The organism is Saccharothrix australiensis (assembly GCF_003634935.1).
Lineage (GTDB): Bacteria > Actinomycetota > Actinomycetes > Mycobacteriales > Pseudonocardiaceae > Actinosynnema > Actinosynnema australiense.
Map to the genome: position 1 here is coordinate 1,670,677 of NZ_RBXO01000001.1, position 56,263 is coordinate 1,726,939.

55 protein-coding genes, 2 tRNA genes and 1 pseudogene (2 of these 58 running past the window's edge) are annotated in these 56,263 nt (G+C 71.6%); 38 read left to right on the forward strand and 20 right to left on the reverse strand.

The annotated features are described in order from the left end of the window. The 4 genes from C8E97_RS07870 to C8E97_RS07885 form a co-directional block, all read right to left on the reverse strand. On the reverse strand, positions 1–1,425 hold the 5' portion of the coding sequence (locus tag C8E97_RS07870; protein WP_121003014.1) for a glycoside hydrolase family 13 protein. The gene continues 171 nt to the left of window position 1, outside the view; 1,425 of the gene's 1,596 nt are visible here — the first part of the coding sequence; the start codon lies at positions 1,423–1,425; its stop codon lies beyond the left edge, outside the window. 57 nt (positions 1,426–1,482) lie between these two features. Next, positions 1,483–1,866: a globin gene (locus C8E97_RS07875; RefSeq protein WP_121003016.1), complete on the reverse strand. Its 384-nt coding sequence runs from the start codon at positions 1,864–1,866 to the stop codon at positions 1,483–1,485. A gap of 225 nt (positions 1,867–2,091) precedes the next feature. Continuing rightward, positions 2,092–2,979: a mechanosensitive ion channel family protein gene (locus C8E97_RS07880; protein ID WP_121003019.1), complete on the reverse strand. Its 888-nt coding sequence runs from the start codon at positions 2,977–2,979 to the stop codon at positions 2,092–2,094. Positions 2,980–3,014: 35 nt separating this feature from the next. Further along, the gene (locus tag C8E97_RS07885) at positions 3,015–5,117 is read right to left on the reverse strand and encodes a prolyl oligopeptidase family serine peptidase (protein WP_246018748.1); all 2,103 of its coding nucleotides are present in this window, start codon (positions 5,115–5,117) and stop codon (positions 3,015–3,017) included. A 152-nt stretch (positions 5,118–5,269) separates the two neighbouring features. On the opposite strand from C8E97_RS07885, the gene C8E97_RS07890 reads away from it, so the two are divergent. Beyond that, the gene (locus C8E97_RS07890; protein WP_211346943.1) at positions 5,270–5,926 is read left to right on the forward strand and encodes an HNH endonuclease; all 657 of its coding nucleotides are present in this window, start codon (positions 5,270–5,272) and stop codon (positions 5,924–5,926) included. 1 nt (position 5,927) lies between these two features. Here the strand turns inward: C8E97_RS07890 and C8E97_RS07895 are convergent, their stop codons facing one another. Then, positions 5,928–6,347, reverse strand: a complete 420-nt coding sequence (locus tag C8E97_RS07895; protein ID WP_147455025.1) for a hypothetical protein — start codon at positions 6,345–6,347, stop codon at positions 5,928–5,930. Between the two features lie 679 nt (positions 6,348–7,026). Between C8E97_RS07895 and ctaJ the strand changes: the two genes are divergently transcribed. Continuing rightward, positions 7,027–7,269, forward strand: a complete 243-nt coding sequence (gene ctaJ, locus C8E97_RS07900) for an aa3-type cytochrome oxidase subunit CtaJ (RefSeq protein ID WP_121003026.1) — start codon at positions 7,027–7,029, stop codon at positions 7,267–7,269. After that, a complete protein-coding gene (locus tag C8E97_RS07905; RefSeq protein WP_121003028.1) occupies positions 7,256–7,732 on the forward strand; it encodes a DUF5130 family protein in 477 nt (158 codons plus the stop codon). The genes ctaJ and C8E97_RS07905 overlap by 14 nt, the downstream gene beginning before the upstream one ends. Before the next feature lie 198 nt (positions 7,733–7,930). On the opposite strand, the gene pepN is transcribed toward C8E97_RS07905, so the two are convergent. Further along, entirely contained in the window at positions 7,931–10,492 is a 2,562-nt protein-coding gene (gene pepN, locus C8E97_RS07910; RefSeq protein WP_121003030.1) for an aminopeptidase N, read from the reverse strand. Between the two features lie 220 nt (positions 10,493–10,712). Between pepN and C8E97_RS07915 the strand changes: the two genes are divergently transcribed. Both C8E97_RS07915 and C8E97_RS07920 read left to right on the forward strand, forming a co-directional pair. Further along, a complete protein-coding gene (locus tag C8E97_RS07915) occupies positions 10,713–11,327 on the forward strand; it encodes a mycothiol-dependent nitroreductase Rv2466c family protein (protein WP_121003032.1) in 615 nt (204 codons plus the stop codon). A gap of 66 nt (positions 11,328–11,393) precedes the next feature. Continuing rightward, positions 11,394–12,749: an aldehyde dehydrogenase family protein gene (locus C8E97_RS07920; protein WP_121003034.1), complete on the forward strand. Its 1,356-nt coding sequence runs from the start codon at positions 11,394–11,396 to the stop codon at positions 12,747–12,749. 460 nt (positions 12,750–13,209) lie between these two features. Here the strand turns inward: C8E97_RS07920 and C8E97_RS07925 are convergent, their stop codons facing one another. Then, entirely contained in the window at positions 13,210–13,923 is a 714-nt protein-coding gene (locus tag C8E97_RS07925; RefSeq protein ID WP_121003036.1) for a 2-phosphosulfolactate phosphatase, read from the reverse strand. A 28-nt stretch (positions 13,924–13,951) separates the two neighbouring features. Between C8E97_RS07925 and C8E97_RS07930 the strand changes: the two genes are divergently transcribed. From C8E97_RS07930 to C8E97_RS07960, 7 genes are all read left to right on the forward strand, one after another. Further along, a complete protein-coding gene (locus tag C8E97_RS07930) occupies positions 13,952–14,419 on the forward strand; it encodes a ribose-5-phosphate isomerase (protein ID WP_211347207.1) in 468 nt (155 codons plus the stop codon). Beyond that, entirely contained in the window at positions 14,419–15,138 is a 720-nt protein-coding gene (locus C8E97_RS07935) for a hypothetical protein (RefSeq protein ID WP_211346944.1), read from the forward strand. The genes C8E97_RS07930 and C8E97_RS07935 overlap by 1 nt, the downstream gene beginning before the upstream one ends. Beyond that, entirely contained in the window at positions 15,131–15,934 is an 804-nt protein-coding gene (locus C8E97_RS07940; protein ID WP_121003040.1) for an Fpg/Nei family DNA glycosylase, read from the forward strand. Before C8E97_RS07935 ends, C8E97_RS07940 begins: the two co-directional genes overlap by 8 nt. A 226-nt stretch (positions 15,935–16,160) precedes the next feature. Next, positions 16,161–16,652 carry a YbaB/EbfC family nucleoid-associated protein gene (locus C8E97_RS07945; RefSeq protein WP_121003042.1) on the forward strand — a complete coding sequence of 164 codons (492 nt, stop codon included), beginning with the start codon at positions 16,161–16,163 and terminating at the stop codon, positions 16,650–16,652. Positions 16,653–16,661: 9 nt separating this feature from the next. Then, positions 16,662–16,973: a type VII secretion target gene (locus C8E97_RS07950; RefSeq protein WP_121003044.1), complete on the forward strand. Its 312-nt coding sequence runs from the start codon at positions 16,662–16,664 to the stop codon at positions 16,971–16,973. Continuing rightward, positions 16,970–18,649: a hypothetical protein gene (locus C8E97_RS07955; protein WP_121003046.1), complete on the forward strand. Its 1,680-nt coding sequence runs from the start codon at positions 16,970–16,972 to the stop codon at positions 18,647–18,649. Before C8E97_RS07950 ends, C8E97_RS07955 begins: the two co-directional genes overlap by 4 nt. Beyond that, a complete protein-coding gene (locus tag C8E97_RS07960) occupies positions 18,624–19,262 on the forward strand; it encodes a pentapeptide repeat-containing protein (protein WP_121003048.1) in 639 nt (212 codons plus the stop codon). Before C8E97_RS07955 ends, C8E97_RS07960 begins: the two co-directional genes overlap by 26 nt. Before the next feature lie 254 nt (positions 19,263–19,516). Here the strand turns inward: C8E97_RS07960 and C8E97_RS07965 are convergent, their stop codons facing one another. Both C8E97_RS07965 and C8E97_RS07970 read right to left on the reverse strand, forming a co-directional pair. Beyond that, positions 19,517–20,281 carry a hypothetical protein gene (locus C8E97_RS07965; RefSeq protein ID WP_121003050.1) on the reverse strand — a complete coding sequence of 255 codons (765 nt, stop codon included), beginning with the start codon at positions 20,279–20,281 and terminating at the stop codon, positions 19,517–19,519. Between the two features lie 75 nt (positions 20,282–20,356). Beyond that, positions 20,357–21,565, reverse strand: a complete 1,209-nt coding sequence (locus tag C8E97_RS07970) for a GNAT family N-acetyltransferase (RefSeq protein WP_121003052.1) — start codon at positions 21,563–21,565, stop codon at positions 20,357–20,359. 87 nt (positions 21,566–21,652) lie between these two features. Here C8E97_RS07970 and C8E97_RS07975 point away from each other — a divergent pair, with 87 nt between their 5' ends. Further along, positions 21,653–22,372 (forward strand): maleylpyruvate isomerase family mycothiol-dependent enzyme, encoded by a 720-nt coding sequence (locus C8E97_RS07975; protein WP_170211689.1) that lies wholly within the window; start codon positions 21,653–21,655, stop codon positions 22,370–22,372. Positions 22,373–22,406: 34 nt separating this feature from the next. Here C8E97_RS07975 and C8E97_RS07980 read toward each other — a convergent pair whose 3' ends face one another. Continuing rightward, on the reverse strand, positions 22,407–22,745 hold the full coding sequence (locus tag C8E97_RS07980; protein ID WP_121003056.1) for a histidine triad nucleotide-binding protein: 339 nt from the start codon (positions 22,743–22,745) through the stop codon (positions 22,407–22,409). 9 nt (positions 22,746–22,754) lie between these two features. Beyond that, positions 22,755–22,976, reverse strand: coding sequence for an alpha/beta fold hydrolase (locus tag C8E97_RS35185; RefSeq protein WP_211346945.1), 222 nt, complete (start codon positions 22,974–22,976; stop codon positions 22,755–22,757). On the opposite strand from C8E97_RS35185, the gene C8E97_RS35190 reads away from it, so the two are divergent. Together C8E97_RS35190 and C8E97_RS34010 are read left to right on the forward strand one after the other, a co-directional pair. Further along, on the forward strand, positions 22,977–23,408 hold the full coding sequence (locus C8E97_RS35190; RefSeq protein WP_211346946.1) for a tyrosine-type recombinase/integrase: 432 nt from the start codon (positions 22,977–22,979) through the stop codon (positions 23,406–23,408). Positions 23,409–23,825: 417 nt separating this feature from the next. Continuing rightward, positions 23,826–24,779: a hypothetical protein gene (locus tag C8E97_RS34010; protein WP_147455026.1), complete on the forward strand. Its 954-nt coding sequence runs from the start codon at positions 23,826–23,828 to the stop codon at positions 24,777–24,779. A gap of 349 nt (positions 24,780–25,128) precedes the next feature. On the opposite strand, the gene C8E97_RS07990 is transcribed toward C8E97_RS34010, so the two are convergent. After that, entirely contained in the window at positions 25,129–26,334 is a 1,206-nt protein-coding gene (locus tag C8E97_RS07990; protein WP_121003058.1) for a helix-turn-helix domain-containing protein, read from the reverse strand. Positions 26,335–26,472: 138 nt separating this feature from the next. On the opposite strand from C8E97_RS07990, the gene C8E97_RS07995 reads away from it, so the two are divergent. After that, positions 26,473–26,709, forward strand: coding sequence for a hypothetical protein (locus C8E97_RS07995; protein WP_121003060.1), 237 nt, complete (start codon positions 26,473–26,475; stop codon positions 26,707–26,709). A gap of 148 nt (positions 26,710–26,857) precedes the next feature. Here C8E97_RS07995 and C8E97_RS08000 read toward each other — a convergent pair whose 3' ends face one another. Next, on the reverse strand, positions 26,858–27,241 hold the full coding sequence (locus C8E97_RS08000; RefSeq protein ID WP_121003062.1) for a winged helix-turn-helix domain-containing protein: 384 nt from the start codon (positions 27,239–27,241) through the stop codon (positions 26,858–26,860). 180 nt (positions 27,242–27,421) lie between these two features. On the opposite strand from C8E97_RS08000, the gene C8E97_RS08005 reads away from it, so the two are divergent. The 7 genes from C8E97_RS08005 to C8E97_RS08035 all read left to right on the forward strand — a co-directional run bounded on the left by C8E97_RS08005 (position 27,422) and on the right by C8E97_RS08035 (position 33,602). Next, positions 27,422–27,814, forward strand: a complete 393-nt coding sequence (locus tag C8E97_RS08005; RefSeq protein ID WP_246018750.1) for a hypothetical protein — start codon at positions 27,422–27,424, stop codon at positions 27,812–27,814. Between the two features lie 2 nt (positions 27,815–27,816). Then, the gene (locus tag C8E97_RS08010) at positions 27,817–28,173 is read left to right on the forward strand and encodes a hypothetical protein (RefSeq protein WP_121003065.1); all 357 of its coding nucleotides are present in this window, start codon (positions 27,817–27,819) and stop codon (positions 28,171–28,173) included. Between the two features lie 104 nt (positions 28,174–28,277). Continuing rightward, the gene (locus C8E97_RS08015) at positions 28,278–28,619 is read left to right on the forward strand and encodes a hypothetical protein (protein ID WP_147455027.1); all 342 of its coding nucleotides are present in this window, start codon (positions 28,278–28,280) and stop codon (positions 28,617–28,619) included. 357 nt (positions 28,620–28,976) lie between these two features. After that, on the forward strand, positions 28,977–30,458 hold the full coding sequence (locus C8E97_RS08020) for an FtsK/SpoIIIE domain-containing protein (RefSeq protein ID WP_121003069.1): 1,482 nt from the start codon (positions 28,977–28,979) through the stop codon (positions 30,456–30,458). A 59-nt stretch (positions 30,459–30,517) separates the two neighbouring features. Continuing rightward, positions 30,518–32,131: a replication initiator gene (locus tag C8E97_RS08025; protein WP_170212098.1), complete on the forward strand. Its 1,614-nt coding sequence runs from the start codon at positions 30,518–30,520 to the stop codon at positions 32,129–32,131. Between the two features lie 14 nt (positions 32,132–32,145). Next, a complete protein-coding gene (locus C8E97_RS08030) occupies positions 32,146–32,367 on the forward strand; it encodes an excisionase family DNA-binding protein (protein WP_211346947.1) in 222 nt (73 codons plus the stop codon). Then, entirely contained in the window at positions 32,364–33,602 is a 1,239-nt protein-coding gene (locus C8E97_RS08035; RefSeq protein WP_121003073.1) for a tyrosine-type recombinase/integrase, read from the forward strand. The genes C8E97_RS08030 and C8E97_RS08035 overlap by 4 nt, the downstream gene beginning before the upstream one ends. On the opposite strand, the gene C8E97_RS08040 is transcribed toward C8E97_RS08035, so the two are convergent. Then, positions 33,594–33,664: transfer RNA gene (locus C8E97_RS08040), tRNA-Gly, on the reverse strand. The genes C8E97_RS08035 and C8E97_RS08040 overlap by 9 nt on opposite strands. A gap of 62 nt (positions 33,665–33,726) precedes the next feature. Here C8E97_RS08040 and C8E97_RS08045 point away from each other — a divergent pair. Beyond that, positions 33,727–33,800, forward strand: a tRNA-Pro gene (locus C8E97_RS08045). 187 nt (positions 33,801–33,987) lie between these two features. Here C8E97_RS08045 and C8E97_RS08050 read toward each other — a convergent pair. Further along, positions 33,988–34,893, reverse strand: coding sequence for a LysR family transcriptional regulator (locus C8E97_RS08050; protein ID WP_121003075.1), 906 nt, complete (start codon positions 34,891–34,893; stop codon positions 33,988–33,990). Between the two features lie 18 nt (positions 34,894–34,911). On the opposite strand from C8E97_RS08050, the gene C8E97_RS36430 reads away from it, so the two are divergent. The 6 genes from C8E97_RS36430 to C8E97_RS08075 all read left to right on the forward strand — a co-directional run bounded on the left by C8E97_RS36430 (position 34,912) and on the right by C8E97_RS08075 (position 41,239). Beyond that, complete coding sequence (locus tag C8E97_RS36430) at positions 34,912–35,040, forward strand: hypothetical protein (RefSeq protein ID WP_281275316.1); 129 nt, start codon at positions 34,912–34,914, stop codon at positions 35,038–35,040. 1,355 nt (positions 35,041–36,395) lie between these two features. Continuing rightward, a complete protein-coding gene (gene tig, locus C8E97_RS08055; RefSeq protein ID WP_121003077.1) occupies positions 36,396–37,772 on the forward strand; it encodes a trigger factor in 1,377 nt (458 codons plus the stop codon). Positions 37,773–37,898: 126 nt separating this feature from the next. Beyond that, the gene (locus C8E97_RS08060) at positions 37,899–38,507 is read left to right on the forward strand and encodes an ATP-dependent Clp protease proteolytic subunit (protein WP_204841890.1); all 609 of its coding nucleotides are present in this window, start codon (positions 37,899–37,901) and stop codon (positions 38,505–38,507) included. 29 nt (positions 38,508–38,536) lie between these two features. After that, positions 38,537–39,163 carry an ATP-dependent Clp protease proteolytic subunit gene (locus C8E97_RS08065; protein WP_121003079.1) on the forward strand — a complete coding sequence of 209 codons (627 nt, stop codon included), beginning with the start codon at positions 38,537–38,539 and terminating at the stop codon, positions 39,161–39,163. Between the two features lie 205 nt (positions 39,164–39,368). Beyond that, positions 39,369–40,649, forward strand: coding sequence for an ATP-dependent Clp protease ATP-binding subunit ClpX (gene clpX / locus C8E97_RS08070; RefSeq protein WP_121003081.1), 1,281 nt, complete (start codon positions 39,369–39,371; stop codon positions 40,647–40,649). A 2-nt stretch (positions 40,650–40,651) separates the two neighbouring features. Next, positions 40,652–41,239 carry an RBBP9/YdeN family alpha/beta hydrolase gene (locus C8E97_RS08075; protein WP_121003083.1) on the forward strand — a complete coding sequence of 196 codons (588 nt, stop codon included), beginning with the start codon at positions 40,652–40,654 and terminating at the stop codon, positions 41,237–41,239. Here the strand turns inward: C8E97_RS08075 and C8E97_RS08080 are convergent. The 3 genes from C8E97_RS08080 to fdhD are packed head-to-tail and all read right to left on the reverse strand — an operon-like array spanning position 41,226 to position 44,143. After that, positions 41,226–42,095, reverse strand: coding sequence for an alpha/beta hydrolase (locus tag C8E97_RS08080; RefSeq protein ID WP_121003085.1), 870 nt, complete (start codon positions 42,093–42,095; stop codon positions 41,226–41,228). The two genes, C8E97_RS08075 and C8E97_RS08080, sit on opposite strands and share 14 nt — an antisense overlap. A 60-nt stretch (positions 42,096–42,155) precedes the next feature. Continuing rightward, positions 42,156–43,322, reverse strand: a complete 1,167-nt coding sequence (locus tag C8E97_RS08085; RefSeq protein ID WP_121003087.1) for a CaiB/BaiF CoA transferase family protein — start codon at positions 43,320–43,322, stop codon at positions 42,156–42,158. Then, the gene (gene fdhD, locus C8E97_RS08090) at positions 43,319–44,143 is read right to left on the reverse strand and encodes a formate dehydrogenase accessory sulfurtransferase FdhD (RefSeq protein ID WP_121003089.1); all 825 of its coding nucleotides are present in this window, start codon (positions 44,141–44,143) and stop codon (positions 43,319–43,321) included. The genes C8E97_RS08085 and fdhD overlap by 4 nt, the downstream gene beginning before the upstream one ends. Before the next feature lie 79 nt (positions 44,144–44,222). Between fdhD and C8E97_RS08095 the strand changes: the two genes are divergently transcribed. From C8E97_RS08095 to C8E97_RS08100, 3 genes are read left to right on the forward strand one after another with little or no spacing between them, the layout of a single operon-like run. Next, positions 44,223–45,533: an OFA family MFS transporter gene (locus C8E97_RS08095; protein WP_121003091.1), complete on the forward strand. Its 1,311-nt coding sequence runs from the start codon at positions 44,223–44,225 to the stop codon at positions 45,531–45,533. Continuing rightward, on the forward strand, positions 45,530–45,637 hold the full coding sequence (locus tag C8E97_RS36775; protein ID WP_425470493.1) for an MFS transporter small subunit: 108 nt from the start codon (positions 45,530–45,532) through the stop codon (positions 45,635–45,637). The genes C8E97_RS08095 and C8E97_RS36775 overlap by 4 nt, the downstream gene beginning before the upstream one ends. Before the next feature lie 9 nt (positions 45,638–45,646). Beyond that, positions 45,647–47,182, forward strand: a complete 1,536-nt coding sequence (locus C8E97_RS08100) for a phytoene desaturase family protein (RefSeq protein WP_121003093.1) — start codon at positions 45,647–45,649, stop codon at positions 47,180–47,182. Positions 47,183–47,277: 95 nt separating this feature from the next. Here C8E97_RS08100 and C8E97_RS08105 read toward each other — a convergent pair whose 3' ends face one another. Then, positions 47,278–47,793, reverse strand: a complete 516-nt coding sequence (locus C8E97_RS08105; protein WP_147455028.1) for a hypothetical protein — start codon at positions 47,791–47,793, stop codon at positions 47,278–47,280. Positions 47,794–47,903: 110 nt separating this feature from the next. Then, positions 47,904–50,204 carry an FdhF/YdeP family oxidoreductase gene (locus tag C8E97_RS08110; RefSeq protein ID WP_121003097.1) on the reverse strand — a complete coding sequence of 767 codons (2,301 nt, stop codon included), beginning with the start codon at positions 50,202–50,204 and terminating at the stop codon, positions 47,904–47,906. A 508-nt stretch (positions 50,205–50,712) separates the two neighbouring features. On the opposite strand from C8E97_RS08110, the gene C8E97_RS08115 reads away from it, so the two are divergent. The 5 genes and pseudogenes from C8E97_RS08115 to C8E97_RS08135 form a co-directional block, all read left to right on the forward strand. After that, positions 50,713–53,343 (forward strand): valine--tRNA ligase, encoded by a 2,631-nt coding sequence (locus C8E97_RS08115; protein ID WP_121003099.1) that lies wholly within the window; start codon positions 50,713–50,715, stop codon positions 53,341–53,343. Continuing rightward, positions 53,340–54,698, forward strand: coding sequence for a bifunctional tetrahydrofolate synthase/dihydrofolate synthase (gene folC / locus C8E97_RS08120; protein ID WP_121003102.1), 1,359 nt, complete (start codon positions 53,340–53,342; stop codon positions 54,696–54,698). Before C8E97_RS08115 ends, folC begins: the two co-directional genes overlap by 4 nt. 26 nt (positions 54,699–54,724) lie before the next feature. Beyond that, positions 54,725–55,075, forward strand: coding sequence for a DUF4233 domain-containing protein (locus C8E97_RS08125; RefSeq protein WP_121011070.1), 351 nt, complete (start codon positions 54,725–54,727; stop codon positions 55,073–55,075). 100 nt (positions 55,076–55,175) lie between these two features. Further along, positions 55,176–56,036 carry an exonuclease domain-containing protein gene (locus C8E97_RS08130; protein ID WP_121003109.1) on the forward strand — a complete coding sequence of 287 codons (861 nt, stop codon included), beginning with the start codon at positions 55,176–55,178 and terminating at the stop codon, positions 56,034–56,036. A gap of 187 nt (positions 56,037–56,223) precedes the next feature. After that, a pseudogene (locus C8E97_RS08135) lies at positions 56,224–56,263 on the forward strand (alkaline phosphatase D family protein) (its annotated part continues 502 nt past the right edge of the window); the annotation flags it as partial.

Here is a 56,263-nt window from a genome sequence, read left to right on the forward strand (position 1 = left end):
CCACTCGACCTCCTCGCCGCCCATCGCGCGGTGCGTCCGGCGCAGCTCGACGGCGTGCCGGTACAGCGACAGCATCGACTCGGGGTCCTCCAGCTGCGACTCGGCCGTCAGCGCCGCCCACTCGGTCGGCTGGGGCAGCCACGCCCCCGTGCCGGAGGAGAAGCCGAACGGCGGCGCGTCGCCCTCCCAGGGCAGCGGGACGCGGCAGCCGTCCCGACCCCGCTCGGTGTGGCCGGAACGCAGCCAGGTGGGGTCCTGGAGGGCCCAATCGGGCAGCTCCACGTTCGGCAGGCCCAGCTCCTCGCCGTTGTACAGGTAGACCACGCCGGGCAGCGCCAGCTCCACCAGCGCCATCGCGCGGGCCCGGCGGACGCCCAGCGCGCCGCCGCCGTACCGCGTCACGTGCCGGGTCACGTCGTGGTTGGACAGCGTCCACGTGGCCGGCGTCCGGTACGGCTGGACCGCCGCCAGCGAGTGCTCGATGGCGCTCCGCACGGCGTCCGCGTCGAACGGCGCCTCCACCAGCCGGAAGTTGAAGCCGAGGTGCAGCTCGTCGGGTCGGATGTACCGGGCGAACCGCTCGTCGTCCCGCACCCAGATCTCGCCGACGGTCATCCGGCCGGGGTACTCGTCGACGACCTTGCGGATCAGCCGGTGCACGTCGTGCACGGCGTCGTTGTCGAACCGGGGGTCGAGGGCGTTGTCGTGCAGCACGCCGGACCCGTGGACGACCCGCGGGTCCAGGTCGGGCAGCCCGGCCGGCTTGGCCATGCCGTGCGCGACGTCGATGCGGAACCCGTCCACCCCGCGGTCGAGCCAGAACCGGAGGGTCCGGACCAGGTCGGCGGAGACCTCCGGGTTCTCCCAGTTCAGGTCGGGCTGCTCGGGCGCGAACAGGTGGAGGTACCACTGGCCGTCGGGCACGCGCGTCCAGGCGGGCCCGCCGAACGCGCTGGTCCAGTTGTTCGGCGGCTGCGCACCGTCGTACCCCTGGCCGTCCCGGAAGAAGTACCGGTCCCGCTCGGGGCTGCCGGGCGCGGACCGCAGCGCGGCCTGGAACCACTCGTGCCGGTCGCTGGTGTGGTTGGGGACGAGGTCGACGGTGACGCGCAGCTTGTGCTCGTGCGCCTCGGCGACCAGCCGGTCGAACGCGGCGAGGTCGCCGAACAACGGGTCGACGCCACGAGGGTCGGCCACGTCGTAGCCGTGGTCGGCCATCGGCGACGGGTAGAACGGCGTCAGCCACAACGCGTCGACGCCGAGCAGTTCGAGGTACCCCAGCCGAGACCGGATGCCGTCCAGGTCACCGACGCCGTCCCCGTTGGAGTCGGCGAACGACCGGACGTAGACCTGGTAGAAGACGGCGTCGCGCCACCAGGCGGACTCGTCGGCGATCTCTGGTTGGAGGTCGGAGGATCGTCGCACGAGACGTCATCCTGCCACCCGCACCGACCGGCACGTCCCCGTTCGGGTGATCAACAATCAAGCCCAGGCGTTCATCAGGCTGTTCGCGGCCATCTCCAGGTACGCCCATAGCTGGTCACGGTGCTCGGGCGTGAGATCCGCCTCGTCCACGGCGACCTTCATGCAGCGCAGCCAGGCGTCCCGCTCCACGGGACCGATGACGAACGGCGCGTGCCGCATCCGCAGCCGGGGGTGCCCGCGCTGGTCGGAATACGTGTGGGGCCCACCCCAGTACTGCATGAGAAACAGCCGGAACCGCTCTTCGGCAGGCCCCAGGTCCTCTTCGGGGTAGAGGGGGCGCAACACCGGATCGTCGGCCACCTGCTCGTAGAACCGGGCGACGATCTTGTGAAACGTCTCGTACCCACCCACCGCTTCGTAGAAGTTCTCGGGACTGCTCACCCCACCATCCTGCCTTGCGCAACACCCGTGGTCGACCCGCCCCCACCCGGCCCGGACTTCACCCGAGCGTGTCATCCCCGCAGGGCCGGCCGAGGGTGGTGGTCTTCGACCAGGCCATACGGGGATGACACGCGGTGCTCTCGCCCGTCCGGCGAGGACGCTTCTCAAGCCCTTACAGACGCTCTTGCAGACGAGCTTCAAGCTCTACGAACGCGCTCCACACCCTCACGAACTCTTCAACGAGATCCCCGCGTCCTCCAACGCCGGCATCAGCTTCGCCCGCAACGCGCGCTGCACGGCCCACTGCCGCCCCGGCCGGACCTTCACCGTGACCCTCATGGTGATGCCCTCCGGCGTGACCTTCTCCACCCCGAGCACCTGCGGCTTGTCGATGACGTCCTTCTCCAGTGGCTCCTCGGCCACCGCGCCGTCCACCGCCGAGGTCAGCACCTCGGTCGCCGAGGCCAGGTTCGCCCCGTACGCCAGCGGCAGGTCCACGACAGCCACCGCGAAGCCCTGCGACGAGTTGCCCACCCGCAGGATCTCGCCGTTGCGGACGTACCAGACCGTGCCGTTGGTGTCGCGGATCGTGGTGATGCGCATCCCGACCGACTCCACGGTCCCGGTGGCCGGACCGAGGTCCACCACGTCACCCACGCCGTACTGGTCCTCCAGCATCATGAACATGCCGGACAGGAAGTCCTTGACCAGGTTCTGCGCGCCGAAACCGATCGCCACGCCGAGCACGCCCGCCGAGGTCAGGATCGGGGTGACGTCCATGTCCAGCTCGGTGAGCACCTGGAGGAACGCCACCCCGAACACGACGAACGTGACGATCGACTTCAGCACCGAGCCGATGGTCTTGGCCCGCTGCTCGCGCCGCTCCGAGACCAGCACGCCGAACGCCTGCGGCGCGCGCTCCCGCAGGGGCCGCAGCAGCTTCGGCTTCCGGCCCTCCGCCGAGCCCCTGGTGAGCCGATCGATCAGCCGCCGCAGCAGGAACCGGACCACGACGGCGATGAGCACCGTCAGCACGATCCGCAACGCGCCTTCGGCGATCTTCGGCCCGTTGAGCACCCACCAATCGACCGCCAACGTCGACTCCACGTCCACCTACCCGTTCCTCCTCGGTACCCACGAATGATCTCTCAGGCGAACTCCAGCCCGGTGGCGCCGGCCAGGAAGGTCAACTGGTCCACGGCCAGCCCCACCGATCGGCTCACCGACCGTCCCGCGTGTCCCACCTCGGTCTCCCGGCGCAACAGCACGGGGTGCTTCGTCGGGTCGCTCGCCGTCGCGTGCTGTAGCGCGGCGCACATCTTGCGGGCGTGGTTGGGGTCCACGCGGCTGTCCGACTCGAACACCGTGAACAGCACCGAAGGGTACTCAACACCGGGCCGCACCCGGTGGTACGGGGAGTAGGACAGCAGCCACGCCAGCTCTTCCGGCACCGACGCGCTGCCGTACTCCTCCGCCCACAGCCGTCCGAGCAGGAAGTTCTCGTACCGCACCATGTCCAGCAGTGGCGCCGAGCACACCACGGCCGCGTACAGCTCCGGGCGCTGGGTCAGGGCCGCGCCCACGAGCAGCCCGCCGTTGGAGCCGCCCGTGATCGCGAGCTGCTGCGGCGTGGTCCAGCCGTCGGCCACGAGCTTCTCCGCCGCCGCGTGGAAGTCGTCGAACACGTTCTGCTTGCGCTCGCGCATCCCGGCCCGGTGCCACTCCTCGCCCTCCTCGTCGCCGCCGCGCAGCGAGGCGTGCACCCACACCCCGCCCGCCTCCACCCAGGCGAGGGCGGTGGCCTGGTAACCGGGGCCGCGGCCGACCGCGAAGCCGCCGTAGCCGGTGAGCAGGGTGGGGCGCGGCAGGTCGGGGCGCCGCTCGCCGGAGACGACGAACATCCGGACGGTGGTCCCGTCGAGGGACGTGTAGGGGATCTGCTGGGTGGTCACGGCGGGCAGCTCGACCGCGCCCGGCGCGGCGGCGTGCAAGGTGGTCCGGTGGTCCGACAGGGAGAACCGGTACACCGACAGCGGGGTCACGAAGTCGGAGAACCCGAACCACAGGACGTCCCGGTCGGTGTCGGTCGCCCGGTCCACGGTGGACCAGCCGTGCAGCGACCCGGTGCCGGGCAACGGGATCTCGCCCCGGTGCTCGCCGGTCGCCGCGTCGTGCAGGTGCAGCTCGGACACCGCGTGCCGCGTGCGCAGCAGCACCAGCGAGCCGTCCAGCCAGGTCGCCCCGTCCAGCACCGAGTCGGGTTGCTCGGGCACGAGCTCGGTCCAGTCGGCGGGGTCGGCCGGGTCCTCCGGGTCCGTGACGCACAGCCGGAAGCGCGGCGCGTCGAGGCTGGTGCGCAGGTAGAGGCGGCCGTCCTCGACCCGAGCCGAGCACTGCGCGCCCCGGTCGACCGTGATCACCGGCCGGAGCTCGCCGGTCCCGTGCAGGTCCGCGATCCACACCGAGTCCCGCCGCACCGTGCCCGGCGCGCCGTTGACGATCAGCCAGCGGCCGTCCTCGGTGACGGACAGGCCGTAGTAGTACGTGTGGTCCAGCCCGTCGCCGTGCACGTTCACGTCGGTCGACGGGTCGGTGCCGACGCGGTGCCGCCACACCCGGCGGTGGAACTGGCGCTCGTCCTCGGGCACCAGCTCCGGGTCGACCCGGCGGACGTAGAAGAACTCCTCGCCGCCGGGCAACCACCCGACGGGGGAGTAGCGGCACCGGTCGATGGGTCCCTCGACCAGGTCGCCGGTGGCCACGTCCAGGACGTGCAGCAGCGAGTGCTCGTCGCCGCCCACGGAGACCTGGTAGGCGAGCCGGGTGCCCTCTACGGAGGGTGACCACCGGTCGAGGGTGGTGCGACCGGAGGGGTCGAGCGCGCCCACGTCCAGCAGGACGCGTTCGACGCCGTCCTCCAGGACGTGGAGGACCGGGTGGTCCTGGTCGGGTCCGCGGCGGGTGTAGAACGCGCGCCCGGCGCGCCACACCGGCGTGCCGACGGCGCCGGTGCGCATGAGTTCCGCCAGGCGAGCGCCCAGCGGCGCACGTCCCGGCAGCGCGTCGAGCCAGTCGCGGGCCAGGGTGTCCTGGGCCGCGGACCACTCGGCGGTACGGGGGTCGGAGGGGTCCTCCAGCCAGCGGTAGGGGTCGGCCACCGGATGTCCGTGCAGGCGCTCGACCAGGTCGAGCCGCTCCGCGGCGGGGTAGGTGGCTGGCGCGGGCAGGGCCGCGGGGGAAGGCTCGGTCACCTCACCGAGAGTAGCGCGCCAACTGAAAACCATGTCCGATAGGGAGGTGTTCACCGAAGTTTTGATCTCGGCTGCATGACGCGTCACGTATCACACGTGATTTTTGGGGCCGATGTGTGGTCTGCTATGCCTGAACCGGTGGAGGTGGTCGCGTGCCAGACCGACAACCCACCCCGATCGGCGCCCTGGCGAACGCCGGGCTCGCGCCGGTGGCCCCGTCCGGCCAAAAACAGCTTTCGGTGCACACCGTGGTGGACGGGGAGGGGGCCGGTCCGGCACCCGTGGTGTTGCCCTGGGGGAGACGGAAAGTCCTGCTGCTGAACGCCACCTTCGAGCCGTTGACCGCGCTGCCGCTGCGGCGCGCGGTGGTCCTGGTGGTGTGCGGGAAGGCCGAGGTGGTGCACGGCGACCCGGCGGGCGCCGTGGTGCACTCGTCCACGGCCCAGGTGGTCGTGCCCTCGGTGATCCGGCTGAGCAACTACGTCCGGGTGCCCTACCGCGGCCGGGTGCCGCTGACCCGCGCCGGTCTCATGCACCGGGACCGCTACCGGTGCGCGTACTGCGGCGGGCGCGCCGAGACGATCGACCACGTGGTGCCGCGCTCGCGGGGCGGGCCCCACACGTGGCAGAACTGCGTGGCCTGCTGCGCGCGGTGCAACCACCGCAAGGCGGACAAGCTGCTGTCCGAACTGGGCTGGCGGCTGCGCGTCGTGCCCAACGCGCCGCGCGGTCCGCACTGGCGGCTGCTGGCCGGCGTGACCGAGGCCGACCCGCTGTGGCTGCCCTACCTGGGTGAGCCCGCGGCGTAGGTCAGGCCGCCAAGGCGGTGCGGCGCGCCGGGCCGAGCGCGGTGACCCGCACCGGATCGAGCGCGGTGACCCGCACCGAATCGCGTCCCGCGCCGCGCGCCGAGGCCCGCGCGGTGATGCGGACGGACTCGTCCTCCGCGACCGGCTCACCCGCCGTGACCCCGGCGGGGCCGTGCGCTGTGATCCGGACGCTCTCACCAACGGTGACGCGGACCGGGCCGAGCAGTGCGGTGATGCGAACGGAGTCACGGTCCGTGATGCGGACGGAGTCCGACTCCCTGGCCCGGAAGGCTTCGAGCGCCGTGGCGGGCGTCGGGCCGGAGGGCACCGCGAGACGCCGAACAGACTTACCTGACTCGCCCAATCGGGTGTAAGACGAACGAGTGAGGTCAACGGCCTGGCTGCGGTTCACGGTGTACATGTCGTGTCCTCCGAGACTCAAGGGGCGGGAATTGGTATCCGAAACGGATGCGCAAGACCCGTACAGGTGAAAAGCTAGAAGCCGAGTGGGCGGAGGACAAGACGCCAAACCGGCCGCCATTCGACTCCTTCCGGCGGGAGGCCGGACGGCCGTGCGCACTACGACGGTAGAACCGCTCGGTTACCGCGTTCGGCGACGACGCGCGCCCACCGGTTAACGCGAGGTTCGGTCACGGACCGTGCCCTTCGGAAGCGGCGCGGTGACCAGGTGGACCCGGAAGTGCCTGGGATCGCCCCTCTCGGTGTTCCCGCCAAGTCCTCACCCGATCGGCATTCCACCTGGCGACGGCCGCCTGTGGCCCGCGTTTGCCCGCCACGCGACCCTCCGCGGCGTCCCGACCGCGTGCTCCCGGACCCGCCCTCCGCACGGCCGGCTCCGAACGCGCGCCGTGCGCGTCCCGCCCGAGGGCCTGCTCCGGGACGGGTCGGCCGGGGCGTGCGGGTTTCGGCACTTTGCGGTCTCAATTGGTGGTGGCACGGGCGGCGGTTCCCCGATCGGGGCTCTTCGAACCGCCGGCCGGGACGCCCGCGTCCGCCCGCGCACCGCGTCCTCGTGCGCCCGTGCCCCCGCGCGCACCCTCTCCCGGACGTGAGCAGGGGGATCGGTTACCGTAACCGCCGTGACCATCGTGGAGACCGTGCTCGTCTTCGCGCTGATCCCGCTGGCCATCTACGGCGTGATCACGCTACTGACGCTGAGGCCGAAGGCCACCCGCATCGTGCGGTACCGCCCGGGCCAGGAATGGGACTACGCGCCCGTGTGGTGGAGCGCGAACCCCGGCGGCCTGTCCGCCGACCACCACTCCGGGGCCGAGCCGGCCTCGGGCCCGACTGCCAGGGGAGGTGCCCGTGGCAACTGGTGAGATCTCCCGCGTGGACCCGGCGGAGCTGGAAGTCGGCGCGGTCGTGACCAACAGCGGTCGCGTGTCGGCCGCGAAGATGTACACGCCGCACGCGCCGACCCTGCCGTTCACGCCGGTGCAACTGGCGTCGCTGGACGAGGCGATCACGCTGGCCAGCCGCACCACGGGCCTGGACTTCAGCGTCTACCTCGGCGAACTCGGCTCCGACAGCCGGGCCAGGGCGGAGGAGTTGCACGCCGCCACCCCGCGCCCGTCGCACGCGGTCCTGGTGGCGGTCTCGCCGGGCGAGCGCGTGGTGGAGGTCGTCACCGGCGAGGAGTCGCACCGCCGGCTCGCCGACCGGGGCGCCAAGCTCGCCGTGATGAGCATGGTGGCGTCGTTCAAGGAGGGCGACCTCGCGGGCGGCCTGGTGAGCGGCCTGCGGATGCTCACCGACCAGGCGGGCCACGCGCCGCGCTCCTGACGCACCGACCAACGCGGAGGCCGCGTCCCGACCCGGGGCGCGGCCTCCGTCGTGCCCGACCCCACCTGCGCACCCGACGGCGACGCACGCCCCGCGACGCACGCCCGGCGACGCACGCCCGACGACTCCGACCGCCGCGACGCGGACACGGCGGAGGCCGCACCCCCGAGGGGATGCGGCCTCCGCCACCGGCCCGGCTCAGGACCGGTCGAACTCCTGCGCCGCCAGCGCCCGCACGATGCCGGCCCGACCCTCGGACACGAGCCGCCGCAGCGCGGGCGGGCGCTCCTCCGCCAGCCACTCGTCGGCGGCCGCCACGGTCTCCGGCGTGATCGACCACGACGGGAACAGGCCGACCACCATCGACTGGGCGCGCTCGCTCGACCGGCGGTCCCACACGCCGGCCACGTCCTCGAAGTACCGCGTCACGAACGGCTGGAGCAGCGCCTTCTGGCCGGGGTGCTGGATGCCCGCGACGACGGCCTCGCTGACCGCGTTCGGCAGCTCGTCGTCGTTCACCGCCCGGTCCCACGCCTCGTCCTTGGCCTCCGCGGTGGGCCGCAGCGCGCGGGCCGACTCGGCCCGCCGACGACCGGTCGCGGTGGGGTCGCGCCGCTCCTCCGCCTCGATCTCCGCCTGCCCGGCCTCGCCGTGCGCCACGAGGGCGTGCAGCAGCCGCCACCGCAGGTCGGTGTCCACGTCCAGGCCCGGCAGCGCGTCGGTGCCCTCGTACCAGCCGCGCACCACGGCCAGCGTCGTCGCGTCCAGCACGGAACCCGCCAGCGCGTTCACGAACGCCAGCTGGTGGTCCGAACCCGGCTCGGCGGCCCGCGCCAGCTCCAGGGTCTTCGTGGCGAACCGCCGCCAGCCCTCGTCCCGCCACGACGCGTCCGCGTAGGACGACAGCGCCGTCTGCGCCTGGAGCAGCAGCCGCTGCACGACGCCGACCTCGGTCTCCGCGTGCAGGCCGCCGAGCACCAGGTTGACGAAGTCGCGGGCCTTCAGCTCGGCCTCGCGGGTCATCTCCCACGCCGCCGACCAGCACAGCGTGCGGGGCAGCGGCTCGGCGATGTCGGCGATGTGGTCGATCAGCGACGCCAGCGACTCGCTGTCCAGCCGCATCGTGCAGTAGGTCAGGTCGTCGTCGTTGACCAGCACGAGCTTCCCGCGCGGCACGCCGACCAGCTCCGGGACCTCGGTGCGCTCGCCGGACACGTCCAGCTCGACGCGGTGGGTGCGCACGAGCTTCCCGGACTCGTCGGAGTCGTACACGCCGATCGCCAGCCGGTGCGTGCGCAGCTCGCCCGCGCCCGGCCGCGCGCCGCCCTGGAGCACCGCGAACTCGGTGAACCGCCCGGCCGCGTCCACCGCGTACCTGGGCCGCAGGAGGTTCAGGCCGGTGGTCTCCAGCCACTGGGCGCTCCACCACGACAGGTCGCGGCCGGACGCCTCCTCCAGCGCGCCGAGCAGGTCGGCCAGGGTCGCGTTGCCCCAGGCGTGCTTGGCGAAGTACACCCGCAGGCCGGCCAGGAAGTTCTCCAGCCCCACGTACGCCACGAGCTGCTTGAGCACGGACGCGCCCTTGGCGTAGGTGATGCCGTCGAAGTTCACCTCCACGGCCTGGAGGTCCGGGATGTCGGAGGCCACCGGGTGCGTCGAGGGCAGCTGGTCCTGCCGGTACGCCCAGGACTTCTCGATCTTCGCGAACGTCGTCCACGCCTGCCGGTACTCGGTCGCCTCGGCCTGCGCCAGCACCGACGCCCAGGTGGCGAACGACTCGTTCAGCCACAGGTCGTCCCACCAGCGCATGGTCACCAGGTCGCCGAACCACATGTGCGCCATCTCGTGCAGCACGGTCTCGGCGCGCCGCTCGTACAGGTACCGGGTGACGCGGCTGCGGAAGACGTAGTCCTCCAGGAACGTCACGCAGCCCGCGTTCTCCATCGCGCCCGCGTTGAACTCCGGCACGAAGCACTGGTCGTACTTGCCGAACGGGTACGGCACGCCGAACGCCTGGTGGAAGAACCCGAAACCCTGCTTGGTCTCGGTGAACAGCCGCTCGTGGTCCATGTGCTCGGCCAGCGACGCGCGGCAGTAGATGCCCAGCGGGATCGTCGTCGCGCCGTCGGTGAACTCGTCGCGCCACTCGGCGTACGGGCCCGCCACGAGCGCCACCAGGTAGGTGGACATCGGCTTGGTGGTGGCGAACACGTGCTTGTCCGCGCCGCCGACGCCCTCCACAGTGGAGTCGATCGCGGCGTTGGAGACGACCTTCCAGTCCCGCGGCGCGGTCACCGTGAGGTCGTAGACCGACTTGAGGTCGGGCTGGTCGAAGCAGGCGAACATGCGCTTGGCGTCGGCCGTCTCGAACTGGGAGTACAGGTAGACGCCGCCGTCGACCGGGTCCACGAACCGGTGCAGGCCCTCGCCGGTGTTCATGTACCGGCAGTCGGCCTCGACGGTCAGCTCGTTGGTCTCGGCGAGGTCGGGCAGCGCGAGCCCGTCCTCCTCGCGGTAGCCGGACACGTCCAGCTCGACGCCGTTGAGGACGGCGCGGTGCACGGTGGCGGCCACGATGTCGACCCACGAGGACGCGCCCGGCTTCCGACTGCGGAAGGCGACCGTCGTCGTGGAGCGGAACGTGTCCGCGCCGGGCTTGCCACCGCCGTCGGTCAGGTCCAGCTCGATCCGGTAGGAGTCGACTTCCAGCAGCGCAGCCCGCTGCTGCGCCTGGTCGCGGGTGAGGTTGGGTGCCGCCACTGGTCACCTCGTCTGCCGGCGTCGCCTGGGCTGGGCGCCGACCTCGTCGGAACGGGGGAAGGTGTCGTGTCGGTGAACACGACAGTCGCATCCAATCACGTGAGGCGGGGTTGGGTGGACTCCGTCCGAGGGAAGAGTCCGCGCGTCCCCGTGGTTGGCAACTGACGTGAGCCGCAGCGGCGGCCCGCTACTGACCGCCTGAGCACGAGGAGAACCCGCCATGTCGACAGCAGGCGCCACGAAGGTCGACTTCTACTTCGACCCGGCCTGCCCGTTCGCCTGGATCACCTCCCGCTGGATCCTGGAGGTGGAGCAGCACCGCGACCTCGACCTCGCGTTCCGGGTGATGAGCCTGTCGGTGCTGAACGAGGGCCGTGACCTGGATGCCCGCTACCGCGAGTTCCTGGACAACGCGTGGGGCCCCGTGCGCGTCGCGATCGCCGCCGCCCGGCACCACGGCGACGAGGTCCTGCGCGACCTCTACACGGCGATGGGCACCCGCATCCACAACGAGGGCAACAACGACTACGACGAGGTCGTCAAGCTCGCGCTGGAGGAGGTCGGGCTGCCCGCCGAGCTGGCCGCCGCCGCGCACTCCACCGAGTACGACGAGGAGCTGCGGGCGAGCCACCACCGCGGCATGGACCCGGTCGGCGAGGACGTCGGCACGCCCACCATCCACATCGACGGCGTGGCGTTCTTCGGGCCGGTGCTGTCGAAGATCCCGCGCGGCGAGGACGCCGTGAAGGTGTTCGACGGCGCGGTGGCGCTGGCGAGCTTCCCGCAGTTCTTCGAGCTGAAGCGCACCCGGACCGGCGGCCTGGACTTCTCGTGACCCGGCGGATGTGACACCCTGGGGCGCGATCAGGCCCAGGGTGTCACATCACGCGGGAGTCAGCGCATGATCGAGGTCGTCAACCCGACCACCGAAGAGGTCATCGGCACGGTCCGCGCGGGCACGGTCGGGGAGGTCGACGCGGCGGTCGGCCGGGCCGTCGCCGCGTTCCCCGCCTGGGCCGCGACCCCGGTCGAGGACCGCGTGGACGCCGTGCGGCGGATCGCCGACGGCCTCGCCGCGCGGGCGGACGAGCTGGCCGCGACGATGGTCGCGGAGATGGGCACCACCAGCGCCTTCGCCACGAAGGTCCAGGTGCCGAACCCGATCGCGATCGCCCGCGCCGTCGCCGACGTGGTGGCGGGCGGCTACTTCGACGGCGAGCGCGTCGGCCACTCGCTGGTCCTGCGCGAGCCGGTGGGCGTGGTCGCCGCGATCACGCCGTGGAACTTCCCGCTCCAGCAGATGGTCGCCAAGGTCGTGCCCGCGCTCGTGGCGGGCGACACCGTGGTGCTCAAGCCCAGCGAACTCGCGCCGCTCACGGCCGACCTGCTGGCCGAGGTGGTGACCGCCGCCGGTGTGCCGCACGGCGTGTTCGGGCTCGTGCACGGCACCGGGCCGGTGGTCGGCGAGGCGCTCGCGGCGCACCCGATGGTGGACATGGTGTCGTTCACCGGTTCGACCCGCGCCGGCCGGCGCGTCGCGGCGCTGGCCGCCGAGACCGTCAAGCGGGTGGCGCTGGAACTCGGCGGCAAGTCCGCCAACGTCGTGCTCGACGACGCCGACCTCGGCCGCGCGGTGAAGATCGGCGTCGCCAACGCGTTCATGAACAACGGCCAGGCGTGCAGCGCGTGGACCCGGCTGCTGGTGCCCGCCGACCGGCACGACGAGGCCGTGGAGCTGGCCGCCGCGGCGGCGGCGAAGCACGTGCCCGGCGACCCGGCCCTGCCCACGACCCGCCTGGGCCCGGCCGTGTCCGCCGCACAGCGGGACCGGGTCGTCGGCTACATCCGGCAGGGCGTCGCGGAGGGCGCGCGGCTCGCGCACGGCGGGCCGGACGCGCCGACGGACCGCGGCTTCCACGTCGCGCCGACCGTGTTCGGCGGCGTCACCGCCGACATGACCATCGCGCGGGAGGAGATCTTCGGCCCGGTGCTGTCCGTGCTGCCCTACTCCGACGAGGACGACGCCGTGCGCATCGCGAACGCCACCGTCTACGGGTTGGGCGGCGCGGTGTTCTCCGCCGACGAGGAGCGCGCGCTCGCCGTGGCCAAGCGGATGCGCACCGGGCAGGTGGACATCAACGGGGCGGCGTTCAACACCAGCGCGCCGTTCGGGGGCTACCGGCAGTCGGGCAACGGGCGCGAGTTCGGCCGGTTCGGGCTGGACGAGTTCACCGAGGTCAAGTCCATCCAACGGTGACGGCCACCCGACCGGGGTCGCCCTTTCCCGGCTACCTCGGCCTTTGCGCCGGCGACCGTGTGCGCCGAGACATCGCCGCACCGCCGGCCGTGTGCACCGCTACCCATGTGCACCGCTACCCATGTGCACCGCTGACCGTGTGCACCGCTGACCGTGTGCACCGCTGACCGTGTGCACCGCGGGCCGTGCACACCGCCTGAGCCGCGTCCCGTGCGGCCTCGCACAACTCTCAGCCGGCAAGCCCGAAACCGTCGTGGTCGGGTGCTTGGATGCACGCAGGGGTTCCCAATTCGGGGGGACGCCTGCGTGCGCTCGCCCTCGCCACCCGCCAGTGCGCACCGCCTTCGTGCGCGCCGTCAGCCGGTCCACACGGCTAGCGCGATGTGGCGTTGGCTCGCTGGCATCGCCTGCGGTGCACACGACCGCCGTGCACACGGTCAGCGGAATGGCGCATGCGGGCTCACGCCCGCAGCACGCCGTCCACCAGGCGGGGAACGGCGGTGCTCACGTCGACCCGCGCCGCCAGCGCCACGTCCGCGCCGTGCCCGCCCGCGATCAGCTCCCGCCCCGACACGCACCCCGCCAGCACGTCCTCCACCGACGACCGCGCGAACACCTCCGCCGCCAGCGACGCCTCCACCGACGCCGTCCCGTACCCGAGCAGCGCCGCCAGCACCGCGCCCGCGCCGAGCAGGTCCTCCACCGCCGGCCGCAGCGGACCCCGTTGCTCGCCGACCGGCCCGTCCAGGCGCGTGCCCCACCGCTCACCGGCCGCGACCACGCCGATCGGGCCTCCCCGCGCCAGCTCGCGCGCGGCCGCGGCGACCGACCGCGCGTTGCGCAGGCACCCGGCCAGCACCAGCGACCCGCTGTCCGCCGCCAGGTCGCACAGCGTCGCCCCGTTGGGTGACGGCAGCTCCAACTCGGTGCCGGCGGGCAGCTCCACCAGCGACGACGGCCGCAGCGACCACGACGGGTCGGCGGGTCGCGCCGCGTGCCCCCGGTCGGCCCACCGCACCGGCCGCACCGACGCGCCGCGCCCGACCGCGACGTCGACCGCCGTGCTGAACGACAGCACGTCCACGATCACCAGCACCGCGCAGAGACCGCCGAGCGCGGTCACCCCCTCGTCGCCCCACTCGAACCGCAGGCGGCATCCCTCTTGTCCGAACACGCGCGACAGGATGGCAGACTCCCACGACGTGCGCGTCTACCTGGCATCCGACCACGCGGGGTTCGAGCTGAAGGCTCACCTCGTCGAACACCTGACCCGAGCCGGCCACGAGGTGGTGGACATCGGCCCCGCCGCGTACGACGCGGAGGACGACTACCCGCCGTTCTGCATCGAGGCCGCCCGCCGCGTGGTGGCCGACGAGGGCAGCCTGGGCGTCGTGATCGGCGGCTCGGGCAACGGCGAGCAGATCGCGGCGAACAAGGTGCCCGGCGCCCGCGCCGCCCTCGCCTACAGCGTCGAGACCGCCCGGCTGGCCCGCGAGCACAACGACGCGCAGCTGATCGGCGTCGGCGCGCGGATGCACACCGCCGAGGAGGCGACGGCGATCGTCGAGGCGTTCCTGGCGACCCCGTTCTCCGACCAGCCCCGGCACGCCCGTCGGATCGCGCTGCTGACCGACTACGAGCGGACCGGAGAGGCGCCGGCGCTGCCCTGATGATCCGGGAGCTGCTGTTCGAGGACCTCGACGGCGCGTTCCGGGCCGACCCGGAGACCGTCATCGACGCCGCCGCGGCGGACCACCGGTACCTGGACCGCGCGCCCGCGCTGCACGCCCTGCTGGCCGACGCCGCGACCGGGCGCTACCACCGCTTCCTGGCGGTGCAGGCGCTCGCGTCGTGGGGTCACGCGCCGGTGTACCCGGTGGTGGCGGCGACCGCCGAGGCGGGCCGCCGGTCGCCGTGGCTCGGGATGCTCACCGACGGGGCCGGCCGGGACCGGACGTTCCCGGAGCTGGCGGTCGCGGTGGCCGAGGGCAGGCGGTTCACCGCGGGCAGCGGTGCCGAGGACGCGCGGATCGCGGCGCTGGCGGCGCTGATCGGCCTGGGCGACGAGCTGTTCTTCGACTGGCAGCTGGCGTACGCGGCGGACGAGCCCGCGGTGGCCGGCGCGCTCGCGGCGGTGGTCGAGCGGGGCGCGGAGCGGACCGACGAACCGGACTTCGACCGCGTGCGGCAGCTCGCCGGCCTGTGCGCCGTGCTCGCCCGGCACGACCGCCCGCGCGCGGTGGAACTCGCGGAACGCCTGCTGCGCGCGGACTCCCGGCTGACCGTGCGCACGCACCTGGCCTCGGTGGTGCCGTTCCGCGCCACGGCGGCGTCGTTCCCGACCGTGCCGGTCCCGCTCCTCGCGCCGGCGGTGGTGTTCCGTGCCTGAAGGACACACCCTGCACCGGCTCGCGAAGCTGCACCGCGAACGCTACGCGGGCCAGGCCGTCCGGGTCTCCAGCCCGCAGGGCCGGTTCGCCGCGTCCGCTGTGGACGGACGCGTGTTCGAGCGGGCCGAGGCGCACGGCAAGCACCTGTTCCACGTCTACGGCCCGGACGCCACCGTGCACGTCCACCTGGGCCTCTACGGGACGTTCACCGAGCACGAGCACCCGGTCGCCGAGCCCGTCGGCCAGGTCCGGATGCGGCTGGTCGGCGCGACGCACTGGACGGACCTGCGCGGGCCGACCCGGTGCGAGGTGCTGACCGACGCCGAGGTGGCCGCGCTGCACGCCCGCCTCGGCCCGGACCCGTTGCGCGCCGACGCCGAACCCCGGCTCGCCCACGAGCGGATCGCCCGGTCCCGCCAGCCGATCGCCGTGCTGCTGCTGGACCAGCGGGTCATCGCGGGCGTCGGGAACGTCTACCGGGCCGAGGTCCTGTTCCGCCACGGCGTCCACCCGCTGACGCCGGGCCACCGCGTCGACCGGGCGCTGTGGGACGCGCTGTGGGCGGACCTGGTGGTGCTGATGCGCGCCGGCGTGGCGGTCGGCCGGATCGACACCGTCCGCCCCGAGCACCTGCCCGAGGCGACCGGCCGCGCGCCGCGCCAGGACCGGCACGGCGGCGAGGTCTACGTGTACCGGCGCGCCGGCCTGCCGTGCCTGGTGTGCGGCACGCCGGTCGCGATGGCGGAACTGGCCGGCCGCAACCTGTTCTGGTGCCCGACCTGCCAACCGGCCTGATCCGGGCGCCACACCACCCCGACCGCCGTCCGCACGACGCCGAAGCCGCCCGCCCGATCCGGGGTGCCGGGGATGACGGCCCCCCGATCCGGGGAACCGCGGCCACCCGATCCGGCGGTCCTCACGCCCCGATCCGGGAACCGCCGCGCCCCGCACCCGTCCGAGCCGGCACGGCTAACGGACCGCACCGGGCGGACGATCAGCCGGCAGGAGAAGGGGGCGTGGGATGACCGATCCCGTGTTCGGCGGCGACGAGATCCGCACGGAGCAGGAGATCGCCCGGTGGGCGGCGGGCGTGGCGGCCAAGGCCGAGAAGTACCAGGCGGTGAGCAGGCAGGTCGCGGACGTGACCGTCGACGAGGCGTCCGGGGACGGGCTGGTCCGCCTGTCGGTCACCGCGTCCGGCGCGCTGGCGAGCCTGGAGATCTCCGACAAGTCCCGCGAGGTGTCCGGCGCGGCGCTGGCCGCGACGATCATGGCGACCATGCGCCGCGCCCAGTCCAGGCTCGCCGGGCGCGTGTCCGAGATCGTCGCCGCGGTGGGCGTGGACGAGCCGGGAACCGCCGAGGCGCTGGTGTCGTCCTACCGGCGGCGCTTCCCCGAGCCCGCGCCCGACGCGCCGCCGTGGGCGGACCAGGTGCGGCCGTCGGCACCGCCGCCCGCCCGGCGGCCCGTCCAGGACGACGACGACTGGGACGGCCCCGCCGTCACCGAGTAGGGGGTATGCGTGAACCAGGGTTACCAGGTCCTCGTGGAGGAGTTACGCGGGCACGCCGACCGCCTCCGCGGTGTCGAGGACCAACTCCACCAGGCGCTGGACGCCGCCCGGCAGGTCGGCCTGTCCGGCCAGGCGTACGGCAGGACCTGCGCCATGCTCCCGCCGATGATGGCGTTCGTCGCCAACGCGGGCGTGCGGTCGCTGTCCGAGGTCGCCGAGTCCGTGGCCGAGACGATCACCACCGTCAAGCGGACCGCCGCCGAGTACGAGTCGGTCGAGCAGGGCAACGCGCGGGCGTTCCGCGACGGGAGCGCCGGATGACCAACCCCCTCGTCGCCGAGCGGCAGGACTCGACGCAGGCCCACACCGGGATCGGCGCGATCGAGGCCGCGGTCGACCTCCGGCAGGCGTTCTCCGGCGGCTCCTGGGTCGACCAGGGCCTGGCGCTCGCGGGCGGCGGCCTGGAGTCGCTGTCCTTCGTCCTGGACCCGTTCGGGACGCTGATCTCCTACGCCGTGTCGTGGCTCATCGAGCACATCGGCCCGCTGCGCCGCGCGCTGGACTGGCTGGCCGGCGACGCCGACCAGGTCGCCGCCTACGCGCGGACCTGGCAGAACGTCTCGCAGGCCGTCACGCGGGCGGGGGAGAGCCTGGTCGCCGAGGTCAACCAGGGCACGGCGGGCTGGACCGGCGCGTCCGCCGACGCCTACCGCGCGGCCGTGACCAGCCAGTCCCGGCACATCACCGCCGCCGCGACCTGCGCGGGCAACGTCGGCCTCGTCGTGGAGGTCTCGGGCGTCCTGGTCGGCACGGTGCGCGGCCTGGTGCGCGAGCTGATCGCCGAGTGCGTGGCCACGCTCGTGGCGCGCATCCCGCAGTGGCTGGCCGAGGAGGCCGTCACGCTGGGGTTCGCCACGCCGCACGTGGTCGCGGCGGCGGTGTCGATCATCGCCAAGTGGGTCGCGAGGATCGCCGAGAAGATCACCCTGCTGCTGCGGTCCATCGCCCGCCTGCGCCCGCTGCTGTCCCGGCTGGACGAGGTCTGGGAGCTGATCAAGCGCGGCCTGAAGGCGCTGCGCGGGGCGGACGGCCCCGGCGGCGCGCCGAAGACGCCCGACCCGGTGAAGAAGCCGGGCAACCCCGACGTGACGCCCCGGGGCGGCGGGACCGGGAACGGCGACCCCGGCCCGCGCGGCGGTGAACCACCGGTGTCCCGCCCACCGGAGACGCCGGGCACCACCGCGTCCGGCGGCGTCACGGACACCCCGACCAGGCCGCAGGGCGGAGGCACCACCACCACGTCCGGCACCACCGGCGGCACCGTCGACGCCCCGGCCAGGTCGCACGGCGACTCCGGCTCGGGCACGGGTTCGCCACCGCCGGCGGACGGCAGCGGCGGCGGCTCGAACAAGCCGCCCGGCGACCGCAACCCGCCGCCGACGCCCGGCGAACCGGACCCGCACCCGCTCAACCGGCGTCCCACCGACCCCGCCCAGCCCCACCCCGAGCTGACCGCCGCCGAGCGGGCCGCGCTGGACGGGCACCTCAGGGAGCTGGAGGCGAAGAACGCCGAGCGGTTCGCGGAGACCTCCCGCGACCCCGACCACAACGGCAAGGCCCGCCCCGGCTCGAAGGACGAGGCACGGGTCGCGTTCGACCTGGAGGAGCGCGGCTACGGCCCGTTCGAGCGGCCGAAGGACGCGAACGGGAACCTGCTGCCCGGCAAGGGCGACTGGGTCGACGCCAAGGGGCAGCACTGGGACATGAAGGGCGTCCACTCGGACTGGCCGCCCGAGGTGCCCGACCACGTGAAGGCGGGCAAGACCTACGAGCACGCGTACACCGAGCAGTGGTTCCGCGACACCGTCCAGGGGCAGTTCGACAAGGGGCGTAACGTCATCGTGGACACCCGGAACGCGAGCGCCGCCGACATCGCCAACCTGAAGAGCGTCGTGGACAAGGAGGGTTGGGGTGCCCGAATCATCTTCTACCCGTGAGCCGTGGCGGCCCCTCGCCTGGCCGGCCGCGCCCGAGGCGGCGGAGGTGCTCCGCGCGTGGCTGGCCGACCCGGACCAGCCGCTCTACGCGCTCGACCAGGACCTGCGCGGCGCCGACCTGTCCGGCGGCCCGTTCGTGGAGTCCTGGTTCACCCGCGCCGACCTGTCCGACGCGACCCTGCGCGGCACGGAGTTCTGGGCGGCGCACTGCGAGGGCGCCCGGTTCGCGCGGGCGAACCTCGTGGACGCCGACCTCGTGAAGGCGGACGTGCGCGAGGCGGACTTCGCACGGGCGCGGCTCATCGGCGCGAACCTCACCGGGGCCACCGCCCACGACGCCGTCTTCACGGAGGCGGACCTGCGCCGGGCCGACCTGACCGACGCGACGTTCCTGCGCGCGGACCTCACCCGCGCCGACCTGTCCGGCACCGCGGTGGCGACGACGTCGTTCCGCGACGCGGTCCTCGTGGGCGCGACGGTGACGGGCATGGCCGGCAGCGTCCTGGGTCCGGTGGAGGTCGGGCCGGGGCGGAAGCTGGACGGTCCGGAGCTGGAGCGGTGGTTCGGCGAGCGCGGCGCGGCGGTCTCCGTGCTGCGCACCCAGTCGGTCTGACCCACGCGGTCGTCCGGGACCGAACCGGAACCCCGTCGACGCGCGAACCGGGCCGGTGCTCTCGCCAAGCACCGGCCCGGTTCGCGTCCGCGCCTGAGCCGATGACGTCGGGCGGCAGGCCGTCCGCCCGACCAGGCCGTCGGACGCAGTGCCGTCGAACGCCGTGCCGTCGGCTGTCGTGCCGTCGGCTGTCGGATTGCCGTGCCGTTGGCTGTCGGGTGGTGGATTGCCGGGCGGTCGGCCGCCGACCGCCGTCAGATGTCGAACGCGCCGAAGTCGCCGCCCGCGCCACCCCAGTCGCCGCCGAAGTCACCGCCGCCGATGTCGCCACCCGCGTCACCACCGGCGTCGCCGGCCTCCGCGCCGTCGGCGTACCCGTCCGCGTAGGCGGCGTTCAGCGCGTCCGGCGACACGCCCGCCATGCCCGAGAACATGGCGTCGAACAGCAGGAACGTACCCACGCCCCACACGCCGGCCACGAGCGCGGGCTTCCACCACGGCTCGCTGTACCAGCCCTGCGGCACCGGGCGACCCGCCACCACGCCGCCGGGGTAGTAGTGCGGCGTGCTCGCGCCGGGTCGGGGCGACGCGGCGTAGTCGTGGCCCTCGACGGTGACCTTGCGGTCCTCCGAGACCTGCCCCGCGCGACCCTGGCCGGCGAGGTCGGGCAGCTCGGGACCGGGGTCGAGCCCCATCGCCGTGCGAGCCGCCCGGACGTAGTACAGGCCCTCCATGGCGGTCTGCGTCACCAGGCGGCACTGCTCGACGGTCCGCGCCTGCTCCATCTGCGACCCGGCCGCGGTGAACCGCTCGGACGCGTCGGCCAGCGCCTGGCTCGACGCCACGTCCGTGCCGGTCAGGTTCATCACCTGGCCGCCCAGCCGCTCCACCCAGCGCCGGGCGTCGGCCTGCGCGTCCTCCAGGGCGCGCTGCCGCGCGGCGGCGCGGGTCTTGGCCAGGTACCAGCCGCCGCCGATCACCACGACGAGCAGTACGAGCACCACGATGGTGGCGTTCACGGTCGTTCCTCCCGCCGGTGCGACAGCCTCACGCCAGGTGAACGGACCGGGGCGGGTCGGAGGTTCCCGCCGCGGTCAGAACACCTCCGGGCAATGGGGCTCGCGGTCGCCCAGGAACGCATGTGACAGGCGGTTCAGCGCACCCGGTGTGAACTCGCGCACCTGTTGGCCGCGGGCCAGCGCGGTGAGCCGCGCGCCGCCCAGGAACGCCGCGCCCAGCGCCCGGACGTCGACCGCCACGTCCGGCTCGTCGGCCACCCGGCGCACGGACGCCTCGCCGCCCTCGACGGTCAGCCGCCACCGGCCCTCGTTCCACGGGCAGAACGCGTCGTGGACGTCCAGCACCGCGTCCACGTCCGACGGGTAGCGGCGCAGCGGCAGCGCCCGGTCGACGTCCACGACCCGCGCCCACAGCGAGTCGCAACGGCTCCGCAGCGCCGAGCGGGAGTCCTCCAGCAGGTGCACGACCGGGTCGTCGGACGCGGTGAAGAACTTGACCTCGCCGATGTGGTCGAGGTCCAGCAGGTACCGGTAGAGCGCGGCGTACGCCTCGTCGGTCTCGGCGACCAGTTCGCGCACGTGCAGCTCGCCGCGTGGGCCGCGATCCGGCCAGTCGTGCTTGACCCGGTACACGGCGTAACCCCGGGAGTGCAGCACGTACCGGTAGGCGGTGAGCCCGTCGCGGTCGTGCTCCTCGTCGGCGAACTGGTGCGCCCAGTGCGCGTCGGTGCGGCTGAGCCAACCGGTGCGCCCCGGCCGTGCGCGCTCGTACAACGCCTGCATGACGGGCATCGCCTCGTCGACGGGGACCTCGCGCACCCGTTCGTCACCGGTCACCACACCGGCCCGGAACGCCGCGCCGCGCGGCACGGACAGCCGGGTGAACTCGGCGGCCATGCCGTACCCGTACCGGCCGTAGATGCCGGCTTCCGACGACCACAGGACGGCAAGCGCTTCCCGTGATTCCTCGTGCAGGCCGTGCAACTGGGCGGTCATCACCCGCGTGAGGACGCCGCGCCGGCGGTGGCCGGGCTTCACGCCGACGCTCGTCACGGCGGCGACCGGCTGGGGACCGTTGCCGGGCACCGTGATGGCGCGGGTCTGGATACCGCCGCCGCCGATCATCTCGTCGCCGTCGAACACGGCGTGGTGGCGTTCGGGCTCGAACAGGCCACGCCACCGTTCCAGGAGCTCCTCGCGGGAGTCCTGCAGGAACGCGCTGTCCACCAACCGCTGGAACGGTCGCAGCTCGTCGTGCGCCAGCGTGCGCAGGGTGAGGGTCATGATCCGTTGATACGCCGTCGGGCGCGGGGCGCGCGATCGGGTTTTGAGGGGTCGCGCGGGATGCGCGCGCTCGGACATCCTTTCCCGATGGACGCACACGCGTTGGGAAGTGCGCTGCGCGCCGAGGCGGTGGCGCTCGCGGCGGCGGCGGACCTCGTGCCGGGTGAGCGCCCGGTGCCGGGGTGCCCCGGCCTGACCGTGACCGGGCTGGTGCGGCACGTCGGTTCGGTGCACCGGTTGGTGACGAGGTGGGTCACGCGGGGCAGCCGGCCGACGGAGTGGCCGCGGGACCCGAACGGCGCCGACCCGGTGGACTGGTACCGGGTCGGCGCGGCGTCGCTGATCGCGGTGCTCAACCCCGCGCGTGCGGCGGAGCCGGCCGCGACCTGGTGCCCGTGGGACCGGACGGTCGGGTTCTGGTTGCGCCGGATGGCGCACGAGACGGCCGTGCACCGGGTCGACGCGCAGGCGGCGTCGGGTTTGGCCGCGCCGCTGGCGCCGGGGCTGGCGGCCGATGGGATCGACGAGGTGCTCCGGCTGTGGCTGGGGTGCCACCTGCCGCCGGCGGCGCACGCGGACGGGCGCGCCATCACGCTGCGCGTGCCGGGCAGGGAGTGGACGGTCGCGCTGCACGAGCAGGTGGTGGACTTCTGCCCGGACGCGGACCCCGCCGCGGTGGTGACCGGGTCGGCGTCGGCGGTCGACCTGTGGCTGTGGGGGCGCGTGCCGGACACCGAGCTGTCGATCGAGGGCGACCTGGCCGTGGCGCGTCGATTACGCACGGCGGTGGCGCGGGCGACGGGTTGAGGCCGCGGTGCGCGAGCGCGTCCGAGCGCCGCGCTCAACCGGGCGGCCAGTTCAGCCGGCGTCCGCCCAGCACGTGGCAGTGCACGTGGAACACGGTCTGGCCACCGTCGCGCCCGGTGTTGAACACCAGGCGGTAACCGTCCTCCGCGATGCCTTCCGACTTCGCGACGTGGTGCGCGGCCTGCACCACCTGCCCCGCCGTGAGCGGGTCGAGGTCCCCGGCCGCCCGGTGGTGCTCCTTCGGGATCACGAGCACGTGGGTCGGCGCCTGCGGGTCGATGTCGTGGAAGGCGAGCACGGTGTCCGTCTCGTGCACGACCCGCGCGGGGACAGCGCCCTCGACGATGCGGCAGAACAGGCAATCTGCGGTCACACGGCCATCCTAGGGCCGGTCGGCGTTCAACCGTTCCGCCAAGTCCGCGGGCAACCCGTGGCCGCCGGGCGTCAGCACGACTTCGGCGTTCGGCGACTTCCGCGCCGCGGCGACGACTTCGCGCGCGTCCTGCGCACGACTGCGTTCACCGACGATCACGACGGTCGGAGCGGTGAGGGCCGAGAGGTCCCGACGTTGCCTCCGTTCCTCACGGAGGAGGTCGAGCTGCACTTGAGCCTGTTCGTCGGTGGCGACCCGGATGACTGGGTGTTTGTGGGGCCGAAGGGCGGGCGATCGAAGCGAAGCAACTTCTGGCACCTCTGGAACACCGCTCGGGTGGCGGCCGGGATACCCGATGTCCACCTCCACGACCTCCGGCACACCGGGAACACGTTGGCGGCCGAGACGGGGGCAACGCTCCGCGAACTGATGGATCGGATGGGGCACAGCTCCACTCGTGCGGCGCTCATCTACCTCCACGCGAGGGAGGAGCGCGGGCGGAAGATCGCGGCCGGGATCGAGGCGATGGTCAAGGCCGCGAGCGGCACGGCCAAGGCGGCTACTGGCACGCGGATGGCACGGAAGATCAAGAAGGGTGGGAAGGTCGTCCACTTGGGACGAATCGCGAGGCGACTACCTGCGGCGGAAGGGGAGAGCGGGTGACGGGAATCGAACCCGCATGACCAGCTTGGAAGGTCTGGCAGCGATCAAGCCCGTGACCTGCAACCCTCCGACCTGCGCCGATGTGGTCGTACTAACCGCCAGCGTCCTCGACCGACCGCTCTTGACCGTGTGATGGGGCACGCGAGGGGCACGGCCAGTCGGGGTGGGGGCCGTGCTGATCATCGGTTGCAAACCGGGCTGTCGTCGGTCGACATGCGTTTGCAGTTTCGCCTGCTCCCTCCTCGGCGTGGAGGGCGACGGTAAGTCGAGGATGAGAGCGCTTGCTGTGCGGCCACATATAGGGGCTCGTATAGAGATCGCTTCTGGTCTAAAGTGCATAACCTGTCGAGTCTGAGGTGAGGGTTAAGGATGCTAAGACAAGCTATCGAGCTGAGGGCTCGGAGGGCAATCGAAAGAATGATTGAGGGGAAGCAGTGCGAAGACTCTTTTGTTGAGTTCAAATCAACCTGGCTAGATGACCATCGGAAAGCGGCGAGAAGAATGGCGGCATTGTGTAATGCTGCCAGGGGTGCGGAGGTGCTTTGGGTTGTTGGTGTTGATGAAAAGGGGATGTCGGTTCCCGGGGTAGATGCCAATGAGATGTCCGACTGGTGGCCACGGGTCGAAAAGTGCTTTGATGACGGCGTTGCGCCTGATATAACTACGCTTGTTTTCGATTGGTCTAGTAATGCAACCGTGTCGGTCATATATATGCGCACGGACAACGCTCCATATATCCTTAAAACTGGTCAGGAGCCGTACTCGATAGAAGTTCCTTGGCGTTCGGCTGAGAAGACTCGAAGTGCAAAGAGGTCGGAACTCTTGCAGCTTCTAGTCCCGCAGGCTCGTGCTCCAAAATGGGCTCCGATCGAAGGTGAGGCGCGCCTTCTATTCAAGCCCGAACATGAGGCATGGAATGCTCAAGGGCAAGTGACGATGCCTGATCGGTACGAGCTTAACCTTGATGCCTCGATCTTTTTTGAAGCATTTGAACCATTTTTTATACCGGACATGAGAGTATCTTCCTCTATCGTCTGGGGCGACGGTTCTGACCACATGCTCGAGGTTGACGTGATTCTCACGACCACGCGCGCTCATCGGTCGGAGCTAGGCATTGTCGTCCAAGGGGACGGTGCCATACGGGTAAACCAGGCGGCGGCGCTATCTTCCTACGCCCGGCTCAAAAGCGTTGATCCAGAACTGGCGCGACGTCTTGAGTCTGCGGCTAAATTCGAGTGGCGCATTAGTGTTGGATTGAATATTGATGGTCCGGCTATGGTTATTCCGCTCGTATATGAAAAGGAGGTCATGGAAGAAATTCATTCTAGAGGTCAAATGGTCGCGCGATGGGCTATCCGACCTCCATATTAACGGCCATGCCTCTGTGTCTCGTTGGCAAGGCGGCGGAGCCGTCGCGGCAGCCGATCGCCGCGCCCAGCCCTGCCAAGTCTGTGACCGCGCGATCGTCGGACTTTGGATGCTGGAAGCAGCTCCTGCCCAAGCGCGATACCTCTGCGTGTCGCGATCCGGCCACGTGCAGCGACTCCCGCGCGCGGCCGACGGGCGGAGCGGAGCGGGAGCCCGGCGTGCCGCGATGCGGGGAGTCGGTGCCGACGTGAGCCGGGACTGGTTGCGCGTCGCCGCAGGCGGTGCGCCTTGATCCCATAAAGCACAATTCATCAACGCGCGCAGCCGCCACCGCCGACCACGTTCGCGAGGTTCAGCGAGATGGCAGCGAGGCTCGGAAGACCGCGAGTTCTTCTTGCAGAGGCTTCGCGGCGGGGTCTCCTGGCATCAGCTCGCGGACCTTCTCCGAGAGTTCGTCGGCCAGCATCGCCAGGTGCGTTACAGACCTGCGGTCGGCGCTGAACGCCTCGTGTGCCCAGCTCGCGGACGCCTCGACGTCGCCCGAGTCCAGCGCGGCGACTGCCAAAGTCAACCTGGCCTCGCTGGCGCGCATCGGGGAGCGTTCGGTGCCGTCCGGCTTGCGGGACAGCTTCAGGACTTCACGCGCGTGTTTCGACGCCCGGTCGTTGTCGCCCACCAGGCGGTAGCAGTCCATCGCGTAGAAGTCCCACTTGGTCGGGTCGATCACGAAGTGGTTTTCCGGCCGCAGCGGGTTCTGGTGTTGCTCCAACAGCCGGTAGCCCTCGTCGAGGATTCGTTCGACCTCAGTGCGGTTTCCCATGCGCGCCTGGGCTTTCGCGGCCTGAGCGGCGAGTTGGACCACTACCGACGAACCGGGGGCGGCCTTGCTGCCGGCCTCCGTGTACTCGGCCACGGATCGCAGACGGTCCTGGGTGAGAGCGAACCAGGCGCTCATCTCGAACGACCAGGCGACGATCTCTCCGTGGCCGGACTCGCGGCCCAACTGGAAAGCCGCGGTGCGGGCGCTCTCGGCGTGACGCGGTAGGCCCAGGTCGTAGTCAACACAGCCGATCAGCAGGGTCAGCCACCCGGCGTTGACCATCAGCTCGCGGTGTTCGCGCAGGGTGGTGGGGCCGTTCAGCAGTTGGCCGACGTATTCGAGCTGTTGTTGCGCATCTCTGCGCAGGTCGTCGGCGTTCCGCCACGCGTATTCGCAGCACAGCTCCTCGGTCATCACCGAAAGTTGATCGATCGTCTCGTGTCCGACATCCGAACGATGGATCTGGCGCATGACGTCGCTGATCATCCAAGGGGCCTGGACGTCGGGGGCGGGGCCTGCTCCGCTGCTCGTGCCGCTCACGAGATGAGCCTTGATCAGCGCGCCCCTTGCCTGCAAGAGCTGGTCCAGGCGCGTCACGGTCCCTTCATCGGGGAGGAACCTGCCGCCTTCGGAACGGCTGACCTGACTCTGGCTCCATTGGGCTGCTTTCGCGAGTTCGGCCTGGCTGAGCCGTGCGGCCACACGGAGTCGGCGCAGAGCTTCGCCGAACGTCTCCACGGGCTCACCTCTCGTTCATGCGTATGCGCATGTCATGCGCGCATCGCGCATATCGTTCCCTCTGGCCACCCTAGCGCCGATAGTCCAGATGGCGGGTCATCCGACCTGCCGTCGCTATCCGTGGGAGGTGGGACAGGGATGGACGTGGTGGTGCGCCCCCGGTTCGGGGACTCCGCGCAGGTCGCAACCGATGCGGCTGGTCGCCCCAAGCTCGTCATGGACGTCGGTACCGGCACGCTGGTGATCGACCTCGACGGTGAGCCGGGGAGCGTGGAGCTGGCGGCCTGCTTCGCGGACACGCTGGCTGACGCCGCACTCGCCTTCGCGGCGCGGTGCCGGGAACTCATGGGGAGCAAGGCCACCACCTTGAGTTGAGAACGCGGTCGACAAGACGGAGGACACCGAGAAGCGGGGGCAGTCGTGAGCGAGCAGGTAACCAGCGGCACGACCGGACTGAGCGACGCCGAATGGGGCGACGTGGTCGAAGGTCTGTACCGGCTCACGCAGCGAGTAGAGGAGTTGGCTACGCGGTTGGACTTGGTCGAGAGCCGTCTTCCTGGTCCAGGCGTCGTTCAACAGCGGCCAAGCGGTCCGAAAGCTGATCAACGACACGTTCGAGCTGGTGAAGCATCGTGACCACTTGGGCACCCGAGACCGGTGCCTGGTCAGGGGTAGGTGTGCGAAGCACGAACACGCCCTTGCCCTGTCGCGCGATCACCAGCCCTTCCGATGCGAGCATCTTGATCGACTCTCGGACCGTCATCACGGCGATGCCGTGCTTCTCCGCGAGTTCGCTCATCGTGGGAAGTTGGTCGCCTGGCGCATACGTGCCTGCGGCGATCGCTCGACGCAATGCATCCGCGAGCTGTTGGTACGCAGGTCGGCCGTCCGCGGCCTCGGTCTCCATGGAGCAACTGTAACGACTGACCTAGGTGATCTGTAGATCACCTGATCGAAGTACACCAAATTGCTGAGTCATAAGGGTTATACAGCTAATATGGATGACAAGTCCCCGGTGTCGGGGCGATCCTCCAACGGTAAGAGGTGCTGAAAGATGGCCGTTCCTGCTGGTCACAGGTTTCCGATCATGTTCGATGAGTTGTTCCCACAGGGGTTTTTCGTGATCTCGGTGGAGCGGGGCAAGGACTGGGTGGACGGGAAGTCGCGGGACGCGGTGGACAAGGTGTCGGGGCGTCCGGTGTGGGTTGTGCAGGGTACGGACCCGTCCGCGAAGGGCAGGAACACCGGTCAGGTGGTGAAGATCGCCGCCGAGGTGCAGCCGGTTCCTCCGGAGGTGTTGGCGGGGACGCCGTTTCGGCCGGCGGTGTTCACGGGGTTGAAGGTGACGCCGTACGTGAAGGACGGCTGGGTGGCGTACACGGTGTGGGCGGACGAGATGGTGGCGCCGCAGCAGGCTGGTCGTCGTGGCGGGTCGTCGTCGGTGAAGGCCGAAGGCGGCACGGGACAGGTGGCGGCGTAGTCATGACTGCGGATGTGCGATTGGTGTTCGCCCCGGACATGGGTTCGCGGGTCGAGGTTGTGAAGTGGCCCGGTACGAGGTTGCACGCGTTGCGGTTGGTGCTGGGGGCCGGTCAGGCCGTGGTGCTCGCGCCGTCGGACCGTGCCGACGGTTCGGTGGAGTTGGCGACGTACCTGACGAAGGTGGCGATTCAGGCCGCGACGGTGGCTGATCTGTTGGACCCGGCGGCGGAAGCACGCATGGAGCAGGGACAGTCGTTGATCGCGATCGCCGAGGAATTGCACGCCCAGGGGCTTGGTGACGTTCTGCGGGAACACTTGGGCGAGACGGAGACGGATACGGGGAGGTACCCGCTGTGAGGAGTTCATCCCGTCTGGAGTGTCGAGCGCATAAGGAAGCAGGCATGACCACAGCGCCCGTGAGCGATCGCGTAAAGCCCGGCCTGTCCCAGGAGGAGCGGGACATGCTGGAGGACCTGCGCGCCCTGACCGCTGAACTGGTCGAGTACACGAACGCTGCCAAGGGCGGGTTTCCCGAACACGCGTTCCTGCCGGTGGACGAGTCGGCCATCGGTCACGACATGGTGGTGATCGGTCGAAGGCTTCAGGAAGTCGCTCGGCGGCACCGCCAGGAGCGCAAGCACTCGGGGGCCTGGGTGTCCTGCCCGGTCGGGGACTGCACGCTCGGTCGTGTGCCTTGCGGGGATGGTGGTGAGAAGCGCTGTGAAAGGTGTTTCGGCACCGGAAGCGTGCGTCGGGAGGATTCCGACATGAACCAGTCGAGCGGCGTCGCGCCCCGACGGTGAAAGTGCTGGATAGACCATCCGGCTGATCGACGCTGGACAGCGAACGGCGGTTGATTCGACTGCCGTGGCGATGACGCACGCGTCGCATACGGCGTGTGACGACAACTGAAGAGTTCTCAAGCCGGTGGGTGTGATCACCGGGAACAGCCTCAGTCTTGGCGGGCCTTGGTCTGTTCCCGGTGACACATCGACTGGCTTTCGCATCCGCTTTGTTGTGACACAAGGGATTCCAGTCATGTCAAGGGTATCTGTGCATGGGGGTCGGCCGTCAAGCCTGTGCTTTCACGCAACGGTGTGGAAGATCCCCAACGTGTTCGCCACCCCCGTGGTGATGCCGCAGGGCGGGGGTGTGGCCTGATGTCGCGGTGGGTTGATCCTGCTCCGTTCGAGGGTGCGCGTCCTCGGGTGCCGTGGTGGGTGTTGGTGCCGGGGAAGCTGAAGTGGTTGGCGGCGGTGCTGGCATTGGTGTGGCTGCTGGTGGTGGCCGTCGTGCGCCTGGTGCTCGTCGTGGTCCGCTACCCGGTGGCGGTGTCGGTGCCGACGATGGCGGCCTGGTGCTCGTTGCGGTTCGGCCCGTGGCCGCTACTCCTGGCGGTCCTGGCGGTGGTGGCGTCGCTGGTGATCTGGTCGGGCCTGGACCGGTCTTCGTTCGTGCGGTGGGTGTGGCTGCGGTTGGTGACGGAATGGCGGCGGGCCACGGTCTACGTCCCGCGTTGGCGGGCCACCATGCGGCTTGGCGAGCTGGCCAAGGACAGTCGCGGGCGTGAGTATCGGCCGCGTCTGCGACGGGTGCGGTCGGACGGCTGGCGGGACCGCGTCCGGGTGCGGATGATCCCGGCGCAGTCCGCGGAGATGTGGGAGCTGCGTCGTGACGGCCTGGCGCACTCGTTCGGCGCGCGGTCGTGTCGGGTTCGGGTGTTGAAGCCGCGGTTGATCGAGCTGGATTTCGTGCACCGTGACCCGCTGGCCCGTGCCCTCCCGGTGCCTCCGTTGTCCGATGACGTGGACGGTGTGGATCTCAAGCGGGTGGTGGTCGGCCGCACGGAGATCGGCAAGCCGTGGCGACTGCGGCTGCTGGGCTCTCAGGTGCTCGTGGTGGGTGTACCCGGTGCGGGCAAGGGGTCCGTGTTGTGGTCGATCGTGTGGCAGCTCGCGCCGGCGGTCCGGGCGGGCCTGGTTCGCCTGGTGGGGGTCGACCCGAAGGGTGGTATGGAGCTGGGGCAGTGTCCGGACGCGTTCGACCGGGTGGTGTACGACAACGGGCCGGACGCGGTCGTGCTGCTGGAGGAGATCGCCGCTGAGGTCAAGGAGCGCGCGTCGCGGTACCGGGGTGTGCGGCGGTTGTGGGCTCGGTCCGGCGGTGAGCCGTTCACCGTGCTGGTGGTGGACGAGCTGGCGGACCTGATCGCCTACCAGCCGGACAAGCAGCTCCGGGAGCGTGCGGCATGGGCGGTGCAGACCATCACCTCACAGGGCCGCGCACCCGGCTACGCCGTCGTGGGCCTGGTCCAGGACCCGCGCAAGGAGGTCGTCTCCTTCCGGCATCTGTTCACCACGCGGGTGGCGCTGCGGCTGGACGAGCCGCAACAGGTGGACATGGTGCTGGGCGACGGCGTGCGTCAACGCGGCGCGGCAGCGCACGAGATCAGCGAGACCACACCCGGCGTGGCGTGGTCGAAGGTCGACGGACGGCGGGAACCGGAGCGGACTCGCGCCTTCCACGTCACCGACGCCGACCTGGTGGAACTGGGGCTGTTCCTGACAGTGGACGACGCGACGGTGCACCCGTTGCCCACCCGTCCCGATCCAGGCGACACCACGGGAGGTGCGGCGGCATGAACGAGCCCACACAGGACACGACGACCGTGGTCGCGGCGGTGCCGTTGGACGTGGCGGGGATGACCTCGGCCGAGCGTGCCCGGATGCCGTTGACCCTGGACGTGGTCAAGGCGGCGGCCGAACAGCACGGCGTGTGCACCCGGCCGGTGCTGCGCGAGGTCGTGGACCGGGACACCGGCGAAGTGCGGATCGTCGGTATCCGCTGCAACGCCACCCAGGCGAGCAAGTGCCCGGCGTGCGCGGACCGTAACCGCCGCTCCCGCATGGCCCAGTGCCGGGAAGGCTGGCACCTCGACCACGAGCCGGTGGCCGAACGGCACACCCCGACCGCCGATCAGGTCGCCCTGGTGGTGCACCGGTCGGACCTGACGGCGGAGTACCGGCGGGCCGTCGCATCCGGCGAGCTGGGCGACGCCGACGATCTGCGGGAGGGCATCCGGGAGACCGACACCGACCTGAGGCGGGAGGGTGTCCGCGGTGCCCTTCCCGCCGTGGAACGACTCGCACGGACCGCTCCGGCCCGGTCCACGCGGCGACGGCAGGACACACCGAACCTGCCCCGCCGCAAGGTCGACAAGCGCACCGTCGGGCGGGAGTTCGCCGGCCGCTACCGGCCCTCCACCTTCGTCACGCTCACCCTCGACACCTACGGCAAGGTCCGCCCCGACGGCGCGCCCGTCGACCCGGACACCTATGACTACCGGCGAGCCGCCCGCGACGCGGTGCACTTCGCCTCCCTGGTCGACCGCTGGTGGCAGAACCTCCGCCGGGTGGTCGGGTACGACGCTCAGTATTTCGGCACCGTTGAACCCCAACGACGCATCACCCCACACGCCCACTTCGCCGTACGCGGCTCGATCCCGCACAAGGTCGTCCGCCAGGTCACCGCCGCCACCTACCTCCAGGTCTGGTGGCCCGACCACGACACCCCGGTCTACGGCGGCGATCGCCTGCCGGTCTGGGACATGACCAGCAAGGGCTTCGTGGACCCCGACACCACCACCCCGCTGACCCGCTGGGCCGACGCCGTGGCGGACCTGGACACGCCGGCGCACGTCGCCGTGTTCGGCCCGCAGGTGCACTCCAAAGGCATCCTGGGCGGCACCGAGGAAGCCGGACGGCACATCGGCTACCTCACCAAGTACCTGACCAAGGCCATCACCGAAGTAGTCCAGACCGACGCCTCCCCGCGCCTGATCGACCACGCGGACCGCTTGGCGGCAGAGCTGGCCGTCACGCCGTGCTCGGAGCGGTGCGCGGTCTGGCTGCTCTACGGCATCCAACCCAAGGGAGCCACCTCCCGAACTACACCGGGCCACTGCAAGGGCAAGGCACACCGACGGGACACCCTCGGCCTGCCCGGTCGGCGGGTATTGGTCTCCCGCCGCTGGTCGGGCAAGACCCTCGCCGAGCACAAGGGCGACCGCGCCGCGTTCGTCCGGGAAGCCCTGGAAGCAGCGGGCATCACCAAGCCGAACCCCGCTACGGCCCGGCTCCAATGGGCTCCGGTCCGGGCCGGTGACCCGCACGTCCCGTCACGGGTGGAACTGCTCATGCACATGATCGCCCAACGGCTCAAGTGGCGCGCCGAGTACGACCAGGCGCAAGACGTGCTCGCCCGGCTGCGGCCGGCAACCGCAGATGTTTCAGCAATGTCGCCGGCAGCGGCTTGACCAGGGGGAACACGGTGAACGACAAAGAGCACTTCAGCGTGCCCGAGGCGGCCGAGTACATGAGTACGACCGTGCGGTTCGTCCGCCGGTTGATCGCGGAGCGTCGGGTGCCGTTTCACCGGCTTGGGCGACTCATCCGGTTCAAGAAGGTGGATCTTGACGCCTTCATCGAGGCGGGACGGGTCGAGGCGTTCGACGCGGAAGCGGTCCGGTTCCGGTTTCGGAGGGCGTCGTGAGTGAGAAGCGGCGTCGGTTCGGCCGGGTGCGACGGCTGCCGTCCGGGCGGTTCCAGGCTCGATACCAGGGTCCGGACGGGAAGCAGCACCCCGCGCCCGAGACGTTCGAGCGGGAGAAGGACGCGGAACAGTGGCTCAGCACCGTTGAGACGGACATCGTCCGGGGTGACTGGACCAACCCGGACGCGGGGAAGATCGAGCTGCGAACCTACGCCGAAGCCTGGATCGGGGAGCGGGACCTGGCGGTGCGGACAGTCGAGCTGTACCGGGGACTCCTGCGGAACCACGTGGGGCCGAAGCTCGGTGACGTGATGCTGTCCGACCTCAGCCCGGCTCGGGTTCGGAGGTGGCGTAAGGAGCTGCTCGCGGACGGTGTCGGTGAGGTGACGGTGGCCAAGGCGTACCGGTTCCTGCGAGCGGTGCTGAACACGGCTTCGGCACCGGAGGAGCGGCTTCTCAAGCACAACCCGTGCACCATCAAGGGCGGCGGCAGGGAGGAGAGCCCGGAGCGGCCGACAGCGAGCCTGGATCAAGTGTTCGCGGCGGCGGATGCCATTCAGGCCAGGTACCGGCTCGTCGTGTTGTTGGCCACGTTCGGGAGCTTGCGGTTCGCCGAGATGGTGGGTCTTCGGCGGCGGGACTTCTCCCGGGTGGAAGACGGCGGTCGGACGTTTTACGTCGTCAAGGTCGACCGGCAGACGGTGCAACCGGACGCGGGGGAGTTGTTCGATGACGATCCCAAGGCCAAGGGCAAGCGGTCGGTGACGTTGCCGCCGTTCCTGACGGAGGAGATCGACCGGCATCTTGACGTGTTCGTCGGTGAGGGCTCGAACGCCTGGGTGTTCCTCGGACCGAAGGGCGGCAGGCCGAAGCGGAACAACTTCTGGAACATCTGGAACGCCGCTCGGACCGCCGCCGGGATGCCGGACGTCCACCTGCACGACCTCAGGCACACCGGCAACACGTTGGCGGCTGAAACGGGGGCGACGCTCCGCGAACTCATGGACCGGATGGGCCACAGCTCCACCCGCGCGGCCATGATCTACCTCCACGCGCGGGAGGAGCGGGGCAGGAAGATCGCGGTCGGGATCGAGGCGATGGTCAAGGCTGCGAAGGGCACGCCCAGGGCACCGAGGGGCACGCGGGGGGCACGGAAGATCAAGAAGGGTGGGAAGGTCGTCCACTTGGGACGAACCGCGAGGCGACTACCTGCGGCGGAAGGGGAGAGCGGGTGACGGGAATCGAACCCGCATGACCAGCTTGGAAGGCTGGGGCTCTACCATTGAGCTACACCCGCATCGCGCCCACCGGGGGTGGGCGCGGGGACAGCTTAGCCGGTCGCGATAGGGTGTCGGCGACCGGGGCGTGGCGCAGTTTGGTAGCGCACCCGCTTTGGGAGCGGGGGGTCGCAGGTTCAAATCCTGTCGCCCCGACGGTCGGCCTCTACCAGCGGCAACGCTGGTAGAGGCATTCCGGTCGACGGGTGCGGACGTTCGGTGACACCCCGCTCGGAGCAGTCCGCCTGAGGCTCGGCCCCACCCGTGGAAGCCCGTCCTGCCCGCCGTTCTTGAGCACACCGCGCCATGCGCGCTCAAGAACGGCCGTCCCCAGTCGCTCACCTCAGGCCGGTGTCGCCACCTGCTCGCTCACCACCTGCGCCGCCGCCGACACCAGCGCCGTCACCGACGGGTTGGTCGAGTTGTCCTGGCGCCACGCGAACTGGGTGTACACCCGGAACGGCGGCACCCAGGGCAGGCGGCACAGCCTCCCGTCGGCCAACTCCGCCGCGACCGTCACCTCGGGGACCAGCGAGATCCCCAGACCCGAGGCGACCGCGCGCTTGGCGGCGTCGATCGAATCCAGCGCCAGCACCGGCGACTTGGCCTCCGCGTCCTGGAGCCCGAGCGCCTGCTCGAACTGCTCGTAGTAGCTCGCGCCGTTCTCGGCCCGGATGAGCGTGCTCCCGCGCAGCTCGTCCTCGGTGATCACGGAACGCCTCGTGAGCGCGTGCGTGGGACCGGCGACCATGACCAGCGGCTCCGGGCACAGCACGGTCGTCTCCAACCCCTCCCGCGGCTCCACGGAGCCGATGAAGAACGTGCAGTCCAGCCTGCCGTCGCGCACGGACGCCAGGTTGGTCTGGGTGTTGCGGGAGTGCAGTGAGATCTGGACGCTCGGGTAGCGCCAGCACATGTACTCGATCAGCGGCAGCAGCCGGTAGTCGGTCAGGCTCTGCGCACTGCCGATGACCAGCTTGCCGTGCGGTTCGCCGTTCATCGTGATGGCTTTCCGCGCCTTGTCCGTCAGCGTGATGATGTTGCGCGCGAACGGCAGCAGCTCGACGCCCGCGGAGGTCATCTGGATGCCGCGCGGTAGTCGGCGGAACAACGGCACGCCGAGGGTTTCCTCAAGTGCCTTGATCCGGGTGGTGATGGTGGGTTGCGAGCAATTCAGCGTGGCGGCTGCCTTGGTGAAACTGCCCGTTTGAACCACAGTTGTGAACGCCAAAAGCTGACGCGTCTCCATGGAGCTCCCCAACGGTGCGTGACAGTGATCCACGAGCGGCCGGTGCAGGACGGCCTCGTGGGTTTCGTTGCGTGGCGGCAGTCGACCTGGTCGCGCCGGGTGACCGGGCGCGACCGGGTGCTGATCAACATCGCCGCTCGACCGTGAGGGGCGGTACCCGATGGACTCGTGTTCCTCCCACGACCAGACCGGGGTCGACGCGGTGCGGTGCAGAGCCGGCGTCGGGGGCGGGCCGTGGCTTACTGTTCGGCAGCGGCGGAATGGCTCTCATCGGGTCATCGGCACCTTGTCTGGTAGGTGGTGAAAGAGCTCGATGACATTGTTTCGCTCGTTCCTCTGGTCCCGGTTGCCGGTGACGTCCGCTGCTGACCCCCCAGAACGTCCGGCAACGTGAATTATTTCGTGGTCCAGTGATGCGGGTCCGGCCGTCACGCTACCTGAAACCCACACTAATGGACTACGGCGAGTGGAGTCATCTCGACACGTGAAAACTTTCCGTCGCGCGCTGCTCCGAACGGACGCCGTTCACCCTATCCGGGCAACCTCCCCTCCCTTGCGGTCGCAGACAGTAGGTCGTCGCTACGACATCCGTGTTACAGGAGAGTGTGTCGACTGCGGTCGGTGATCGGGTGTCCCTTCGCGTGGGCAACCTCTCGCATCACTCGAACGGCCTAGTCAAACGGGCCTCCGGTGGGCCGTTCGGTGGTATGTGGGCCGCCGTTCCGGCGTGTTGCCGGGCCGACGTGTGAACGGCCTTCCCGCCCGGTTTTCCGCACTGGTGCGGACAAGGGTCCGCGGGCGCGGCCGGTGCCGGCCTCCGCGCGGCCAGGCCCCGCGCCGCGCCGGCCGATCCGGGCGCGGGCCTCGGGTGACCGCCGCCGGTCCGTCGCGGCTCCTCGGTCGAGTGAAATGTGAAAACCTTGCAAAAAATGGCGATTACGCCGAACGCCGAACTGCCGCCCGCCCCGCCGAAAATGGTCGCGACCCCGCCATGCGTCATCTGTCCACAATGCGACCGGGCGTCGCGCGGATCCGGCAGCCCCCGCAAGACCAAAGCGATGAGGAATCATTTTCTCGCGCGCTGCTCCTCGCCCACCCCTCTTCACCGTCGTGCGCGGAGCACCTCGTGCCCGCCACGCGCCGCCGTGCCACGTGCGGGCAGCGGTACCCCCGAGCCGGTGAATCCCACGCGCCCGAACCGATTCCGAGCACCGCGCGGGAAGCCGCAGCGCGCACGACACGCCCGAGGGCGCGGACCCACGCCATCCCACCGCCACCGGCACGACACCGCCGCGACACGGCGACGACCTCGCCGCGACACGGGCGCGACCACGCCGAACCGACCCCGCGGCCGCGTCGCCGTCCACGACCGCCCCCGCGGGCGATTACGGGGTGCCGCCCGCCCCGCCCCGGCCCACCGCCTAGACTCAAGCGGAATCCCGGCGCCCGGCAGAGCGTTTCCGGGGTGTTCCGCACGTCCTGCCCGTTACGAGGAGACCACGTTGAAGAGCACCGTCGAGCACCTGAGCCCGACGCGGGTCCGGATCAACGTCGAGGTGCCGTTCGACGAGCTCAAGTCGGACTTCGACCGCGCCTACCGCAAGCTGGCCAAGCAGGTCCGCATCCCCGGCTTCCGCCCCGGCAAGGCGCCGGCCCGCGTGCTGGAGAGCCGCATCGGCCGCGCGCCCGTCCTGGACGAGGTCGTCCAGGAAGCCATCCCGGCCAAGTACCTGGAGGCGGTCAGCTCCGGCGAGATCCGCACCCTCGGCCGCCCGGACTTCGAGGTCACGAAGATCGAGGACGGCGAGTCGCTGGCGTTCACCGCCGAGGTCGACGTCCGCCCCGAGATCACCGTGCCCGCGTTCGGCGAGCTGTCGGTGAGCGTGGACGAGCAGGAGGTCACCGACGACGACGTGGCCACCCAGCTCGACGAGCTGCGCGCCCGGTTCGGCACCCTGACCGGCGTCCAGCGGCCCGCCCAGCAGGGCGACTTCGTCATCGTCGACCTGTCGGCCACCGTCGACGGCGAGGAGGTCGAGGAGGCCAAGACCACCGGCCTGTCCTACGAGATCGGCTCCGGGCAGCTCGTCGAGGGCATCGACGAGGCCCTGGTCGGCACGTCCGAGGGCGAGTCGAAGACCTTCACCACCACCCTGGTGGCGGGTGAGCACGCCGGCCGCGAGGCCGAGGTCACCGTCGTCGTGAACTCCGTCAAGGAGCGCCAGCTCCCCGGCCTCGACGACGAGTTCGCCCAGCTGGCCAGCGAGTTCGACACGCTGGACGAGCTGAAGGACGACCTGCGGACCCGCCTCGGCCGGGTGAAGAAGATGCAGCAGGGCGTGCAGGCCCGCGACAAGGTGCTGGAGGCGCTGCTGGCCTCCGTCGAGGTGCCGCTGCCCGAGGCCGTCGTCCAGGGCGAGGTGGAGGCCCGTGCGCACGACGCGGTGCACGCCTTCGACCACGACGAGAACAAGTTCGCCGAGTGGCTGACCGAGCAGGGCCAGACCAAGGAGGAGTTCGACACCGAGGTGCGCAGCGCCGCCGAGCAGGCGGTCAAGACGCAGCTGGTGCTGGACGCCATCGCGGACGCCGAGCAGGTCAGCGTCTCCGACGCGGAGCTGACCGAGCGGATCATCTACCAGGCGCAGCGGTTCGGCATCAGCCCGGACGAGTACGTCAAGCGCGCCCAGCAGTCCGGCCAGCTCGGCGCGATCTTCGCCGACGTGCGGCGGGGCAAGGCGCTGGCCTCCGTCGTGCGCCAGGCCACCGTCACGGACGCGGCGGGCAACGCGCTCGACCTGGACGAGCTGTTCGGCGAGGCCAAGCCGGCCGACGAGGCGAAGTCCACTGAGGAATCGGCGGCCGAGCCGACGGCGTGAGGCCGTCGAGGCTCCACCGGAGTTGAAGCCCTGAGCGAACGCGGGCGGTGTCGGGAAGGCGACGCCGCCCGCCTTCGTTAAGGTCGTTGCTACGAGACTCTTTTCGGCAAAGTTAGGCAGGCAGACGTGACGCAGCACTTCTTCCCGACGCCCGAGATGCGGTCGGCCACGGGGATGAACCTCAACGACTCGGTCTACGAGCGCCTGCTCCGCGAGCGGATCATCGTGCTGGGGTCGCAGGTCGAAGAGGGCATCGCCAACCAGATCACCGCGCAGCTGCTCCTCCTCGCGGCGGAGGACCCCGAGAAGGACATCACCCTCTACATCAACTCGCCCGGCGGCTCGGTGACGGCGGGCATGGCGATCTTCGACACGATGCAGCTCATCGAGCCCGACGTGGCGACCTACGCGATGGGGCTGGCGGCGTCGATGGGCCAGTTCCTGCTGTCCGCGGGCACGCCCGGCAAGCGGCACGCCCTGCCGCACGCCCGGATCCTGATGCACCAGCCCTCGGCGGGCGTCGGCGGCACGGCGGCCGACATCGCGATCCAGGCGGACATGCTGACCCGGACCAAGCAGGAGATGGCCGAGCTGATCGCGCAGCACACCGGTCAGCCGGTCGAGCGCATCATCGCCGACTCGGACCGCGACCGCTGGTTCACCGCCCAGGAGGCCCTGGAGTACGGCTTCGTGGACAAGGTGATCACCCGCGCCAGCCAGGCGAACACCAACTGACCGGGCAGCACAGGACCAGGAGAGAACCAGTGAGCCAGTTCCACGCGCCGCAGTCCCGGTACGTGCTCCCCTCGTTCGTCGAGCGCACCAGCTACGGCATCAAGGAGTCCAACCCGTACAACAAGCTGTTCGAGGAGCGCATCATCTTCCTCGGCGTGCAGGTGGACGACGCGTCGGCCAACGACGTGATGGCCCAGCTGCTCGTGCTGGAGTCGGAGGACCCGGACCGCGACATCCTGATGTACATCAACTCGCCGGGTGGCTCGTTCACCTCGCTGATGGCCATCTACGACACCATGCAGTTCGTCCGCCCGGACATCCAGACCTACTGCCTGGGCCAGGCGGCCTCCGCGGCGGCGGTCCTGCTGGCGGCGGGCACGCCGGGCAAGCGCCACGCGCTGCCCAACTCGCGCATCCTGATCCACCAGCCGGCCACCGAGGGCGTCTACGGGCAGGTCTCCGACCTGGAGATCCAGTCCAACGAGATCCAGCGGGTGCGCAGGCTGCTGGAGACCACGCTGGCCAAGCACACCAGCAAGAGCGCCGAGCAGGTGCGCACCGACATCGAGCGCGACAAGATCCTGACCGCCGAAGAGGCCAAGGACTACGGCATCGTGGACCTCGTCCTGCCGTACCGGAAGCTGTCGGCGAAGTAACGCGCCGTGACGCCCGACACGCCGAACCGACCAGGGGTCCTGCCCGGTTCGGCGTGTCGGGGGCACGCTGGTCCTCCCGCACATGCGGGTGGGACAGGTACCGTCGAGGGGAACGGGCGGACACCGCACCCAGCGGGTGGATGCCAACCAGCAGTCAGGCGCACTTCACCAGGTCGTGCGCCGGAGGGGACAGAGGTCAGCGGTCATGGCGCGTATCGGTGACGGCGGCGACCTGCTGAAGTGCTCTTTCTGCGGCAAGAGCCAGAAGCAGGTGAAAAAACTCATCGCCGGCCCCGGTGTCTACATCTGCGATGAGTGCATCGACCTCTGCAACGAGATCATCGAGGAAGAGCTCGCGGAGGCCGGCGACGTCAAGCTCGACGAGCTGCCCAAGCCCGCCGAGATCCACGAGTTCCTCGACCAGTACGTGATCGGCCAGAACGAGGCCAAGCGGACGCTCTCGGTGGCGGTCTACAACCACTACAAGCGCATCCAGGCGGGCGACCGCGGGCGTGAGGGGCGCGACGACGGCGTGGAACTCGCCAAGTCGAACATCCTGATGCTCGGCCCGACCGGGTGCGGCAAGACCTACCTGGCCCAGACCCTCGCGAAGATGCTGAACGTGCCGTTCGCGATCGCGGACGCCACGGCGCTGACCGAGGCGGGCTACGTGGGCGAGGATGTGGAGAACATCCTGCTCAAGCTGATCCAGGCGGCGGACTACGACGTCAAGCGCGCCGAGACCGGCATCATCTACATCGACGAGGTCGACAAGATCGCTCGAAAGAGTGAAAACCCGTCGATCACGCGGGACGTGTCCGGCGAGGGCGTGCAGCAGGCGCTGCTGAAGATACTGGAGGGCACGACGGCCTCCGTGCCGCCACAGGGCGGGCGCAAGCACCCGCACCAGGAGTTCATCCAGATCGACACGACGAACGTGCTGTTCATCGTGGCGGGCGCGTTCGCGGGCCTGGAGAAGATCATCCAGGACCGGGTCGGCAAGCGCGGCCTCGGCTTCGGCGCCGAGGTGCGCACCAAGGCCGAGGTGGACGCGGCGGACTACTTCGCCGAGTCGATGCCCGAGGACCTGATCAAGTTCGGCCTGATCCCGGAGTTCATCGGCCGGTTGCCGATGGTCGCCAGCGTCACGAACCTGGACAAGGAATCCCTGGTCCGCATCCTCACCGAGCCGAAGAACGCCCTGGTCAAGCAGTACCAGAAGCTCTTCGAGATGGACGGCGTCGAGCTGGAGTTCACCAAGACCGCGATGGAGGCGGTGGCCGACCAGGCGATCCTGCGGGGCACCGGCGCGCGCGGCCTGCGGGCGATCATGGAGGAGGTCCTGCTGCCGGTGATGTACGACATCCCGAGCCGCACGGACGTCGCCAAGGTCGTCATCACCGAGCAGACGGTGAAGGAGAACGTGAACCCGACGATCGTGGCCCGGCAGCCGTCCCGCCGGGAGCGCCGCGAGAAGTCGGCCTGACGTTGTCCCTGCCCTACGCGCTGCTCCTGCACGGCCTGGGCGGTTCCGGGCCGACGCACTGGCAGAACTGGCTGGCAGGCGAACTCGCCCACCACGGTGGGCAGGTCGACCTGCCGCAGTTCACCCTCCCGGACGCGCCGCGGCTCGACGTCTGGCTCGCCGAGCTGCGGGACCACCTCGCCGCCGCACCTACCTCACCCGAACGGGTGGTGGTCGCGCACTCCCTCGCGGGTCTGCTGTGGCTGCACCACGCGGCGGGCGAGTTCGACGAGGCGCTGCGCGTGGACCGGGTGCTGCTGGTCGCGCCGCCGAGCCCGCGGCACGCCGGGGAACCGCTGATCAGCGAGTTCCTGGACGTGCCGCTGGACCCGGCGGCGCTGCGCCGGGCCGCCGGGTCGACGCGCCTGGTGATGGGCGAGGGCGACCCGTACTGCACGCTGGAGCAGGGCAAGGAGCTCGCCGAGGCGCTGCGCGTCGACGTGGACGTCATCGTCGGCGGCGCGCACCTGAACGCGGCCGCGGGCTACGGCTCGTGGGGCGCGGTGCTGAAGTGGGTGCGCAGCGACCGGACGCCGCTCACGCCGCGGTGACGCGCCGGCCGAGGAAGCGGATCACGTCGGGGACGACCTTGCGGTAGAAGACGTCGTCGTGACCACCGGGCGTGATCGCGGCGACGGCGGGCTTCGCCGCGGCGATGAACTTCCGGGTCCCCTCGACGAACCGGTCGCGGTCGCCGACCCACACCCCGAGCGGCACGCCGCGCAGCGCGTCGGGGTGCCGGAGCGGGTCCAGCGCCGCCCACTGCTCCTCGTCCGCGAACGCCCTCCGCTTCGCCATCTCCGGCCACGACGTGAGCAGCGCGGGCGCGATCGCGGCGACGGCACCCGTCGGCTCGCGGCGCTCCGCGCGCCGACGGGCGTACAGCAGGGCCCCGAACCCGCCCATCGACACCCCCGTGCACGCGAACGGGGCCGGGTGGCCGCGTTCGGCGAGCCACCGGGGCACCTCGTCGAGCAGCATCCCCAGCGGGTCGTCGCCGGGCACGTTCTCGTGCCAGTAGTGGTCGCCGCCGTCCACGGCCACGAACCCGAACGGCGGGGCCGCGCCGCGGGCGACGGCCGAGACCAGCACGTCGGGCATGCCGCCGACGGCCGCCTGGCGGGCGTTGCCGTGCAGCCCGTGCAGCAGCAGCGACACGGGCAGGCCCTCGGCGGGCACACCCGGCGGGAGGATCGTCACGAGGTCAACCCCACGGCCGCGCAGGCGGGAGTAGACGCGCTCCACCCGCACCACGGGCCGCTTGGCGACGGGCACGGGCCCGGCGACGCCCAGCACGCGGCGCAGCGCCTCCCCGACCGGCGCGTGGCCGTGCAGCGCCACCGCCGAGCCGGTGACGGCCAGCCCGGTCGCGCCGAGCGCGCCGAGCAGCGTCCGCCTGCTGACCATCTCCCCCTCCAGCGGATGTCCCCCGACGTCCCAACGCGGGCGACCGGTCGGGAGTTCCGCCTAGACCGCGCCCCGCGCCCGCAGTTCCGCGATCTCCTCCGGGGTGTAACCGAGCGTCACCAGCACGTGGTCGGTGTCCGCGCCGTGGGACGGCACCGCGCCGGGCGTCCAGCCCCACGCGGAGGAGTCCACGGGCGGGCGCAGCACGGTCGCCTCGCCGCCGGGCACGGCGACCCGCGCCCAGCGGTCGCGTGCGGCGAGCTGCGGGTGCGCGGGCAGCTCGGCGACACCGCGGGTGCGGGCGGCGGGCACGTCGGCCGCGTCCAGCGCGGCCAGCAGGTCGGCGGCGGACCAGGCGGTGAAGTCCAGCTCGGCGTGCAGCTCGGCGCGGTGCGCGACCCGCGAGGCGACGCTGCCGAACCGCGGGTCGTCGGCCAGCGCGGGCCTGCCCAGCAGGGCGCACAGCCGCCGCCATTGCGGGTCGTTCTGCACCGCCAAGTGCACCGCGCCGTCCCGGCACGGGAACGGACCGTAAGGCGCGATGCTGGGGTGGTGCGCGCCGGTGCGCGGCGCGGCGCGGCCCGTGCCCGCCGCGTACAGCAGGGGCTGGTGCATCCACTCGGCCAGCGCCTCGAACAGCGACAGCCGCAGCGTCGCGCCCTCTCCCGTCCGCGCGCGGTGCAGCAGGGCGGCCAGCACGGCGGAGTGCAGCTGCACCCCGGCGGCGATGTCGGCCACCGAGATGCCGGCGCGGGCCGTGACGTCGCCCTCGCCGGTCAGCTCCACCAGGCCCGCCTCGGACTGCACCAGCGCGTCGAACGCCTTGCGCCCGGTGTAGGGCCCGCCCTCGCCGTACCCGGACAGCTCGCCGACCACCAGCGCGGGGCGCCGCGCCCGCAGCGCGTCGGCGTCCACGCCCGCGCGCCGCGCCGCGGCGGGCGACAGGTTGCACAGCACGACGTCGGCCCGCGCGACCAGCCGGTCGAGCACCGGGCGGCCGGCGGGGTTCTTCAGGTCGAGGGTCAGCGACTCCTTGCCGACGTTGGTCCACGCGAAGTACGAGGACACCTCGCCGCACGCGTGGTCGTAGTGGCGGGCGAAGTCGCCGCCGTCGGGGCGCTCGACCTTGACCACGCGCGCGCCGAGGTCGGCCAGCAGGCGGGTCGCGTAGGGCACGGCGACGGCTTGTTCGAGGCTGACGACCAGCACTCCGTCCAGGGGTCTCAAGCGACGACCCGCTCCGCGCCCGCGTAGACGTTCATCGAGTCGCCGCGCAGGAAGCCGACCAGCGTGACGCCCTGCTCCACGGCCAGCTCGACGGCCAGCGACGAGGGCGCGGACACGGCCGCGAGCACCGGCACGCCCGCCATCGCCGCCTTCTGCACCAGCTCGAACGACGCCCGGCCGGACACCACCAGCACGGTCCCGGTCAGCGGCACGCGGTCCTGGAGCACCGCCCAGCCCAGCACCTTGTCCACGGCGTTGTGCCGCCCCACGTCCTCCCGCACCACCAGCGCGTCACCCGATGCGGTGAAAAGTCCGGCCGCGTGCAGGCCGCCGGTGGACGCGAACACCTTCTGCCTGGCGCGCAGCGCGTCCGGCAGGCCGGCGAGCACGTCCACGTCGACGCGCACCGCGTCCTCGGCGGGGGAGTGGCGGGTCTTGAGCTTGACCGCGTCCAGCGCCGCCTTGCCGCACACCCCGCAGGACGAGGTGGTGTAGAAGTTGCGCTCCACGCTCGCGTCGGGCGGCGGCACGTGGTCGGCCAGCGCCACGTCGAGCACGTTGTAGGTGTTCAGCCCGTCGGGGCCGGCCCCCGCGCAGAACCGGGCGGCGGCGATGTCGCGCAGGCCGCCGATCACGCCCTCGCCGAGCAGGAAGCCGTGCGCGAGCTCCACGTCGTGACCGGGCGTCCGCATGGTCACGGTCAGCGCCGAACCGCTCACCCGCAGTTCCAACGGTTCCTCGGCGGCCAGCACGTCGACGCGCGTCCGGCGCGTTCGGCGCGAATACGTGACCACTGGGCGACGGACGGTCACTCGCCCCATCGTGGAACTCCTTCTCGACACTAGGTTCCGTGTCTGTCTGCGCGGGTCGGTCCCGACCAGGTTACGGAGGTGGCGGGCGGTGGGCTTCCTCGACCGGGCGCGCACGGTCGCGCCGCCGGGCTGGAACCGCTGGCTGGTGCCGCCCGCCGCGCTGTCGGTGCACCTGGCGATCGGCCAGGTGTACGCGTGGAGCGTGTTCAAGCCGCCGCTGGAGGGCGCGCTCGGCCTGTCCGGCACGCGGAGCGCGCTGCCGTTCCAGGTGGCCATCGTGATGCTCGGGCTGTCGGCGGCGTTCGGCGGCACGCTGGTCGAGCGCAACGGCCCCCGGTGGGCGATGGCGGTGTCCGCGACGTGCTTCTCGTCCGGGTTCCTGATCTCGGCGCTCGGCGCGTGGACCGGGTGGTTCTGGCTGGTCGTGCTGGGTTACGGGCTGGTCGGCGGCGTCGGCCTGGGCATCGGGTACATCTCGCCGGTGTCGACGCTGATCAAGTGGTTCCCGGACCGGCCGGGCCTGGCCACCGGCATCGCGATCATGGGGTTCGGCGGCGGCGCGCTGATCGCGTCGCCCTGGTCGGCCGGGATGCTGGAGGCGTTCGGCCGGACCGGCGCGGGGATCGCCCTGGCGTTCCTGGTGCACGGCGTGGCGTACGCGGTGTTCATGTCGGTGGGCGTGCTGCTGGTGCGCGTGCCCGCCGAGGCGGCCGAGCGGTCGCCGGCGCGGTCGTCGTTCGGCGTGTCGGCGCGCAACGCCGTGCGGACGCCGCAGTTCTGGTGCCTGTGGGTGGTGCTGTGCTGCAACGTCACGGCGGGCATCGGCATCCTGGAGAAGGCGTCGCCGATGATCCGGGACTTCTTCGCCGGCACCGCCACCCCGGTCGCGGCGGGCGCCGCCGCCGGGTTCGTCGCGCTGCTGTCGCTGGCCAACATGGCGGGCCGGATCGTGTGGTCGTCCACATCGGACCTGGTGGGGCGCAAGAACGTCTACCGCGTGTACCTCGGTGTCGGCGCGGTGACGTACCTGGTGCTCGCGCTCGCGGGCGACGCGTCCACGGTGCTGTTCGTGGTGTGCGCCATGCTGGTCCTCTCGTTCTACGGCGGCGGGTTCGCCACCGTCCCGGCCTACCTGAAGGACCTCTTCGGCACCTACCAGGTGGGCGCGATCCACGGCCGCCTGCTGACCGCGTGGTCGGTGGCGGGCGTGCTCGGGCCGTTGATCGTCAACGCGGTCGCCGACCGCGCCGAGGCGGCCGGCGAGGCGGGGCCTGGCCGGTACACGACCTCGCTGCACGTCATGATCGCGCTGCTCGTTGTCGGGTTCGCGGCCAACGAGCTGGTGCGGCCGGTGGCCGGGCGGCACCACGAGCCGTCGGCGGGAGGGGCCTCCCGGTGAACCGGACCGCGCTGCCGGTGCTCGCGTGGCTGTGGGTGGGGCTCCCGTTGGCCTACGGCCTGGTCGAGTTGATCCGCAAGGTGACCGCGCTGTTCACGGGCTAGGGTCGGCTGGTGGACTCCTACGACGTGGTGGTGGTCGGCGGCGGGCACAACGCCCTGGTCGCGGCGGCGTACCTGGCGAGGGCCGGGCGCTCGGTGCTGGTGGTGGAGAAGCTCGACCACGTCGGCGGCGCGGCGGTGGGCGAACAGGTGTTCCCCGGCGTGCCCGCCCGGCTGTCGCGCTACTCCTACCTGGTGAGCCTGCTGCCCGACCGGATCGTCGCCGACCTCGGGCTGAAGGTGGCGCTGCGGTCGCGGGCGGCCTCCTCCTACACGCCCGCGGGCGACCTGCTGGTGGAGCGCGTGCCCGGCGAGGCGACGGCCGCGTCGTTCCGCGCGCTGACCGGGTCGGACGCCGAGTTCGAGCGGTGGCGGCGCTGGCACGCGGACCTGGGTGTGCTGGCGGGCGCGCTCGCGCCGACGCTGCTGGAGCCGCTGGAGTCCCGCGAGCACGCCCGCATCCGGGTCGACGCGGTGGCGCGGATGCGGCTGTGGGAGCAGGTCTTCGAGCGCCCGCTGGGCGCCACGCTGGAGGAGCTGTTCACCGACGACGTCGTGCGCGGCGTGGTCGCGACGGACGGCCTGGTCGGCACGCACGCGTCCCTGCACGACCTGAAGGCCAACCGGTGCTTCCTGTACCACGTGATCGGCAACGGCACGGGCGAGTGGCGGGTGCCGGTCGGCGGGATGGGCGCGGTGACCGACGAGCTCGCGCGGGTCGCGCGGGAGGCCGGCGCGGAGATCGTCACCGGCGCGGAGGTGTCGCGGGTGGACGTCGACGGGTCCACCGGCGAGGTGGAGTTCGACGGCCGGACGGTCGGCGCGCGGTTCGTGCTGTCCGGGGTGGCGCCGCGCGTGCTGGACGCGTTGCGCGGCGTCGAGCGCCGCCCGGTCGCCGAGGGCTGCCAGGTCAAGGTGAACATGCTGCTGGAGCGGCTGCCGAGGTTGCGCGGCGGCGTGGACCCGGCCCTCGCCTTCGCGGGCACGCTGCACCTGGACGAGTCCTACGGGCAGCTGGAGACCGCCTACCGGGAGAGCGCCGACGGCCGGGTGCCGTCCGCGCTGCCCGCCGAGGTGTACTGCCACACGCTGACCGACCCGTCGATCCTGGGCGGCGACCTGGCCGGGCGAGGGTGGCACTCGCTGACGCTGTTCGGCCTGCACACGCCCGCCGCGCTGTTCGAGGAGGACAACGAGGGGCTGCGCGAGCGGCTGGTCGGCCGCTACCTCGCGGCGCTGGACGAGCACCTCGAGGAGCCGATCGAGGAGTGCCTGGCGAAGGACGCCGACGGCCGGCCGTGCCTGGAGGCCCGGACGCCGCTGGACCTGGAGGCGGAGCTGGGGCTGCCGCGCGGCAACATCTTCCACGGCGAGCTGCAGTGGCCGTTCGCCGAGCACGAGGACGAGGTCGGGCGGTGGGGCGTCGAGACCGAGGTGGCGAACCTGTTCGTGTGCGGCGCGGGCGCGCGGCGCGGTGGGTGCGTCAGCGGCGTCGGCGGGCACAACGCGGCGAAGGCGGTGCTGGAGCGCTGGTTCCCGCGGTCCTAGCACCGGTCGCGGCGGACCGGGTGCCGGCGGGCTCGGTGCCGGTGGACTCGGGGTCGGGCTGCCGAGGACCCGGACGGGCGGATTCGGTGCGCGTGTCAGAGGCGGCCGAACAGCTCGGTGACGAGTTGCTTCTCCTGCTCGAAGTTCGCGCCCGACGTCACCGTGATCTCCACGGTCCCCTTGCGCGCCACCAGGGTGTTCTGCACGACCTCGCCGGTGCCCAGGGTGCCGGTGTACGCCTCGTCGTGGAACCCGGCCAGGTCCGCGACCCGCCGAGCGCCGCGGGCGAACGTCTCCCGGCCGCGCGCGAACGCGCCCGCGTCGACGCCGGCCCGGAACCGGACCGAGGTCTCCGCGCCGCCCCCGGCGTACCGGCAGCGCACCTCGGCCCCGTCGATCGTCTCGCGGGGGTGCGCCAGGTTCAGCCGCAGCGCCGCGCCGACGACCTCCTCGGGCGCGTCCGCGCAGCTGATGCCCGCCACCTCCGTCGCGGTGGTGGTCGGTGCGGGCGACGGGCCGCTGCTCGGCGCGGGCGCGCTCGCGGGCGCGGGGGTGCAGCCGCCGAGCAGCGCGAGCCCGCACGCGGCCACGAGCGCCATCCTGATGGTCACCGGTCCCTCCAAGTCCCTCGTCGGAGGGTCGCCGGAACGGGCGTGGGCGTTACCCGCGGCGGGAGGCGGGTCCGGCCGCCTCCCGCCCGCGCGGCGGTGCCGCCGACGGGTCAGCCGGCCGCCCGCTCCAGCCGCACCACGATCGACTTCGAGGTCGGCGTGCCGGAGACCTCCGCCGTGGAGTCCAGCGGCACCAACGAGTTCGCCTCCGGGAAGTACGCCGCCGCGCAGCCCTTCGCCGTCGGGTACGACACCACCCGGAACCGCTCGGCCCGCCGCTCCACCACGCCCGTCGGGTCCTCCGGCCACTCGCTGACCAGGTCCACGTGCTGCCCGTCGAGCAGGTTCAGCTCGTCGAGGTCGGCCGGGCTCACGAACACCACCCGCCGGCCGTTCTTCACGCCGCGGTACCGGTCGTCCAGGCCGTAGATCGTGGTGTTGTACTGGTCGTGGCTGCGCAGGGTCTGCAGCAGCAGCCGGCCGGGCGGCACGTGCGGCACGGTCAGCTCGTGCGCGGCGAAGTTCGCCTTGCCGGTGCGCGTCCCGGTGAACTCGCGGGCGTCGCGGGGCGCGTGCGGCAGCACGAACCCGTCCGGGCGGCGCACCCGCTCGTTGTAGTCGGCGCAGCCCGGCACGACGCGGGAGATCCGGTCGCGGATCAGGTCGTAGTCCTTCTCGAACTCCTCCCACGGCACGGGGTGCTCCGGGCCGAGCAGTGCCCGCGCGAGCCGGCACACGATCGACACCTCGGACAGCAGCCGGGGGCTCGCCGGCGCCAGCCTGCCGCGCGAGCGGTGCACCACCGACATCGAGTCCTCGACCGTCACGAACTGCTCGCCGCCGTGCTGGAGGTCCACCTCGGTGCGCCCCAGGGTCGGCAGGATCAGCGCCGTCCGCCCGTGCACCACGTGCGACCGGTTCAGCTTGGTGGACACCTGCACGGTCAGCTCGCACGACCGCACGGCCCGCTCGGTCACCGCCGTGTCCGGCGTGGCCGCGACGAAGTTGCCGCCCATCGCGAAGAACACCTTGGCGCGGCCGTCCCGCATGGCCCGGATCGAGGCCACCGTGTCGAAGCCGTGCTCGCGCGGGACGGTGATGCCGAACTCCGCCTCCAGCGCAGCCATGAACTGCTCCGGCATCCGCTCCCAGATGCCCATCGTGCGGTCGCCCTGCACGTTGGAGTGGCCGCGCACCGGGCACAGCCCCGCGCCCGGCTTGCCGATCATGCCGCGCAGCAGCGCCACGTTCGCGATCTCGCGGATGGTCGGCACGGAGTGCCGGTGCTGGGTCAGCCCCATCGCCCAGCAGAAGATGGTGCGTTCCGACCCGGCCAGCAGCCGGGCGAACCGCTCCACCTGCGCGCGCGGCAGGCCGGTCGCGGCGTCCACGTCGGCCCAGTCCAGCTCGCGCACGTGCGCGGCGTACTCGGCGAACCCGGCGGTGTACCCGTCGACGAACCCGGTGTCCACCGCGTCCCACGACAGCAGCAGGTTGCCCACCGCCTGGAACAGCGCCTGGTCGCCGCCCAGCCGGATCTGGAGGAACTCGTCCGCCAGCCGGGTGCCTCCGCCGACCAGGCCCTTGGCGTTCTGCGGGTTCTTGAACCGCAGCAGGCCGGCTTCCGGCAGCGGGTTCACCGCGACGATCCGCGCGCCCGCCTTCTTGGCCTCCTCCAGCGCGGACAGCATCCGGGGGTGGTTGGTGCCGGGGTTCTGGCCCACCACCACGATCAGGTCGGCGCGCGGGAAGTCGTCGATGCCGACCGAGCCCTTGCCGATGCCGGTGGTCTCGGACAGCGCCGCGCCGGAGGACTCGTGGCACATGTTCGAGCAGTCCGGCAGGTTGTTCGTCCCGAACGAGCGCACCAGCAGCTGGTAGAGGAACGCGGCCTCGTTGCTGGTGCGGCCCGAGGTGTAGAAGACGGCCTCGTCGGGGTGGGCCAGACCGGCGAGCTTCCCGGCGACGAGCGAGAACGCGTCGCCCCACGAGATCGGCTCGTAGTGCGTGCCGCCCTCGCGCAGCACCACCGGCTCGGTCAGCCTGCCCTGCTGCCCCAGCCAGTAGTCGGTCTTCCCGGCCAGCTCGGCGACGGGGTGCGCGGCGAAGAACTCCGGCCCGACCCGGCGCAGCGTGGCCTCCTCGGCGACCGCCTTCGCGCCGTTCTCGCAGAACTCGGCGAGCTTGCGGTGCCCCTGCGGCTCCGGCCACGCGCAGCCGGGGCAGTCGAACCCCTCGCGCTGGTTGAGCAGCCGCAACGTGGTCACGGTGCGGGCCGCGCCCATCTGCTCCACGCCGCGTTGGAGCGACACGGCCACGCCGGGGATGCCCGCCGCCCACCGCTTGGGCTCGGTCACGTCGATCCGGGACTCGTCGATGTCCTGCTCGGGTGGCTTGCTCATGACCGACATTGTGCGCTGGTCCCGCGTGCGCTGGCGCGCCCCGCGCGAGCGCGCCAGCGGTACCGCGATCGACCGGCGGCGACAGGAGGGGAGGGACCGCTGACACGGGCCCCAAGGGGTTGAGTACGGCCCGTGGACCCGGTGTTCCCCCTGCGACGACCGGCGATCAACGTCAATTGTGATCGCGGCCACTGCCCGGCCGAATCGGCTGAACGGGTGACCTCGGACCGGGCGGGACCACCGCCGTCCGGTCCGCCCGCCGTCCGGTCCGCCCCCCCGTCCGGGGCCGGTCCGCCCGCGAACGGCAGCCGCTCGCCGGTGGTCCGCCCCGCGAGCACCCGATCGGCTGAACCCCGGCGGCGGCCGGACCGGCGACGGCGCGCCGCGGACCCGCGCACCCCGCACGGGCGCGGCCACCGGAGGGGTCGACGGCGAGGTGGCCCGGCCGCCCGGTCGGACGACGCGCTACCAGGTATCTGGTTCGAAGTCGATGCCCGAGGCTCCGTAGACTCCCCACGTGACTGAAACGCCCACCACACCCCAGCGCACCGAACTCCCGCCGGCCTGGAACCCGGCCGAGGTAGAGGCCGGGTTGTACGAGCGGTGGGTGGAGCGCGGGTACTTCAAGGCCGACGCGGGCAGCGACAAGCCGCCGTTCACCATCGTGCTGCCCCCGCCGAACGTCAACGGCAGCCTCCACATGGGCCACGCCCTCAACCACAGCATCATGGACGCGCTCAGCCGCCGCCGGCGGATGCAGGGCTACGAGGTGCTGTGGCTGCCGGGCACCGACCACGCGGGCATCGCGACGCAGACCGCGGTCGAGCGCTCCCTCGCCGGCGAGGGCCTGTCCCGCCACGACCTGGGCCGCGAGGAGTTCGTGGAGCGGGTCTGGCGCTGGCGCGAGGAGGTCGGCGGCACCATCCTCGGCCAGATGCGCCGCCTCGGCGACGGCGTGGACTGGGACCGCCTCCGGTTCACCATGGACGAGGGCCTGTCGCGGGCCGTCCAGACGATCTTCAAGAAGCTGTACGACGACGGCCTCATCTACCGCGCCGAGCGCATCATCAACTGGTGCCCGCGCTGCCGGACGGCGCTGTCGGACATCGAGGTCGACCACTCCGACGACGAGGGCGAGCTGGTCTCCATCCGCTACGGCTCCGGCGAGAACTCCATCGTCGTCGCGACCACCCGCGCGGAGACCATGCTGGGCGACACGGCGGTGGCCGTGCACCCGGAGGACGAGCGGTACCGGCACCTGATCGGCACCGAGGTCGAGGTGCCGCTGACCGGCCGCTTCGTGCCGGTCGTCGCCGACGAGCACGTCGACCCGGAGTTCGGCACGGGCGCGGTGAAGGTCACCCCGGCGCACGACCCGAACGACTTCGAGATCGGCAGGCGGCACGACCTGCCCGCGCTGACCGTGCTGGACGGCCGGGGCGTGATCACCGCGCACGGCCCGTTCGAGGGCCTGGACCGGTTCGAGGCGCGCCCCGCCGTGGTCGCCGCGCTGCGCGAGCAGGGCCGGATCGTCGCCGAGAAGCGGCCCTACACGCACTCCGTCGGCCACTGCTCGCGCTGCGACACGGTCGTCGAGCCGCGCCTGTCGCTCCAGTGGTGGGTCAAGGTCGAGCCGCTGGCCCGCGAGGCCGCGGCGGCGGTGCGCGACGGCCGCACCACGATCCACCCGCCGGAGCTGGCCAAGCGCTACTTCGACTGGGTGGACAACCTCAACGACTGGTGCATCTCGCGCCAGCTGTGGTGGGGCCACCGCATCCCGGTCTGGTACGGGCCGAACGACAAGGTCATGTGCGTCGGCCCGGACGACGAGCCGCCGGGCGAGGGCTGGACGCAGGACGAGGACGTGCTGGACACGTGGTTCTCGTCGGGCCTGTGGCCGTTCTCCACGCTGGGCTGGCCGACGCCGACCAGCGACCTGGCGAAGTTCTACCCGACCAGCGTGCTGTCCACCGGCTACGACATCCTGTTCTTCTGGGTCGTCCGGATGATGATGTTCGGCCTGTACGCGATGGACGGCAAGCAGCCGTTCGACCACGTGTACCTGCACGGCCTGATCCGCGACCAGCACGGCAAGAAGATGTCCAAGTCGCGCGGCAACGGCATCGACCCGCTGGACTGGATGGACTCCTACGGCGCGGACGCCACCCGGTTCACGCTGCTGCGCGGCGCGAACCCCGGCTCGGACCTGGTGGTCGCCGAGGAGTGGGCCGCCGGCTCGCGCAACTTCACCACCAAGCTGTGGAACGCGACCCGGTTCGCGCTGGGCAACGGCGCGACGGTGGACCGCCCGGTGCCGCCGCGCGCCGAGCTGACCGACGCCGACCGCTGGGTCCTCGACCTGCTCGACCGGCTCGTCGCGGACGTCGACGGGCACTTCGAGACCTTCCAGTTCGCCAAGCTGTCCGAGGCGCTCTACCACTTCACGTGGGACGAGTTCTGCGACTGGTACCTGGAGCTGGCCAAGGTCCAGCTGGCCGAGGGCGGTGCGCGGGCCGAGGCGACGCAGGCCGTCCTCGGGCACGTGCTCGACGTGCTGCTGCGCCTCCTGCACCCGTTGACGCCGTTCGTCACCGAGGCGCTGTGGACGACGCTGACCGGCGGCGAGTCGCTGGTCGTCGCGGACTGGCCGCGCGCGCGCGGCGACGCGCCCGACGAGGTGGCGGCGACCCGGATCGAGGGGGTGAAGAAGCTGGTCACGGAGATCCGGCGGTTCCGCGCCGACCAGGGCCTCAAGCCCGCCCAGAAGGTCGCGGGCAAGGTCCGCGGCGCGTGCTGCGCCGACCTGGCCGAGCAGGTGCCCGCCGTGCGGTCGCTGACCCGGATGACCGAACCCGGCGAGGACTGGACGGCGTCGGCGTCGCTGGAGGTCGGCCTGCCCGCGGGCGCGGTGACGGTCGAGCTGGACCTGTCCGGCGCGATCGACGTGGCCGCCGAGCGCAAGCGCCTGGCCAAGGACCTGGCGGCGGCGGAGAAGGAGCGGGCCCAGTGCGAGGGCAAGCTCGGCAACCCCGCCTTCACCGACAAGGCCCCGGCCGAGGTGGTGGCCAAGATCCGGGCCCGGCTCGCGGCGGCGATCGCCGACGTCGGGCGCATCCAGGCCCGCCTCGACGCGTTGCCGCGGTCGTGAACGCGCCCGATCCGCTGGAGGAGCTGCGCCAGGTCGAGGCGGAGCTGAACCAGCGCTGGCCCGAAACCAAGCTCGACCCGAGCGTCGAGCGGATCAAGGCGCTCGTCGAGCTGCTGGGCGACCCGCAGACCTCGTACCCGGTGCTGCACATCACCGGCACGAACGGCAAGACGTCGACGTCCCGCATGGTCGACGCGCTGCTCACGCGCGTCGGCCTGCGCACCGGCCGCTACACCAGCCCGCACCTCCAGCTGGTGACCGAGCGGATCAACGTCGACAACGTGCCGATCAGCCCGTCCCGCTACGTCGAGGTGTACCGCGACATCGAGCCGCTGGTGTCCATCGTGGACAGTCGGAGCGAGGTGCCGCTGAGCAAGTTCGAGGTGCTGACCGGCATGGCGTTCGCGGCGTTCGCGGACGCCCCGGTGGACGCGGCGGTCGTCGAGGTCGGCATGGGCGGCCGGTGGGACGCCACCAACGTCGCGGACGGGAAGATCGCGGTGATCACGCCGATCGGCGTGGACCACGTCGACTACCTCGGCTCGTCGCTGGAGGGCATCGCGACCGAGAAGGCCGGGATCATCAAGCCCGGCGCGGTCGCGCTGCTGGCCGAGCAGGACCCGGTGGCCGAGCGGGTGCTGCTGCGGCGGGTCGCCGAGGTGGACGCCACCGTCGCCCGGCAGGGCTCGGAGTTCGGCGTGCTGCGGCGCGACGTCGCCGTCGGCGGCCAGCTGCTGCGGTTGCAGGGGCTCGGCGGCGTGTACGACGAGGTCTTCCTGCCGCTGCACGGCGCGCACCAGGCCGCGAACGCGGCGCTCGCGCTGGCGGCGGTGGAGGCGTTCTTCGGCGCGGGCGCCGACCGGCAGCTCGACGTGGAGGCGGTGCGGGAGGCGTTCGCCGGCGTGGCGTCGCCGGGCCGGCTGGAGCGCGTGCGGTCCGCGCCGACCGTGCTGGTCGACGCCGCGCACAACCCGCACGGCGCGCAGGCGCTGGCGAAGGCGCTGGACGAGGAGTTCGCGTTCCGCAAGCTCGTCGCGGTGGTCGGCGTGATGGACGACAAGGACGCCGTCGGCATCCTCGAAGCGCTGGAGCCGGTGGTGGGCGAGGTCGTGCTGACCGCCAACTCGTCGCCGCGCGCGATGGACCCGGACCTGCTGGCCGGCGTGGCGATCCCGATCTTCGGCGAGGACCGGATGGTCGTGCGACCGCACCTCGACGACGCGATCGAGGAGGCCGTGCGGCTGGCCGAGGAGGAGGACGAAGGTGGCCTGGTGTCCGGCGGCGGTGTGGTCGTGACCGGGTCCGTGGTGACCGCCGGCGAGGCGCGGGCCCTGTTCGGCAAGGAGCCGTCGTGACCGCGCCCGCGCCGAGGAAGGACCCGATGAAGTCGTTCCGGGGCATCATGGCCGGGACGCTCATCCTGGAGGTGATCGTCGTCGCGCTGGCGCTGCCGGTGGTGGCCAAGCTCGGCGACGGCATCGGCACGGGCACCGGGTACCTGGTGCTGGGGCTGATCGTGGCGCTGATCGGGACGTGCGCGCTGCTCAAGCGCCCGTGGGCGGTGTGGGTGATCGCCGCCGTGCACGTGGTGATGATCGCCTCGTGGGTGGCGTTGACGGCGCTGGGCGTCATCGGGGTGCTGTTCACCCTGGTGTGGTGCTACCTGCTGTGGTTGCGCCGCGACGTGGCCCGACGCATGGCCGAGGGCCGGTTGCCCAGCCAGCAGACCTAGCCCGCGGCGCGACCGCGGTCGCCGAGCGCAGGTCACGATCAAGGGCTTACGCGCACTCAAGCGGTGTGGGTCATCGGTCTCCGCCGCTACGTTCGCGCGCATGAGCAACCGCGAGCAGTCGTGGGCGTTAGGGTCCATGATCGCGCTGGACCTGGAGACCACCGACACCAACCCCCACCGGGACCGCATCGTGACCGCCGCGGTGGTCGCCATCACCGTGCGGGTGCCCGGTGCGAGGCCCGAGGTGACCACACGCACCTGGCTGGCGGACCCCGGTGTCGACATCCCCGTCGAGGCGACCGCGATCCACGGCATCAGCACGGACCACGCCCGCCGCGAAGGCAGCCCGGCTCCGGACGTCGTCGCGGAAGTGGCCGGGCACCTGGCCGGGGTGTGGACCGCCGACACGCCGTTGTGCGCGTTCAACGCCGCGTTCGACCTGACCATGCTCGACGCCGAACTGCGTCGCCACCACGGTCGCGGCCTCCCGCTCAGCGGGCCGGTGGTCGATCCGCTGTGCATCGATCGCCGCCTGCGCCCCGTCAGCGGTTGGCAGGACAAGCGCACCCTCGCCGACGTGTGCGCCCACTACCGCGTGCGGTTGGAGGGCGCCCACACCAGTGACGGTGACGCGATCGCCGCGGCCCGCCTGGCCTGGGCGATGGCCAAGCGCTACCCCGAGGCGGTCGGCCTGCTGGACCCGAGGGTGCTGCACCGCCACCAGGCGGACTGGTACCGGGAACAGGAGAACGCCTACGCCGCGCGGCAGGAGCGGAAGCTCGGGCAGCTGATCGCGCACGGCGGCGACCGCGCGCAGGTCGACTGGTTGCGCGACCGCATCGCGGGCATCCGGGCACGCGCCGAGTCCTGGCCGCTGCTGCCGGACACCGGCGCAGGGGCCGCGCACCGCCGGGTGCCGCCCGGTCCCGGCGCATCGGCCGACTCCTACGCGCCCTGTTGAGCTGCCGGGCCACACCTGCGACGAACCGCATGCCGCAGGGCTCACGCGCCGCCGCGACGCCGAGTACGGCAGGGGCTGACGGGTCATCGGCGGGTCGCGACGTGGCGCGACGGATGGCCGGGAGTCGGTTGCCGGGGCAGCAGGTCCAGTTCACCGCGAGTTCGGATTCGGCGGCTAAAAGCCCGCCATGACCGAAGGTGTGGTGAACCGGCGGACGCTGCTGCGCG

What these genes read in the sequence shown, in the direction of transcription:
- C8E97_RS08130 (WP_121003109.1), top strand. Translation starts at nt 55,176, where the DNA reads ATGAGCAACCGCGAGCAGTCGTGGGCGTTAGGGTCCATGATCGCGCTG.
- clpX (WP_121003081.1), top strand. Translation starts at nt 39,369, where the DNA reads ATGGCGCGTATCGGTGACGGCGGCGACCTGCTGAAGTGCTCTTTCTGC.
- fdhD (WP_121003089.1), bottom strand. Translation starts at nt 44,143, where the DNA reads ATGGGGCGAGTGACCGTCCGTCGCCCAGTGGTCACGTATTCGCGCCGA.
- C8E97_RS08005 (WP_246018750.1), top strand. Translation starts at nt 27,422, where the DNA reads ATGTTCGATGAGTTGTTCCCACAGGGGTTTTTCGTGATCTCGGTGGAG.
- C8E97_RS08020 (WP_121003069.1), top strand. Translation starts at nt 28,977, where the DNA reads ATGTCGCGGTGGGTTGATCCTGCTCCGTTCGAGGGTGCGCGTCCTCGG.
- C8E97_RS08015 (WP_147455027.1), top strand. Translation starts at nt 28,278, where the DNA reads ATGCTGGAGGACCTGCGCGCCCTGACCGCTGAACTGGTCGAGTACACG.
- C8E97_RS08050 (WP_121003075.1), bottom strand. Translation starts at nt 34,893, where the DNA reads ATGGAGACGCGTCAGCTTTTGGCGTTCACAACTGTGGTTCAAACGGGC.
- C8E97_RS07995 (WP_121003060.1), top strand. Translation starts at nt 26,473, where the DNA reads ATGGACGTGGTGGTGCGCCCCCGGTTCGGGGACTCCGCGCAGGTCGCA.
- C8E97_RS08125 (WP_121011070.1), top strand. Translation starts at nt 54,725, where the DNA reads ATGAAGTCGTTCCGGGGCATCATGGCCGGGACGCTCATCCTGGAGGTG.
- C8E97_RS34010 (WP_147455026.1), top strand. Translation starts at nt 23,826, where the DNA reads ATGATTGAGGGGAAGCAGTGCGAAGACTCTTTTGTTGAGTTCAAATCA.
- C8E97_RS07920 (WP_121003034.1), top strand. Translation starts at nt 11,394, where the DNA reads ATGATCGAGGTCGTCAACCCGACCACCGAAGAGGTCATCGGCACGGTC.
- C8E97_RS07970 (WP_121003052.1), bottom strand. Translation starts at nt 21,565, where the DNA reads ATGACCCTCACCCTGCGCACGCTGGCGCACGACGAGCTGCGACCGTTC.
- C8E97_RS08080 (WP_121003085.1), bottom strand. Translation starts at nt 42,095, where the DNA reads ATGGTCAGCAGGCGGACGCTGCTCGGCGCGCTCGGCGCGACCGGGCTG.
- C8E97_RS07935 (WP_211346944.1), top strand. Translation starts at nt 14,419, where the DNA reads ATGATCCGGGAGCTGCTGTTCGAGGACCTCGACGGCGCGTTCCGGGCC.
- C8E97_RS07945 (WP_121003042.1), top strand. Translation starts at nt 16,161, where the DNA reads ATGACCGATCCCGTGTTCGGCGGCGACGAGATCCGCACGGAGCAGGAG.
- C8E97_RS08010 (WP_121003065.1), top strand. Translation starts at nt 27,817, where the DNA reads ATGACTGCGGATGTGCGATTGGTGTTCGCCCCGGACATGGGTTCGCGG.
- C8E97_RS07955 (WP_121003046.1), top strand. Translation starts at nt 16,970, where the DNA reads ATGACCAACCCCCTCGTCGCCGAGCGGCAGGACTCGACGCAGGCCCAC.
- C8E97_RS07975 (WP_170211689.1), top strand. Translation starts at nt 21,653, where the DNA reads ATGGACGCACACGCGTTGGGAAGTGCGCTGCGCGCCGAGGCGGTGGCG.
- C8E97_RS08110 (WP_121003097.1), bottom strand. Translation starts at nt 50,204, where the DNA reads ATGTCGGTCATGAGCAAGCCACCCGAGCAGGACATCGACGAGTCCCGG.
- C8E97_RS07895 (WP_147455025.1), bottom strand. Translation starts at nt 6,347, where the DNA reads ATGTACACCGTGAACCGCAGCCAGGCCGTTGACCTCACTCGTTCGTCT.
- C8E97_RS08000 (WP_121003062.1), bottom strand. Translation starts at nt 27,241, where the DNA reads ATGGAGACCGAGGCCGCGGACGGCCGACCTGCGTACCAACAGCTCGCG.
- C8E97_RS08025 (WP_170212098.1), top strand. Translation starts at nt 30,518, where the DNA reads ATGACCTCGGCCGAGCGTGCCCGGATGCCGTTGACCCTGGACGTGGTC.
- C8E97_RS07915 (WP_121003032.1), top strand. Translation starts at nt 10,713, where the DNA reads ATGTCGACAGCAGGCGCCACGAAGGTCGACTTCTACTTCGACCCGGCC.